Below are 56462 nucleotides of genomic sequence, written 5' to 3'. Positions count from 1 at the left end.
CACAACGGCGCCGCAGCCGCCAGACGCACCCCAACGCCCCACCCCCGTAGGCAGCCATCGCGGTACGGTCGTCGAGGGGCTGGGGACGACACCAATACCGCCACCCCCGGAGGGACTTCGTGGGGATTGAGAGCGACAAGCTCGTGTTCGACTACCTGAGCCGGGTCGGCGACCTGGCTCAGAGCCGACATCTGCCGTCAGGAGCCCGCATGCGGCTCGTCACCGAGTTGCGTGGCGAGATCGACCGGCGCCGGGCCAAGGCGGGCGGCGACAGCCCCGCCTCCGTGCGGCGCATCCTCGCGCGCCTCGGCACCCCGGAGGACGTCGTCGCCGCGGCGGGCAGCGAGGCAAGCGAGGGAGGCGAGGGAGGCGTGGGAAGCAGGCGGGAGCCCACTCCCGCCGTCCCCGCTCAGCGCGCTGAAGAAGCCGAAGAGCGCCCCAAGGGACTGCGGCGCGTCGTCCCGCGGCCGCGGTCCGCGGAGCCGTCCGCAGTAAGTGACGTACCGGCGTTTCCCGGTGACGGGCCTTCTCCGCCGCACCTTGCGGGTACGGACGAGCTCGGGTCCGGGGAGCCCGACTGGTGGCGGGTGGACCGGAGTTCGTTCGGGCTGACGGACAGTGTGCCGGGGTTCGTGGGGGGCGTGGAGATCCCGGAACTGCTCAAGCCCCCGCCGACGGACACCGAGGACACCGACGAACCCGCGCAGAAAGTACCCGCCCAGCCCAGGAAGCTGGTCAAGGAACCCGTACCCGTCGAGGTGGCCGAGCCCGCCGAGACGGCCGGTACGACGAAGAAGCGGCGCCGTTTCCTCCCCTCGGCCCGCCCCCGCCCTCGTACCGGAGGAGGCGGCGGCACCCCCAGCCCTCTCCTCCTGCTCGCCGCCGCCCTCCTCGTCGCCGGTGCCTTCATCGGCAACCTCGTCGTCCTCGGCCTCGGCTGGCTCATCGCCTACCTGTCGCGGCGGCTGACCCCGGCCGAGTCGAAGTTCGCGGTGCTGGGCGTACCCGGTCTGGTCGCCGCCGCGGGCATCACCTGGCTGTGGGGACGTACGGAGGGGCGCTGGGGCGACGAGATCGCCAAGGGCCAGATGAGCGACGCGATCGCCGAGACCTGGCCCTGGGTCCTCAAGGCCGCGGCCGTCGCCTCGGCGATCTACCTGGTGTGGCGGGCACAGCGGCAACGGTCGTAGGTGTACGTCGCAGCGGTCGGCTCACGCCCTGGATACGGGCGGACGCATGGCTCGTATGACCGGGCGCATGGCCCGTACAACCTCCTGGGCACAATGGCCCATATGACTTCCCCGGTGCTGACCGTCGGCTTCGACCTCGATATGACCCTCATCGACTCCCGCCCCGGCATCCACGCCTGCTACCTGGCGCTCTCCGAGCGGACGGGGACGTACATCGACGCCGATCTGGCCATCACCCGGCTCGGTCCGCCGCTGGAGGAGGAACTGGTCAACTGGTTCCCGGCCGACCAGGTCGCCGCCATGGCCGACGTCTACCGTGAGATGTACCCCACACACGCCATAACCGGGACGCTCGCGATGGCCGGCGCCCACGAGGCGATCGCGGCCGTGCAGGCCGTGGGCGGGCGCGCGATCGTCGTCACCGCCAAGTACGAACCCAACGCCAAGCTGCACCTCAAGCACCTCGGCATCGCCGCTGACGCCGTCATCGGCAACCTGTGGGCCGAGCGCAAGGCGGAGGCCCTGCGCGAGTACGGGGCGGGTGTCTACGTCGGCGACCACACCGGTGACGTACGCGGTGCGCGGATCGCCGAGGCGCTGTCCGTCGCGGTGGCGACCGGGCCGTGCGACGCGGAGGAACTGCGTACGGCGGGTGCGGATGTCGTACTCACGGACCTGACGGCGTTCCCGGCCTGGCTGGATCAGTACGCGGCGTAGGCCACCTATTGCACGGAGCGCGCCCGGCGCCGCTGTGCCGCCACCGTCCGGAGAACGCCCGCTCCCGCGATCAGGAAGCCCACGCCCATCAGCATGCTCAGGCCGAACATGTACGCCGGGAAGGGCGACTTGCCGAGCAGCAGGGGGGCCACGGTGACCAAAGTGGCCACTGCCCCCACAAAGAAGACGATGCCGCCGGTTCGGACCAGTCGGTCACCGGGTTCGGCGGAATTCGCTTGGGTTTTGTCACGCACTCGACCAGGGTAGTTCCCTGCCCGAAGGAACAATCCGGGGACGTCTTGTCAGCCGCCGCCGGACCATTAGCCTTGGTACCGGCGGGTCGGGCACGACCCGCTGTAATGCTATCCAGAGCAGTTTTCCCGAGTCGTTCATCATTCATCCAGAGCACCATCCGACGAGTACGAGGACGAGGACAGACGTGCCTACCGGCAAGGTCAAGTGGTTCAACAGCGAGAAGGGCTTCGGCTTTCTCTCCCGCGACGACGGCGGCGACGTATTCGTCCATTCCTCGGTACTGCCCGCCGGAGTCGAGGCTCTCAAGCCGGGCCAGCGTGTGGAGTTCGGTGTCGTGGCAGGCCAGCGCGGGGACCAGGCACTCTCGGTGGTCCTCCTGGACCCGACCCCCTCAGTGGCGGCCGCCCAGCGCCGCAAGCCGGACGAACTCGCGTCGATCGTCCAGGACCTGACCACCCTGCTCGAAAACATCACGCCCATGCTCGAAAAGGGCCGCTACCCCGACAAGGCCTCCGGCAAGAAGATCGCGGGCCTGCTGCGGGCGGTGGCGGACCAACTGGACGTGTAGGGCCTTCTTTCTACGGAAAGCGCAGTGCGTCGGCGGCGAGGGGCGGTACGAGTCCCTCCGCCGCCGCTCGCGTGAGCAGGCCCCTGACCGCCGCGTAGCCGTCCTCGCCCAGGTTCGCCGTGAACTCGTTGACGTACAGGCCGATGTGCTGGTCCGCGACCGATGGGTCCATCTCCTGGGCGTGTTCCAGGACGTACGGGCGGGAGGTCTCCGGGTCGTCCCAGGCGGCGCGGACGGACGTACGGATCGAGTCGGCCAGCAGCCGCAGCGCGTCCGCGCCCAGCGACCGCTTCGCGATGATCGCGCCCAGCGGGATCGGCAGCCCGGTGGTGTCCTCCCAGTGCTCGCCCATGTCCGCGAGCTTGTGCAGCCCGTACTTCTGGTACGTGAACCGCGCCTCGTGGATGACGAGCCCCGCGTCGACCCGCCCGTCCCGTACGGCGGGCATGATCTCGTGGAAGGGCATGACCACGATCTCGCCGACGCCCTCCGGGAGCGTGTCGGCCGCCCACAGGCGGAACAGCAGATAGGCCGTCGACCTCTCGCTCGGCACCGCGACCGTGCGGCCGGTGAGGTCCACTCCCTCCTCCGCCGTCAGCACCAGCGGACCGCAGCCCCGGCCCAGCGCGCCCCCGCAGGGCAGCAGGGCGTACTCGTCGAGCACGTACGGCAGCACGGCGTACGACACCTTCAGCACATCCAGCTCGCCGCGCTCGGCCATGCCGTTCGTGATGTCGATGTCCGCGAAGGTCACGTCCAGCGCGGGCGCTCCGGGGATGCGGCCATGGGCCCAGGCGTCGAAGACGAAGGTGTCGTTGGGGCAGGGGGAGTAGGCGATGCGCACAGGCTGCTCAGTGGTCATGTGGCTTCCAACTCTCCAGTACGGGCGGGAGCTTCCCGAACGCCTCCGTGAGCGCCGCGAGCGCGTCGCCGATGCGCCAGGCGGCGCGGTCGCGGGGGCCGACGGGGTTGGACACGGCGCGCAGCTCCAGCACGGGGACACCGTGCGCGGCAGCAGCCTCCGCCACCCCGAATCCCTCCATCGCCTCGGCCAGCGCCCCGGGATGACGGCGCCGCAACTCGGCGGCTCGCTCGGCGCTGCCGGTCACGGTGTTGACGGTGAGGACGGTGCCGGTACGGGCTCCCGTGACGGCCGCGACTTCTCGTACGAGTGATTCCGGCGGCCGGTGGGTGACGGCCCCGAAGCCGAGTTCGGTGACCGGCACGAAGCCGTCCGCGGTCTCGGCGCCGAGGTCCGCGATGGTGATCTCGTCGGCGAGGACGAGGGACCCCAGGGGCGCCTCGGGCTGGAAGCCGCCGGCGATACCGGCCGAGACGACGAGGTCGTACGAGGTCCCGGTGAGCGCGGCGGTAGTGAGCGCGGTCGCGGTCGACGCGGCGGCCGCCGCCGAGCCCACGCCCGCGACGAGCAGGTCGGCGGCGACGGGACCGCTGCCGCTGAACGCCGAAGCCACCGCGTCCCGTTCGGCGGGGACCGCGGTGGCTACGAGGATGTGCATGGGCGGCGGACCGGGCGGCTCAGGCGTCGTCGTTCTCGAGCTTGAAGTTCCACACACCCTGGATGGCGTCACCGGACTGCTGGACGATGCTGACCCTCAGCTCCTTGGGGGCCTGCTGGCCCTGCTGGGGGGCGAAGAGGTCGACGCCCTGGAAGGCGTAGTACGACTTCTTGAGCGGCGCGATGACCTGCTGACCGTCGATCCACAGGGACCAGCCCTCGTCCGCGATGTCCGTGTCCACGCCGATGCGCAGCGTCTCGCCCTGCGGCACCCGGATCGTGTTCTCGGCCTTCTTCTGAGTGCACTTGGTGGCCTCTTCACGGGAGATGGCCTTGCCGTCCTCGTAGCACTCGGCCTCGGTGCTCTTCGTGGTCTTGCCGACCGTGACGGTCGCCATCGGCGTCGGCTTGTCACAGGCGGCCAGGACGAGAAGTCCGGCGGAAACAGCGCCGACGGCAGCGACGGCGCGACGACGGCGAACGTGGCCGTGTCCAGGAGCGGCACTGCCGCGGGGCAGGGAGGTCATGGGGGCAGGCTATCTGGCCTGGGGGGTGTCCCGGCCAACCGGGTCAGGCCACGCGGGCTCGCGGGCGGTCCCCGCGGTGCCGGGCCGCGCTCAGCAGTCCGCGGACCGTGGTGAGCCAGCCGGCGGCGACGATGGCGGTGGCCATCGCCATGCCGAGGGTGCCGTTGAGGGGCAGGGCGATACCGATCGCGCCGCCGACCACCCAGGACATCTGCAGCAGCGTTTCCGAGCGCGCGAAGGCCGATGTACGGACCAGCTCGGGCACGTCGCGCTGGATCAGGGCGTCCAGCGACAGCTTGGACAGGGCCTGCGCGAAGCCGGCGAAAGCGGCCAGTATGGCCACCAGGATCACCCCGAAGAACACCGCCGTCGTGATCGCGACCCCCAGTACCGCCGCGATCACCGTCACGATGATCAGCTCCGGAGCCCGTGATCTCAGCGCCGCTCCGACCGCCGTGCCCAGCGCGTTGCCTGCCCCCGCCGCGACGCCCACTATGCCCAGCGAGACCGCCGCGCTCACGCCCGCCAGGGGATGCTCGCGGAGCAGAAACGCGAGGAAGAAGATCAGGAACCCGGACAGTCCGCGCAAGGCCGCGTTCGCCGCGAGCGCGTGGGTGACGGCGGGTCCGACCGTACGCAGCCCGGGGCGCTGTGGCGGCTTCAGGTGCGGCCCGTGCAGATGCTGCTCGTCCGCCGCCAGCAGCGCCTTGTCCTCGCCCTTCGCCGAGTCGACCTTGGACGGCAGCGTGAACGACAGGAACGTACCCGCCACGAAGATCACGAACGCCCCGTACAGCGGATAGCGCGGCCCCAGCGCCTGAAGCCCCGCCCCGATCGGCGCCGCCACACCCGTGGCGAGCAGGCCGCCGAGCGTGACCCGGGAGTTCGCCTTCACCAGCGAGAAGTTGGGCGGCAGCAGCCGTGGCACGACCGCGCTTCTGACCACGCCGTACGCCTTCGACGCCACCAGGACGCCGAGGGCGGCCGGATACAGCTCGATGCTGCCTGTGACGACGGCGCCCGAGAGCAGCAGGGCCATGAACGCGCGCGCCATGAACGCGCCCGCCATCGCGGCGCGCCGGCCGTGCGGGAGGCGGTCCAGAAGGGGGCCGATGACCGGGGCGAGCAGCGTGAACGGAGCCATCGTGATCGCGAGGTACAGGGCCACTCGGCCACGGGCCTCGTCCGTCGGGACCGAGAAGAAGACCGTCGAGGCGAGCGCGACCGTGATCATCATGTCTCCGGCGCCGTTCACCCCGTGCAGCTCGATCAGCTTGCCGAGCCCGGATTCGCCCGCTCCATGTGCATGCGTCGCTTTACGGATACCCCGCGCCGTCCCCGTGAACGGCAGATGCAGGGCACGCCCGACGGAACGGAGGGCCCCGCGCACCGGGCCAGCTCCGCTCATCCGACCACTTCCCTCGGCGCCGCCTCCGCCGAATCCGGCGGCACCTTGGGACGACCTCGCGGTTGCCACTCCGCAATAGTGCCCCTTGTTGGGGGGAGATAGTGCCTTACCCGCGCGTATGAGGGTCGAGTGGTCCGGCGGGTCCGTGTAAAGGGCTGCGGACTCGGTGTGTGCCCGGCGGCGGCGAGAGGGTAGCGTGCGTAGCGCGCCCCCGCGACGGTGGTTCTCGGCCGCGCGCCTGACGGCCATCCCGCAGAATGGATGGTGTAGGTGCGCCCGAGTGCGATCGGGCGCGGACGTCGACGCGGCCCTCCCCCGGTGTCTCAACTGCCCGGGAGATGCCCCCAGCCGCTCCGTCCGCCCCTCCGACGAGGGATGGCGCACCCGTGAGACGGCGTAGGAGAGAAGCGATACCTGTGAGCGCGACAACGCGAAGCCGCACCCCCGACCGCCTGTGCGCCGAGGCGGTCGATCTCGCCAGGGCCGCCGCCGAGGAGGCCGCCGCGCCCGGCGTCGTCGGGGAGCACTCCGGGCTCGTCTCCGAAGGGGACCGCGTCGTCACGCACTTCTTCGAGTGCAAGGAGCCCGGCTATCGCGGCTGGCGCTGGGCGGTGACCGTCGCGCGGGCCTCGCGGGCGAAGCTCGTGACTCTCGACGAAACGGTGCTGCTGCCCGGGCCCGACGCGTTGCTCGCGCCCGAGTGGGTGCCGTGGAGCGAGCGGCTTCGGCCCGGGGACATGGGGCCGGGGGATCTGCTCCCCACGGACGCGGAGGATCTCCGGCTCGAGCCCGGGTTCACCGGCGAGGACGAGCCCGCGCCGAACTCGCCCGTCTCCGAGGAGATGGCCGAGCTCGTCGAGGCGGAGGATCTCGAGGTGACGGCCGGGGCGCCGGCGACGCTGCCCGTCGTGCCGAGGCGTGGTTCTATCGCGGCCGTCGCGGAGGAACTGGGGCTGCGGCGGGCTCGGGTGCTGTCCCGGTACGGCCTCCATACCGCGGCCGATCGCTGGGAGGACACGCACGGTCCCAAGACCGCGATGGCTCAGGCGGCGCCGGCCTCGTGTGTGAGCTGCGGTTTCCTGTATCCGATCGGGGGGTCGCTGGGGCAGGCCTTCGGGGTCTGCGGCAACGAGTTCTCGCCGGCGGACGGGCGGGTGGTCTCGCTGGCGTACGGCTGCGGGGGGCACTCGGAGGCGGCGGTCATGCCGGCGCCTCCGCGACCGGCCCCACCGGTCATCGACGAGACCCGCGTCGACCCGTTCCCCCTCCGCCCATCCCCGGACTCGGGCTCTGTCCCACCGGCCCCGGACGAGTCGTCGGCGGAACTGGGCCACTCCTGAACCACCGGGTTCCGTTGACGGTTCCTTTTCCCCAGCCCCGCCCCTTCCCGAAACTGGGGGCTGCGCCCCCAGGCCCCCCTGCCTCCGGCGGGGTGGGTGGGCGCCTTCGGCGGGTGGGTGGGTTTGTTGGGTGGGTGGGGTGCCTACCGGGGGTGAGGGTGACAGTCGTGTCGCGGCTGCGGGTGCGTTGTGGCTGGTCGCGCAGTTCCCCGCGCCCCTAAAAGCAAAAGCCTGCGACTGCCCGCACCCCCATGGCCCCGATGCCGCCCGCGGCGGCCAGGGGACGGGGCGGGGGTGTGCGCCCGCAGCGGCCGGCGCGCCAACACCGGCACCCTCTACCAGCCAACAGCAACGCGCGCCGGTCCGAGGACGGACACCCCCGACGCGGCCCCGCACCCACCACCCACCCAAGGGGCGCGAGGAACGGCGCGAGCAACCACCACAGCGCCGCACCCGCCAACGAACCCAACCGCCCAACCGCCGGAGGCAACCCGCGAGCAACCACGACGCACCCGCAGACGCCCAACCGCCGGAGGCAACCGGTACCTTCGGTGCCGCGACCTAAGCCGCACCCCCGAAGAAGGAGACAGAACCGTGACCAAGTTCGTGCGGCCGGCGGCCGAGGGCGCGGACCCGTTCGGGACGGGGCGGCTGCGACGCGGGGTGCTGGACGCCTGGGCCGCCAGCCCGGCCCGGTTCCGCGAGGACGCCAACGCCGAGGAGGACCTGGCCCTCGGCGGCTACCGCGACCGCCTCGTCGTAGAGCTGGCGCAGAACGCCGCCGACGCCGCGGCCCGCGCCGGCGTACCGGGCCGCCTGCGGCTCACCCTCCGCGGCGGCGTCCTCGTCGCCGCCAACACCGGCGCCCCCCTCGACGCGGCCGGCGTCGAGTCGCTGTCCACCCTCCGGGCCTCCGCCAAGCGCGAGGACCACGAAGGCACCGTCGGCCGCTACGGCGTCGGCTTCGCCGCCGTGCTCGCGGTGACCGACGAGCCCGCCATCGTCGGCCGGCACGGCGGTGCCCGCTGGTCCCTCGCCGAGGCCCGCGAACTCGCCACGGACACCGCCCGCCACAGCCCAGGCCTGGGTGACGAGATCCGCCGCCGCGACGGCCATGTGCCCCTGCTGAGGCTGCCGTTCGCGGCGGAGGGCACGGCCCCGGACCCATACGACACCGTCGTGATCCTCCCGCTGCGCGACCCTGCCGCCCAGGACCTCACCGAGCGCCTCCTCGACGCGATCGACGACGCCCTGCTCCTCGCCCTGTCAGGCCTGGAGGAGGTCATCGTGGAGACCGGCGAGGGAGGCGAAGGCGAAGAGGGCGTACGCACGCTGCAGCGGCACAGCGAAGGCGGCATCGTCACGATCGAGGACTCGCGGAACGGTACGACGCGCTGGCGCACCGTCTCCGCGTACGGCCTCCTGGAGGCGGCCCTGCTCGCCGACCGCCCCGTCGAGGAGCGGCTGCGCCCGCAGTGGTCCGTCACCTGGGCGGTGCCCGTCGACGCGGACGGCTCCCCGGCCCGCCCCCGTACCAGCCCCGTCGTCCACGCGCCCACACCGAGCGACGAGGCCCTCGGCGTACCCGCCCTGCTCATCGCCTCGTTCCCCCTCGACACGACCCGCCGCCATGCCGCCCCCGGCCCGCTGACCGATTTCCTGGTGCAGTGGGCGGCGGACGCGTATGCCGAACTGCTTGCCGACTGGCGGCCGGTCTCGGCCGGGATCATCGACCTGGTGCCGGGCCCGCTCGGCAAGGGCGCGCTGGACGGCGCGCTGCGTCAGGCGATCCTGGACCGGCTGCCGCGTACCGCCTTCCTGCCCCCGGCCGTCACGCCACGTGCCGAGGACACCGACCTGCCCGAAGCCCTCCGCCCCCGAGACGCCGAGGTCGTGGAAGGGGCCGGCGTCGAGACCGTACGGGTCCTGGCCGAGGTGCTGCCCAGCCTCCTCCCCGCCGGGCTCGAACGCCGGGTGGAGCTGCGCACGCTGGGCGTCGCACGCGTACCGCTGACCGAGGCGATCGACCGGCTCGCGGGTCTGGAGAAGGAGCCCGGCTGGTGGCGGCGGCTGTATGACAGCCTCGCCGGCGTCGACCCGGACCGGCTCTCGGGCCTGCCCGTGCCGCTCGCCGACGGACGTACGACGATCGGCCCCCGCCACATCCTCCTGCCCCTCCCCGACGGCCCGACCCCCCACGACACCTGGGCCGCCACCTCGGAGATCCTCGCCCGCCTCGGCCTCAAGGTCGCCCACCAGGACGCCGCCCACCCTCTCCTGGAGAAGCTCGGCGCCCTGCCCGCCACGCCCCGCGCCATCCTCACCACCCCGCAGGTACGCGCGGCCGTCGCCGCCTCCCTCGACGACGACGCCGGCTGGGACGAGGACGCCCCCGACGCCGAGGAACTCGCCGACACCGTCCTCGCCCTGGTACGCGACGCAGCCCTGGAACCCGGCGACGAACCCTGGCTCGGCGCCCTCGCCCTCCCCGACGACGAGGGAGAACTGGCCCCCGCCGGCGAACTCGTCCTCCCCGGCAGCCCCTTCGCCCAGGTCATGCGCGAGGACGAACTCGCCTCCGTGGACGCCGAGTTGGCCGACCGCTGGGGCGAGCAGCCACTGGCCGCCTGCGGCGTACTGGCCAACTTCACCCTCGTACGCGCCACGGATGTCGTCCTCGACCCGGACGAACTGGAACCCCGAGAGGGCGACTACACGGAACCCGACGACGTAGGCGTACTCGACGCCGTCGACGTCTGGTGCGAGGACGCACTCGACCGCCTCCCCGACACCCCCGTACCCCCGGTCGCCACGGAGATCACCGCCGTACGAGACCTGGACCTGGTGGACGACGACCGCTGGCCCCAGGCCCTCGCCCTGCTCTCCCGCCCACCCCTGCGCGACGCCCTCACGCAGCCGGTACGCGTCCTGCTCCCGGACGGCACCCACGAGATCGTCCGCCCCTACACGGCCTGGTGGCTACGCGGCCACCCGGTCCTGGACGGCCGCCGCCCGGCAGGCCTGCGAGCCGCAGGCGGGGACCCCCTCCTCCACGGCCTCTACGACGAAGCCGACGCGACGGGCTTCGAGGACGAGCAGGTCCTACGGGCCCTAGGCGTACGCACCTCCGTAGCCGCCCTCCTGGCCGAACCCGGCGGAGCAGCCGAACTCCTGGACCGCCTGGCCGACCCGGACCGCGAGGTCTCGTCCCCCCAACTGCACGCGCTGTACGGCGCGTTGGCAGACCTGGACCCGGAGCAGGTAACGCTCCCGGACGACCTCCGGGCGGTACGGGACGGCGAGATCGTGGTAGTGGACGCATCCGAAGCGGTGGTGGTGGACTCCCCAGACCTACTCCCGTTCACAATGGGGGTCCCGCTCCTCCCCGTACGCCCATCCCAAGCCGCCGACCTGGCCGAACTGTTCCAGGTCCGCCGCCTGAGCGAGTCGGTAACGGGCGAGGTGACGTCCGAGGGCGTAGAACGCGAGGTCCCGGACTCTGTCCGCGTCCTACTGGGCCACTCGACCCCCGAGACATACGTAGAACACGAGGAACTATTCGTAGACGGCACCGAACTCGACTGGCGCCGCACACGAGACGGCGTCCTGCACGCCGCGACGTTGGAGGGCGTAGCGGCAGGCCTGGCCTGGGCAGCAGGCCAATGGCCCCGCCGCTTCGAGGTAGCAGCACTACTGGAGGACCCGTCCAGGACGGAGGAGCTGGCGAGGGACCGCTGGTTCGACTGAAGGGCCCCGACAGGGGCGCGGGGAACTGCGCGACCAGCCACGACGCACCCGCAGCCGCGACATGACTGTCCCCCCGCCCCGGTAGGCACCCCACCCGCCGGAGGCAGGGGGCCTGGGGGCGCAGCACCCAGTTCCGGGAAGGGGCGGGACTGGGGAGAGAAACCCCCTACGCGGGGAACCGCCGATCCACCCACCGCCACAACCCCTCCAGCGTCCCCGCCGCAACCACCGCAACCCCCACAGCAGTCCACGGCATAGTCGCCCCCACCAACTTCAAAGCGAAAAACTCCTGCAGCCACGGCACAACAAGCACCACCACAAACCCAAGCCCCATAGCGGCGACCAGCCCCACCCGCCACCACGTATACGGCCGGGCAATGATCGCCAGCACCCACATGGAGATCAGAAACAGCGTCAACGTCGCCGCACTGGTCTCCGCGGCCAAGGACCCCGGCCCGCTGTAGTACTCCCGCGCCACCAGATACGTAGCAAAGGTGGCGACGGCAGCAACCGCACCCCCCGGAATCGCATACCGCATAACGCGCCGCACAAAGTGCGGCCGAGCCCGCTCCTTGTTGGGCGCCAGCGCGAGGAAGAAGGCCGGCACCCCGATCGTCAGTGTCGACAACAAGGTCAGATGCCGCGGCAGGAAGGGATACTCGACCTGCGAGATCACCACCATGATCGCCAGCAGCACGGAGTACACCGTCTTGACGAGGAACAACGTCGCGACCCGGGTGATGTTCCCGATCACCCGCCGCCCCTCCGCGACCACCGAAGGCAGCGTCGCGAAACTGTTGTTGAGCAGCACGATCTGCGCCACGGCCCGCGTGGCCTCCGAACCGGACCCCATCGAGACGCCGATGTCGGCGTCCTTGAGGGCGAGGACGTCGTTCACGCCGTCGCCGGTCATCGCGACGGTGTGCCCGCGCGACTGGAGCGCGCCCACCATGTCCCGCTTCTGCTGCGGGGTGACCCGCCCGAAGACGGTGCCCGAGTCCAGCGCCTCGGCCATCTCGTCCTGCTCGGCGGGCAGCCGGCGCGCGTCCACGACGTTGCCCGAGAGCCCGAGCTTTCCGGCGACCGCGCCTACGGACACCGCGTTGTCGCCGGAGATGACCTTGGCCTGTACGTTCTGCTCATCGAAGTACCGCAGCGTGTCCGCGGCGTCAGGCCGCAGCCGCTGCTCCAGAACCACCAGGGCGGTGGGGACAGCCCCCTCGGCGACCGCCACATCGTCCAGCTCGCGCGCGGCCCGGGCCAGCAGCAGCACCCGTAGCCCCTCCTCGTTGAGCCGCTCGGTCTCGGTGAGCGCCGGGTCCCCGTCGGGGAGCAGTACGTCGGGCGCCCCGAGCAGCCACGTACTCGAGTCGCCGTCGCTCTCGCTGAAGGACGCCCCGCTGTATTTGCGCGCGGAGGAGAACGGCAGCGACTGAAGGCAGCGCCAGCCCGAGCCGTTCGGGTAGGTGTCGATGATCGCCTGCAGGGACGCGTTCGGCCGCGGGTCCGAGTCGCCGAGCGCGCCGAGGACGGTGCGTACGTACGTCTCGTTCTGGCCGTCCAGCGCACGCAGCTCGCGCACGTCCATGCCGCCCTCGGTCAGCGTGCCCGTCTTGTCGAGGCAGACGGTGTCGACGCGGGCGAGGCCCTCGATGGCGGGGAGTTCCTGTACGAGGCACTGCTTGCGGCCGAGCCGGATGACGCCGATCGCGAAGGCCACCGACGTCAGCAGCACAAGACCTTCGGGGACCATCGGGACGATGCCGCCGACGGTCCGCGCGACCGAGTCCTTGAAGTCGTTGTCCTTGACGACGAGCTGGCTGATGATGAGGCCGATCGCGGTCGGGACCATCATCCACGTCACGTACTTGAGGATCGTGGAGATACCGGAACGCAGCTCGGAGTGGACCAGCGTGAACCGGCTCGCCTCCTCGGCGAGCTGCGCCGCGTACGCCTCGCGCCCCACCTTCGTGGCGGTGAACGCACCGCCGCCCGCCACCACGAAGCTGCCCGACATGACCTGGTCGCCCGGCTGCTTGACGACCGGATCCGCCTCACCGGTGAGCAGCGACTCGTCGATCTCCAGGCTGTCGGTCTCGACGCACTCGCCGTCCACCACGATCTTGTCGCCCGGCCCGATCTCGATCAGGTCCCCGAGCACGATCTCGGAGGTGCCGATCTCGGCGGCGGCCCCGTCCCTGCGTACGGTCGGCCGCGCTTCGCCGATCACCGCGAGCGAGTCCAGGGTCTTCTTCGCGCGCCACTCCTGGATGATGCCGATGCCCGTGTTCGCCAGGATCACAAAGCCGAACAGGCTGTCCTGGATCGGCGCCACGGCCAGCATGATCACCCAGAGGACGCCGATGATCGCGTTGAAGCGGGTGAAGACGTTCGCGCGGATGATGTCGACCGTGGAGCGGCTGCTGCGCACCGGTACGTCGTTGACCTCGCCCCGGGCCACCCGCTCGGCGACTTCGGCGGTGGTCAGGCCTCGCGCCCGGGTGGGGGGAGCCGCCACAGGGTGCACCGGATCGAGCTCGGCGCCCGCGTCGATATGCGTCATGGGGAAGACGGTACGGGGGGATTTGAGGCCTCACACGCCACGGGTGGCAAAGATCCGACCATGGGAGGACGGGAACGGGCGGAAATGGTGCCGCAGTTGTACGGGGCGTACGGGGGCTGCGGGGCGTCCCCGGGCACGGGGACCGTCCCGGTACACCCCCGTAAGCTGTTCCCATGGCGAAGTGGACACCCAGGCACGAGGCACCGGAACCCCTTGAAGGGCCCGTTGTCGCCACCGTCACGGGTGGCACGATCCTCTGGTTCCTCCTCTTCCTGGCGCAGCTCCCGTTCTACGGCTGGTTCGACGACCACGGGTATCTGTGGTGGCTGTGGACCTGCCTGGCCGGCGGGGGACTCGGGTTCATCGGCATCTGGTACGTACGCAGGTGGGAGGCGGCGCTCAAGCGAGCCGCGGCCGAGGCAGAGGCCGAGGTGGATGCCGGGGCGGATGCCCGTACGGAAGCCGACGCCGACGCGGTCACCGATGCCGATGCGAGCGCCGATGCGGGCGGCGACTCCACCACCGCCACGACGCAGGACCGTCACGTCACCCCGTAAAACCGCTCCGTCTCCTCGACCGCGGTCTGGAACCGCTCGTCGAAGTCATCCCGGACGAGCATCTGGACGACATAGTCCTGGACGCTCATTCCCCGTTTCGCCGCACGGTCCCGGAGCCGGTCGAGAAGCTCCTTGTCCATCCGCAGACTGAGCACGCTGGTCCCCATGGGTACGAGGGTTGCCGCCGTCGGCCGTACCGCGCGTCATTTTTGGGCCCGAGCTCACTCATATGGGTGATGGCAGGGTTCGGTGGCCGGGGTCACGGGCAGAGGTCGACGTTCCGGGTGGTATTTAGCGAGAGTAATGAGTTACCCTAAACAACATGCCTGACCTGACCCATGGCGACGACGCTGCCGCCGTGAACTCTCTGCGATCCGCCGTGATGCGCCTGTCGCGCCGACTCAAGCACCAGCGGGTCGACGAGTCGCTGAGCCCGACCGAGATGTCGGTACTCGGCACCCTCGCCCGCTGCGGTTCCGCCACACCGGGCGAGCTCGCCCGCAAGGAACATGTGCAGCCGCCCTCGATGACCCGCATCGTCGCCCTGCTCGAAGCCAAGGGCCTGGTCAGGCTGGAGCCGCATCCCGAGGACCGGCGCCAGAAGGTCGTCACGCAGACCGAGCGGGCCGAGGCGATGCTCGAGGAGAGCCGCCGCAAGCGGAACGTGTGGCTGGCCGGACTGGTCGACGGCCTCGACGAGGACGAGTGGGCCAAGCTCCGCGAGGCGGCGCCCGTCCTGGAGAAGCTGGCGCACATGTAGTCGTACACAGCCGTACGTCACATAGCCGTACGTCGTCCTTGTAGCCCTTTGCCAAAGGAGGCGAACCCTGTTGAGTACGGGACCCGGAGCACCCTCCGCCCCCGGACCGAACACCCCCGATTCCCCCACCGCCACCACCACGACGACGACCCAGCCGGCCAAGTCGTCGACCTTCAGTTCTCTCCGCATCCGGAACTACCGGCTCTTCGCCAGCGGAGCCATCGTCTCCAACACCGGTACCTGGATGTCCCGTATCACCCAGGACTGGCTGGTGCTGAGCCTGACCGGCTCCTCGGCCGCGGTCGGCATCACGACCGCGCTGCAGTTCCTGCCGATGCTGCTCTTCGGCCTGTATGGCGGTGTCATCGCCGACCGCTACCCCAAGCGCCGCATGCTGTTCTTCACTCAGGGCGCGCTGGGCCTGTGCGGTCTCGCACTCGCCGCGCTCACGCTCAGCGGCCAGGTGCAGGTCTGGCACGTATACCTGATCGCGTTCCTGCTCGGCATGGTCACCGTCGTCGACAACCCGACCCGGCAGACCTTCGTCTCCGAGATGGTCGGCCCCGACCAGGTACGCAACGCCGTCAGCCTCAACTCGGCCAACTTCCACTCCGCCCGCCTCATCGGCCCCGCCGTCGCGGGCGTCCTGATCTCGACGGTCGGCAGCGGCTGGGCCTTCCTGATCAACGGTCTCGCCTTCCTCGCCCCCATCACCGGCCTGCTCCTGATGCGGACGAGCGAGCTGCACAAGGTGGAGCGGGTGCCGCGCGGCAAGGGCCAGCTGCGCGAGGGCCTGCACTACGTCGCCTCCCGGCCCGAACTGATCTGGCCGATCGTGCTCATCGGTTTCGTCGGCACCTTCGGCTTCAACTTCCCCATCTGGCTCACCGCGTTCGCCGACGAGGTCTACCACGCGGGCGCCGGCACGTACGGCTTCCTCAACACCCTGATGGCGGTCGGCTCGGTCGCCGGAGCCCTGCTCACCGCCCGCCGCGGCTCGGTGCGACTGCGGCTCCTGGTGGGCGCGGCCGTGCTGTTCGGCGCACTGGAGATCGCGGCGGCGTTCTCCCCTTCGTACTGGCTCTTCGCCCTCCTCATGATCCCCACCGGCATGGCGGCCCTCACGGTCAACACCACCGCCAACGCCAGCGTCCAGATGGCCACCGACCCGGCCATGCGCGGCCGCGTCATGAGCCTGTTCATGATGGTCTTCGTAGGCGGTACGCCCCTGGGGGCGCCCATAGTCGGCTGGATCACCGACACCTTCGGCGCCCGAATCGGCTTCGCGTTCGGCGGCCTGATCTCCCTGCTGGCGGCGGCAACGGTGGGCGTGATCCTCGCCCGCGTCGGCGGCCTGCGGCTGTCGGTGGGCTGGCACCACGGCCATCCGCGGGTGCGGTTCGTGCCTCGGGAGGGGGCGCGGGAGCGGGACCGGGAACTGACCGCGGTGACGTGATGGCGCGGGTGAAGACGTCCGGTGGCAGGGTGAGGGAATGAGACTCTTCGCCGCCGTGCTGCCGCCGGAGGATGTGATCGACGAACTCGCCCCGGTTGTCGATGAGTTGGGGAAGCTGCCGGGTGCCGGGGGGCTGCGCTGGACGGGGCGGCCCGGCTGGCACTTCACGCTGGCGTTCTATGGAGAGGTCGACGACGAGGTCGTGCCGGAGTTGTCGGCGCGGCTGGAGCGGGCGGCGCGGCGGACGGAACCGTTCGGGCTGGAGCTGCGGGGCGGGGGTCACTTCGGGCGCCGGGCGCTGTGGATCGGCGCGAGTGGCGACGTCCGTACGATGCGGCTGCTGGCCGAGCGTTCGGAGGCGGCGGCGCGTAAGGCGGGCGTCCCGATGGAGGAGCACCGCAGTTACCGTCCACATCTCACGGTCGCCCGGAGCCGGGGCCCGGCGGACTTCGCGCCGTACACAGCTCTGCTGGACGGCTTCGCCGGGCGGCCGTGGACCGTGTCCGAGCTCTGCCTGATCCGCAGCAATCTCCCCAGGTCGGGCGTACCCGGCGAACGCCCCCGCTACGAGACCCTCGCCCGCTGGGCCCTCGGCTCGGGCACGTGAGGCCCTCCGGTTAGGCTCGACCACGTGGACCCGAAGACACGTAACCGGATCATGGCCGGCGTACTGGTGCTGATGTTCGTGGTGGTGGCACTGGCGTCGGCGCTGAGCAGCGGCCAGTAGCGGCCTTGGCGAAGTCCGCTACGGTTCGGCAGCGCCCCTTTAGGGGCGCGGGGAACTGCGCGACCAGCCACGACGGACCCGCAGATGGTCCATCGGACTCCGGCGCAGCGCTACGCGCGGCCAGCGGTGCCGCGCGGCAGCCGCCGAAGCGGCGACCGCGCGGGCGAGCAGGACCTAGCGAGCCGGCGAGGCCGCGAAGTTGTGCCGGTGGTAGCCGTCGCCGTCGTCGTTCCAGTCCAGGTACAGCGTGCTGTCCGCGTAACCCTTGGCGGAACCCATGCGGTAGCTGATCGTGCCGGTGCCGTAGCTGTTGTTGTAGTTGCCGTTGCTGTCGCTGTCCTCCAGCTTGGCCTGGATGCCGTGGCCGTTCTTGGCCTTCTTCACCGGGTCCGAACCGGACTGCTGCTTCTTGATCACGAGGCGCAGGTAGGCCCCGTCGAAGATGTCGGCGTCGACGCCGCCGGCCGGACCGTCCCAGCTGACCGAGGCCTTGGCGTAGACCGTCGAGCCGGAGCGGGCGGCGCAGGTCTTGACCTTGACGTCCCACTGGTCGGCCCACGGACCGTCGTAGTTGGCCTGGTCGATGCTCCTGCTGCTGGTGTTGCACTTCCAGGACAGCGCCGAGGCCGCCGGGGCCGCCGTCACGGCGGCGCCGGTGAGGGCGGTGGTCAGGGCCAGGGCGGTGAGTGCCGAGCCCCGGCGGGCGGAGCGGCGGCTGTGGGGGGATGCGATGCGCTTGGGCACGTAATTCCTCAGTCTGTTGTTGTCGGAGCGCTCCGGAGCGCCGCGACCGGCGACGATGGGGGTGGATCACGCGCTTCCAGGAGCGGCGATCATGGTACGGGGTCGGTTGATCTTCGGCCACGGCGGGCCTGCACAGGTCTGCCGAGTGACGATCACGCGTGCACAATCGCCCAGGCCCGCCGAGGAGTCGATGCACAGGCGGCGGACGCCGGGGCGCAGTGATGCACAGTCGGGCGGGACGCCCTTGCTTTGAGCGGACTCCAAGGCGTTGGCTGTTGCCTCATGAAGTACACGCAGCTCGGACGTACCGGACTCAAGGTCAGCCGACTCGTCCTCGGCACCATGAACTTCGGCCCGCAGACCGACGAACCCGACAGCCACGCCATCATGGACGCCGCACTCGACGCGGGTCTGAACTTCTTCGACACGGCCAATGTCTACGGCTGGGGCGAGAACAAGGGCCGTACGGAAACGATCATCGGGAACTGGTTCGCGAAGGGCGGTGACCGCCGCGACAAGGTGGTCCTGGCCACCAAGGTCTACGGCAACATGGCCGCGGACGGCGCCAGCCCCTGGCCCAACCACGACAAGCTCTCCGCGCTCAACATCCGGCGCGCGGTGGACGCTTCGCTCAAGCGGCTGCAGACCGACTACATCGACCTCTACCAGTTCCATCACATCGACCGCCGCACTCCCTTCGAGGAGATCTGGCAGGCGATCGACACCCTCATCCAGCAGGGGAAGATCCTGTACGTCGGGTCCTCCAACTTCCCCGGCTACAAGATCGCCCAGGCCAACGAGATCGCCGCCCGCCGCCACGGCACGATCGGGCTCGTCAGCGAGCAGTGCCTCTACAACCTCGCCGAGCGGCGGGCCGAGATGGAGGTCATCCCTGCCGCGCAGGAGTACGGGCTGGGGGTCATCCCCTGGTCTCCGCTGCACGGTGGCCTGCTCGGCGGCGTCATCAAGAAGGAGGTCGAGGGAGGCCGACGGGCGAGCGGGCGGGCTGCCGACGCCCTTGCCAACACCGCGATGCGGGCGCAGATCCAGGCGTACGAGGATCTGCTCGACAAGCACGGCGTTGAGCCGGGCGAGGCGGGGCTCGCCTGGCTCCTCACCCGGCCGGGAGTGACGGGGCCGATCGTCGGTCCGCGCACCGCTGAGCAGCTTGAGTCCGCGTTGCGGGCCGTCGAGTTGGAGCTCAGCGAGGAGCTGCTGGCTGGGCTGGAGGAGATCTTCCCTGGGCCTGGGCCTTCTCCGGAGGCGTTCGCTTGGTGACGGGGTAGGTCGAGGGGCTGGGGGGAGCGGTGGTCACTTCTCCCCAGCCCCGCCCCTTCCCGAAACTGGGGGCTGCGCCCCCAGGCCCCCTGCCTCCGGCGGGTGAGTGGGGCGCCTACCGCGGGTGGGTGGGGTGCCTATTGGGGTGGTGGGTGACAGTCGTGTCGCGGCTGCGGGCTCGTTGTGGCTTGTCGCGCAGTTCCCCGCGCCCCTATCGGGGCGCCCCCAGCGCGCGCCTGCACCAGTTGGGCGGGCCTTCGCGCGGGGCGCCGATCTTGACACTAACTGATGGTTAGTGCTTTCCTTCGGCACGTGTGAGCTTGAACTTTCAATACTTAGAGGCGCTGAAGGTCATGCTTACCGCTTTCCTCCCCACAGGACCGGAGATCAGCACCCCATGACCACCACCGCACCCGCCCGCCGTACCCTCGCCACCGCGCTCATGGCCGCCGCAGCTCTCACCGCTGTGGCCGTCGTGCCCGCCGCTGCGGCTCCTGCTTCGGTCGCCCCCGCGCACCAGGTCGGCTATGGCGACTCCGCCCGCCTCGGCTACCAGAAGTCCGTCGCCGTCAAGGTGCTCAAGGGCGTGTTCGAGCGAGGCGATACGTCGGTCGTCGACCGTTTCGTACGGCCCGACTACATCCAGCACAACCCGCTCGCCCCCGACGGCTCCGAAGCCCTCAAGAACCTCGGCACTGCCCTCAGCCAGCAGTTCCCGGACGCCGAGTACGACGTCAAACGGGTCATCTCCGACGGCGACCTCGTGCTCGTGCACTCCAACGTCGTCCTGACGCCGGGTACGCGCGGCAGCGCCGTCTTCGACATCTTCCGCTTCCAGGGCGGGAAGATCGCCGAACACTGGGACACGGCGCAGGAGGTGCCGGCGACCACGGTGAACGGCAACGACATGTTCTCCACGGAGAGTTGGCCCCGTACGAACAAGCCGGGCCCGCGCTGGCTCACCGCGTACAACAAGAAGCTGGTCACGGCGTACGTCGACCAGCTCCTGGTCAAGAAGGACCTGTCCGCCGTCGACAAGTACGTGGGTTCTGAATACCACCAGCACAACCCGAACATCGCCGACGGTGTGACGGGCGTGAAGGAGGGCCTTGGCGCGTACTTCGACGCGTTCCCGCAGCTGAAGGTGTCCCCGAAGCGGGTTGTCGCCGAGGGCGACCTGGTGGCGGTCCACAGTCACTACGTGAACGCACCGGGGGAGCGGGGCCAGGCGATCATCGACCTGTTCCGCGTGCGACACGGAAAGATCGTCGAGCACTGGGACGTGATCCAGGACGTACCGGAGAACTCCGCCAACGACAACACGATGTTCTGATCCCGAGCGGTACTGATCCCGAGGGCTAACCGAGCTCACTCGGGCTGGTCGCCGTCGCCAGCTCCTCGCGGACGCGGACGCGGCCGACGGCCAGTAGGCGGAGTAGGCGGGGTGCGGAATTGTGACACTTCGGGGGGCGAGTGTCACAATTTTCCGTGATCGGCACCCGGTCGTGGGCGGGTGGACGTATCGGCACCACTCGGAAGCGATCAAGTCGGGTGCGGGCCGGCGGGGCGGAGCTGTGGCCGCCCGCAACGTCCGCCCAGCAGCGTGATCGGGTCACGCTTGTCCCCGCGCCCGGTGCCGCTTTGCGTACGACCAGGTCACCGCGGTCATCAGGGCCGGGATGGCGAACAGCGGGGCGAAAACGAACCCCCAGACGGTCTGTGCCGTACCGCTCGACATGTACGTCTGGCTCTCGACGGCGAAAGCGACCACGAGTTGCCACAGTGCCACCACAACCAGGACGCCCGAGGCGGTCCAGGCGAGCGGGGCGAGGACCCTGGGGTGCAGCGGCCTCCACCGGTCGCTGACGAGCAGCAGCGGAAACAGAGCGGCCAGCTCAGTGAGGACCGAGAGGCCGACGACGTATGCGATGCCCCAGCCTGGGATGTCGAAGACATCGCGCAGCACTTGGTCGCTGTAGCCCACATAGACACCGCATGCCATTGCGATGCGCCACAGCCCGGACGGGACGGCGCACAGAGCGATGGCGTGGGCGGCGCGGCGAGCCCAGACAGGCGCAGGTGCGGAGGCAGAGAGAGGGGCGGTCGCTGTCGTCATGACGTACATGCTGGCCCTGGACACGGCGGCCACGCTTCGTCCGCTACGGCGGACCCTGTCCGCCCCGCGGATGAGGGTGCACCCGCTGAGGGGAGACCTGAGGAGGGCTCAATCGCCGTACAGGCTGGGTCCAAAAGGATGAGGTCGAGGAGAGTGGGCTCTGACCGGACGCCGAGGATCGCAGCCCTCACACCGCGTACGGTTCCCCCAAGTCCCAGGCCTGGTACATCGCTTCGGCGAACGCGGCCGCGATCTTGTGCTCGCCCGAGGCGTTCGGGTGGGTGCCGTCGTGGGTGTCGCGGCTGAGGTCGTACGACTCCGGGGGCGAGGCCAGCAGTAGTGGGGACGACGGTTCGTCGAGGTCCGCGACCGCCTTTGCCAGCAGCTCGTTGAAGCGGGCTACCTCGGTGGCGAAGGCGGTGTCCGTGTCCGCCCTCACGTTCGGGATCACGGGGAGGAAGACCATCGCCACGCGGGGGTTGGCCGAACGGGCCTCGGACACAAACAGTCGTACATTCGCCGCCGTGCCGTCCGCGTCCGTGTAGAAGCCCAGGTCGATCAGGCCCAGCGAGATCAGCAGGACGTCCGCGCGCTCAGTGCGTACCGCATCGGCGATCAGAGGGGTCATGTGGAGCCAGCCCTCGCCCCAGCCCGCCAGGTGGGAGCGAGGGAAGTCGGGGTCGGCGTACTCGTACGAGTCGGCCGTGTCCGTCGCCTTGTCGAAGAGCGTCTCGCGGGGGCCGACGATGCGGAACGGGCCGCCGTACGTCGCGCGCAAGTGCTGCCACATCCGGTAACGCCACGTGTGTTCGCCCGCGCTGCCGATGGTCTGGGAGTCGCCTACGGGCATGAACCTGAGCATCCGCTCATCATCCCTGACCACGGCGCGAGATCCCTCCCAGATCCCTGATCACGGCGCGATCAGGACTGTGAAGCTGAACACCGTGCGGGAACGCCGTGCGGGGATGGCACGCTTGGGGCATGCGCCGTTCGCTGTCGTTACTCGCCTCAGCCCTGCTCGTCCTCGCGCTCGGCGCGCCCGCCGCCGCCGTCGCCGCCGACGGCGACGACGGTTCGGAGGGGTTCACGATCAAGGACCCGGGGATCACCGAGTCCAGCGGCCTCGCCGCCTCCCGCCAGCACAAGGGCATCTACTGGACCCACAACGACCAGGACAAGGGCGCCTACCTCTACGCCGTCGACAGCAAAACCGGCGACACCGTCGCGACGATCACCATGACCGGCGTCGGCACCCCGCGCGACATCGAGGCCATCTCCATCGGCCCGAACAACGAGATCTACGTCGGCGACATCGGCGACAACGACGGCGTGGAGTGGTCCTTCGTGTGGGTCTACCGGCTGCCCGAGCCCAAGCAGCTCAAGGACCAGACGGTCCAGGCCACGCAGTACGTGGTGAAGTACTCCGACGGCCCCCGCGACGCCGAGTCGCTCGTCGTGCACCCCAAGACCGGTCGCGTCTACATCATCGACAAGCAGGAGGACGGCGGGCACCTGTACGACGGTCCGGCCCAGCTCTCCTCCTCCGGCACGAACGTCTTCAAGCCCGTCGCCCCCATCGACCTGTGGACCACCGACGCCGCCTTCTCCCCGGACGGCCAACAGCTCGCCGTACGCGGCTACTTCGGCGGCATCGCGTACGAGTGGAACAACGGGAAGCCGAAGCGCCAGGGCCGACTGAGCGTGCCGCTCCAGGGCCAGGGCGAGTCGGTGACGTACACCCCGGACGGCTCCACGCTGCTGTACGGAACCGAGGGGGAGCAGAGTTCCGTCGAGGCCGGCAGCGTCCCCGGAGCGGACGGCAAGTCCCCCTCGGGGGACGGGAGTTCATCCGCCGACGGGAACGGCGACGGCGATGGTGACGGGTCGAACGACAACCTTACGAGGGCAGCCGTCGCTCTCGGTGTCGGGCTTGTCGTCCTCTACGGACTCAAGAGGCTGTTCAGGCGCAGGTCTTGAGAGGCCTTGGCGAAGCCCGGTGCAGTACGCGCTCCTAAGGAGGCCGCAGGCCTCTTAGGGGCGCGGGGCTGTGACATTGGCGGCTCCGCCGCGGGGCGCGACCAGCCACAACGGACCCGCAGCCGCAAAACCCCGCAACCCCCCGAGCTCTCCGAACTGCCCAACCGGCGGAGCCGTCACGCTCCGCCACGACGGGCAACGAGCGCTTCCAGCCCATCCAGGATCCGCTGGAGCCCGAACTCAAAGTGGTCGAAGTCGTAGCCGAAGGCGTCCTCGCTGAGTGAGGCGAGGACGGGGTACCGGCCGCTGGTCATGGCCTTCTCCAGGACGGGGGCCTGCGCCTCCCAGAACTCCGAATCTGTAAGGCCCGACTTCCGCTCCGCCTCCTTCTGGTACAGCTGCGTACGGGCAGCCCCGATGACATACCCGTCGATCATGATGATCGCCGAGATCAACTCGGGGTCGGTCAACCCCATGGGCTTGATACGGGCGAGCACCATCTCCATGCCGTCGAGAGCGCCCGGCCCGAGCACCGGACGCGTCTGGTTCACCTGCAGCAGCCAGGGATGGCGCCGGTAGAGGGCAAGGGTCTCGCGCCCCAGGGCCTCCAGAGCGGCGCGCCAGCCCTCGCCGAGCGCGCCCTCGTCCCCGGTCGGCCGCTGCACGCGGTCCAGCATCAGATCGAGCAGCTCGCCCTTGCCGGGGACGTACCGGTACAGCGACATCGTGCCGGTGCCGAGTTCCTTGGAGAGCCGGCGCATCGAGACGGCCTCCAGGCCCTCCGAGTCCGCGATCTGGATGGCCGCTTCCACGATCCGTTCGAGCGTCAGAGCCGGCTTGGGGCCGCGACTGGGGCGCTTACCCGTGTTCCACAACAGTTCGAGGGTGACGGAGATGTCTCCGCTGCCGCTGGTCTCCGGACCCGACGTGCTCGTCATGCGCCTCAGGATAATCCCTGGACCGGAAACTGGGTACGGTGTACTCTCAAATGAGTACGGCGTACTCAGTTTATGGCTGAAGCGGGATCTCAGGACTCACGGGAGGGGTGCACATGAGCGGTTACGCGGTCCGGGCCGAAGGGCTCGAGAAGAGGTACGGGGAGAAGCGCGCACTGGACGGCTTCGACCTGGCGGTGCGGGAGGGAACCGTCCACGGCCTGCTCGGTCCGAACGGCGCGGGCAAGACCACCGCCGTCCGCATCCTGTCGACACTCATCAAGCTCGACGGCGGCCAGGCGCAGGTGGCCGGCCTGGACGTGGCACGGCAGCCGCGGGAGGTACGGGCCCGGATCGGCCTCACCGGCCAGTACGCGGCGGTGGACGAGGTGCTGACGGGGCGGCAGAACCTGGAGATGTTCGGCCGGCTCTTCCACCTGGGCGGACGCAGGGCACGCCTGCGGGCCGGTGAGCTGCTGGAACAGTTCGACCTGGTGGACGCGGCCGACAAGGGAGTCGGCAAGTACAGCGGGGGCATGCGCCGCCGCCTGGACCTCGCCGCCTCGATGATCCTCACCCCGGCCGTGCTGTTCCTCGACGAACCGACCACCGGGCTCGACCCTCGTGGCCGAGGTGAAGTCTGGGAATCCGTACGGGCATTGGTGGCAGGCGGCACGACCGTCCTGCTGACCACCCAGTACCTGGACGAGGCCGACAAGCTCGCCTCGCACATCACCGTGATCGACCAGGGCCGCGCCATCGCCGACGACACCCCGGACGGGCTGAAGAACACGGTCGGCGGCGACCGCCTCGAGGTCGTCCTCGCCGACCGCGCCGACATCCCCCGCACCGTGAAGGTCCTCGCCAAGGTCTCCGACGCCGAACCGGAGACGAACGAGACCGAGCTGAAGGTGCACGCCCCGGTGACCGACCGCGTACTCGCCCTCACCGAGGTCGCGCGCACGCTCCAGGACGAGGGCGTCCCGGTCGAGGACATAGGCCTACGCAGGCCAAGCCTCGACGACGTCTTCCTGAGCCTGACGGGCCACCGTACAGACGCTTCGGAGAACCCCCGGGACCCGCAGAACCCCAAGGACGCCAAGGACGCCAAGGACGCGAAGGAAGGGATGGCGGCATGAGCGCGCTCGACCTGACGACCGGACAGAGCACCAGCCACAGCCGCGCCTACTGGGCCCTCGCCGACTGCTGGACCATCGTGCGCCGCGGCCTCACCCACTACCAGCGCCAACCCGTCAACATCGCCTGGGGGTTGGGGTTCCCCATCCTCTCCGTCCTCCTCTACGGATATGTCTTCGGCAGCGCGATGAAGGTGCCCGGCGGCGGGGACTACAAGGACTTCCTGATGCCGGGCATGTTCGTGATGACGATGGCCTTCGGCTTCATCAACACCGCGACGCTCGTCGTGTACGACGCCACCAACGGCGTCATCGACCGCTTCCGCTCCATGCCCATGGCCCCGTCCGCGGTCGTCGCCGGCCGCAGTGTCACCGACCTGATCGTGGCCTGCGCGGAGCTGACGATCCTGAACCTCACCGCGATCGCCATGGGCTGGCGCCCGGCAGGCGGCTTCGACTTCCTCCTCGCCTTCGGCCTCCTGCTGTGGCTGCGCCTCTCCCTGATCTGGCTCGGCGTATGGCTCGGCCTCATGGTCCCCAACCCGGAGGCGGCGGGCGGCCTGTTCGCGGTCGCCTTCCCCCTGACCATGATCTCCAGCATCTTCGTAGCCCCCCAGCTGATGCCGGACTGGCTGGGCTTCGTAGCGGCCTGGAACCCGATCTCCTCAACGGCCATGGCCACCCGAGAACTCTTCGGCACCCCGGTAGGCAGCGGGGACTCCTGGGTCGAACAGCACGCGCTGCTGATGTCGGGTCTATGGCCGGTGATCCTGACGGCGATCTTCCTACCGCTGGCGGTACGGCGCTTCCAGAAGCTCAGCAGGTGATTTAGGCGGTACGGAAATGAGGGCGCCCGGCACGGGAAAGTGCCGGGCGCTTCGCTTGCGAGCGCCAGTACGTGGCGAGCTCCCTCGACCGGGATCTCCGGAACCTCCGCCGCAGCTCGGTTGATCCACCAGACTTGCTTCTGTTTCCCAACGGAGAAGAGGCGGCAAGCATGGCGAACAGCGCACTTCTGGTGATGGACGTCCAACGGGACATCGTGGCCATCGCCGACGACGGTTCCGGATATCTGCCGCGTTTACGCAGGGCGATTGACGGTGCTCGGGCTGCAGGCATCCCAGTGATCTACGTGGTGTTCGCGTTACGGCCGGGCGATCCAGAAGTCAGCCCTCGCAACAAGGTGATCACCAACGCCGTGCGGGCCGGCCTGTTCCGCGAGGGGGCCCCTGGCACCGAGATCCATGACGACGTCGCGCCCCAGGAGGGCGAGGTCGTGGTGACCAAGAGGCGGGGGAGCGCGTTCTCGGGCAGCGACCTCGACTTGGTACTCAGGGCTCGCGATATCGACAGCCTTGTTCTCACCGGCATCGCCACCAGCGCCGTAGTGCTGTCCACCCTGTGGCACGCCATCGACCTGGACTTCGGCCTCACCGTCCTGGCGGATGCCTGCCTCGACACCGACCCCGAGGTGCACACGATGCTCACCGAAAAGCTGTTCCCGCAGTGGGCAGATGTCCTCGCCGTCGAGGACTGGCTCAAAGCCATCGCACAGGCTCAGTAGGAGCGGCGAGCGTGAGCGACGGATCGCGGTAGCCGTACGACGCCCGAAGGAGCGGTCCGGTGACGGTCGATGAGTCGTGGGAGAAGATCGAGCGGTGGCTGGCGCGGTATGCGCCTGAAGACAAGCTGCCGGGGCCGGCCAGTCCGGACGACATCGCGAGGCTTTCCGATCAGATCGGCGTCCGGCTTCCGCCGGATGTCGAGCAGTCGTTGCTGCGGCACAACGGATCGGGTTTCGTCACGATCGTCCCGCCTGGCGTTGTCCTGTATGGCGTCGACGAGATCGCGCGCGAGATCGCGCGCTCCAAGGGTCGCTTCACCAAGGGTGAAGAGAGTGTGTACGTGCCCATCGGCAACATTGGCTCGTGGGAGGAGATCGTCGACACCAGGACGGGGCGGATCGGGAGCTACGACCCCGAGCAGGGGTGTTTCTGGGAGGACGATCCGCTCTGGGCGTCATTCTCAACTGTGCTGGCGTTCGTGGCAGATGTTCTGGACTCCCCGCCGCCGTGGATCGCGATGCTGCCGGGCGAGGAAGAGTGGGAGGCGACGTATCAGGATGCTGTCTTCCCGGGCACCCTCTCGTGGACCGAGGAACTCGACGGACCTGTCGTCTGGGACATGGACAGTCTTGCCCGCCAGTTCGGGCCCCTCGGCGGCAATAACGGCAACGGCAACGGCTCCTGACGCGCGGGCCCGGCTCACTCGAGCCGCACGACAAGGGCGCCCGGTGGTGGTCACCGGGCGCCCTTCAGGGTCGTACGTGCGTGGGTCGTACGGGCGTGGTCAGAGCCGCTCGATGACGTAGTCGATGCACTTCGTCAGGGCCTCGATGTCCGCCGGGTCGATCGCCGGGAACATCGCGACGCGGAGCTGGTTGCGGCCGAGTTTGCGGTACGGCTCGGTGTCGACGATGCCGTTGGCGCGGAGGGTCTTGGCCACGGCGGCGGCGTCGATCTCGTCCGAGAAGTCGATCGTGCCGATGACCTGGGAGCGCTTGGCGGGGTCGGTGACGAACGGGTTCGCGTACTTGAGGTCTTCGGCCCAGCCGTAGAGGGTGCGGGCGGAGGTGGCGGTGCGGCGGACCGACCAGTCGAGGCCGCCCTGGCCGTTGAGCCACTCCAACTGGTCGTTGAGGAGGAACAGGGTGGCGAGGGCCGGGGTGTTGTACGTCTGGTTCTTGCGGGAGTTGTCGATCGCCGTCGGGAGCGAGAAGAACTCCGGGACGTGGCGGCCGGACGCGTGGATGCGCTCGGCGCGCTCGATGGCGGCCGGGGAGAAGAAGCCGATCCACAGGCCGCCGTCGGCGGCGAAGGACTTCTGCGGGGCGAAGTAGTAGACGTCCGTTTCGGCGATGTCGACGGGGAGGCCGCCGGCGCCGCTCGTCGCGTCCACGAGGACGAGGGAGCCCTCGTCCTCGCCCGCGACCCGCTTGATCGGGGCGGCGACACCCGTCGAGGTCTCGTTGTGAGTGAACGCGTACACGTCCACGCCCGCCTCGGCCTGCGGGTCCGGGTGCGTGCCCGGGTCGCTCGCGATGACGGTCGGCTCGGCCAGCCACGGCGCGAGCTTCGCGGCCTTCGCGAACTTGGACGAGAACTCGCCGAAGCTCAGGTGCTGCGACTTGTTCTCGATCAGTCCGTGGGTCGCGATGTCCCAGAACGCGGTGGAGCCGCCGTTGCCGAGGATGACCTCGTACCCCTCGGGGAGGGAGAAGAGGTCGCGCACGCCTTCGCGGACCTTGCCGACCAGGTTCTTGACCGGGGCCTGGCGGTGGGACGTACCCATGAGAGACGTACCGGTGGCGGCCAGCGCGTCCAGCGCCTCCGTCCGCACCTTGGAGGGGCCCGAGCCGAATCGTCCGTCGGCGGGCTTGATGTCAGCGGGAATCTGGATCTCAGCCACGCTGGGAGCCTATCCGCTCCCGGAAACCTGGGCGAAACGTCGTCCGTCGGATGAGACGGCGAACCCCGGCGTCGGACGTCAGACGAACGCGCCGGGGTTCGACGACGGGCCTGTACAGGTCCAGACAGGACCGAACGGGTCCGTACGGGTCCAGGCTGGCCCGTACGGACCCAAACAGGGTCAGTACCGCGTGGGGAACAGCTGAAGCCTGGCCTTGCTGCCGGAGACCGACTTCACCCAGATCTTCAGGTTGTTGAACTGGACGACGCCGCCGGGGCTGGTGCTGCCGGTGAGTGCCCCGCCGGCGGCCGACATCCGTACGGACCGGGAGCTGATGGACGTGATCTTCAGCTTCCCGAACCCGAACTTGTTGCTGTTGACCTTGATGGTCTTGGGCGCCGACACGGTGCCCTGGCAACGCCCGTCGTAGCAGGGCCCGTTGGCGGCCGACGCGGACGGCGTCATCAGGCCGAAGCCCAGTGCGCCCGCCGTGGTCAGCGTCAGGGCAGTCTTCGCGGCTCGCCGGCTCATACGCGTACTCATCAGTGGACCTCCTGCTTTCAAGTGGGGGAATCCTCACGGCAGTTGTAAACCCCCGGCCCGGGGACCCCTCCCGAGGAGGCGCCCGACCGCCGACCCGGGCAACACCGCTCGACGCGCACTCGACGCCTCACGCCGACGGCGCCGTATGTATGAGATCGGCTGGACAGGGCATGCGGCCGCCCCGCCGGCAGCGGCTCCCACGCGGTGAGTCGGCCGCCCATCAACTGGCCGCATCACCGGTGCGGAAGATCTGGTCCAGGCGGTGGTCCAGGACGGCGATGGCGGACTCCGGGCTGCGCTGGCCGACGAGGATGCTGGTGCCGAGTCCCGCAGACATGGCAAGCAGGCCGGCTGCCTCCAGCTGTGCGTCCACACCGGGCTCGAGCAGAGCTGCCTCTTGCGCCTGCCGGAGGAGCTGGGTTACCGCGTCTTCTGCGGCATCCGGGTTCTTGATGAAGGGTTGGGCGGCGAGTGCCTGGTCGGTCACGGCCAGAATGGCGTACGAGGTGTAGACGAAGTGGAAGGTGCGGCTGTCCTCGTCGGTCGGCAGCGCCGCCATCAGCAGCGCCTCGACCATCGCGCGCGGACCAGGGCTGTCCCCGGCGGCCCGCATACGGGCGGAGGCCCGCTCCCCGAATCTCTCCGCCAGGTGCTCGAGCCCGAAGAGCAGCAGCTTCTCCTTGGTCTGGAAGTAGTACTGCACCAGCCGCAGTGATACGCCCGCCTCTGCTGCCACATCGCGCATCCCCACGGCATGCAGCCCGCGTCGCCCGGCGACGCGGACCAGTGCCTCGGCGATCTCGGTGCGCCGTTCTGCGTGGTCCACGCGCTTGGGCATCGGCCGTTTCTCCGCTCGTCGTTCCACTGTTGCGGCCCCAGTGGGACCTTGATGATACAGCCGTACCAACATTGTGGTACGTTCGTATCACGAAAATGAGATCCGGAGGTGACCGTGTCCGAGACTGCTGTCCGTGCCCGACCCGACATAGGCCGCTACGTGAGCGATGCCTGGCGCGACCGCTACTTCGCGGCCTGCGACGCGGTCTATGCACTGGGCGCACCCGCGCTCGCGGAAGAGGACGTGGAGACCTCCTTCGGCACCACGCACGTCTACCGCTACGGCCCCGCGGACGAGGCCGCTCGATCCCGCACCCCCGTCGTCCTGGTGCACGGAGCGGGCTCCTGCTCCGCCATGTGGTACCCGAACACCCCCGCTCTCAGCGCCGACCGCCCGGTCTACGCGATCGACACCCCGGGTGATCCCGGCCGCAGCGTGCAGCGCGAATCGATCCACCAGCCCGAGCGCGCCGCACAGTGGCTGGACGAGACCCTCGCCGGACTCGGCCTGGACCGCGTGCACCTCGTCGGCACCTCCTACGGCGGATGGCTCGCTCTGAACCAGGCGCACCGCAGGCCTGGTCGCCTCGCCTCGGTCACGCTGCTCGACCCCGGCGGCCTGGAGAAAGTGGGGCTGCGCTTCTTCGTCTGGATCTTCGCCGGCCTCTTCGCGACCTTCGCGCCCAAGGCACTGCGCCCGCGGCTGGCGGCCTGGCTGGAACAGCCGGTCCTCGTCATGCCGGAACTGCGCACGATGATCAGAACGGCCGTTCGCGCCTACCGCATACGCCGCCCGGCCCCGCTTCCCCTGTCCGAGGAGGAGCTGTCCACCATCCGGACTCCGCTCTATCTGGTGCTCGGCAAGCGAAGCCTCCTCGTGCACCCGCAGCGGCAGGCGGAGCGCGTGCCGCGTCTGGTCCCCGGCGCCCGAGCCGAGATCATCTCCAACACGGGCCACGGGCCACAGATCGACCACGCGGACGAGATCAACCGCAGGATGCTGAACTTCATGGCCTCCGTCGACTGACAACCGCCCACGCCGACGGGGCCAGGACCGTGCCGAGGGATGGCCCGGTCAGAGCCTGGGCCGGTAGCGCCCGGACTGCAGACCGTTCCACCAGGGGAGCCCTCCGTCATGCGAGTGGAGGCGCTTGAGGACGTCCTCTTGCCGGGCCTGAACCTCAAGGCGCGGCAACTCATGACCGCCCACGGCAACGTGGTGGTCGACGCGGCGGGATGCGGACCGCCGGGCAGGTGTCCGCAGTGCGAGCATCCTGCCATCCGGGTCCACAGCCGACATTGGCGTCAGGCAGCCGAGTTACCCGTCGGCGGGCGGGGGTTGATCGTCCGCCTGCACGTGCGTCGGTTCTTCTGCGATCAGATCCAGTGCCCACGCCGGACGTTCGTGGAACAGGTGGCGGGCCTGACCGAGCCACGCCGCCGTTCTTCACCGGCGGCACGGTCGGTGATGAGGGCGGTCGCGACGGAACTCGGTGGGCGCCCGGGCGAGCGACTGTGCGCGAAGCTGCGGCTTCACGGCCGACGGACTGCGCTGTTGGCGCAACCGCTAGCCCCGCCGGTGCCGGTCCGCGCGCCGCGGATACTGGACATCGACGAGTCGGATGGTGCACAGCTGGAAACCGCACGGAACGCCTGCCCGGAGATCGCCGCCGCCTGCGACCTCGCACGGGAGTTCACAGACATGGTCCGTCACCGTCAGGGCCACCTCGCGGACACCGCCGATATCCGCTTGCGCGCCTCGCCACGCGGGCCCAACGTCGTCGCCTGACACCCCGACGAAGGCGACGAAGGCAGAGACAGACGATGACCGCCCAGACCCACCCCGTAGACCACGAACTCATAGAAGCCGCAGCGCACATCGCTCGCACACGCTGCCGGGGCGACAACCACACCATGGCAGCCGCGGCCCGTGCCCGGGACGGCCGGATCGTCACCGCGGTGAACGCCTACCACTTCACCGGAGGCCCCTGCGCCGAGCTGGTCCTCATCGGCACGGCGGCCGCCCAGGGCGCCTATGAGCTGGAGGCGATCGTCGCCGTGGGCAACCGCGACCGAGGGGTTGTTCCCCCGTGCGGCCGGTGCCGTCAGGTCCTCCTCGACTACTTCCCCGACCTCAAGGTCATCGTCGGCGCGGGCGACCGCCTCCGAACCGTCCTCATCACCGACTTGCTGCCCGAGAGCTACGTCTGGGCAGACCACCAGCTCGACGCCGAGAACGCCGAGAACGCCGAGAACGCCGAGAACACCGCGCCACTCAGCACGGGCTGACACCACCAGCGGCGCTACGGGTCAGGCATTGATGGCCGACCGGATGGGCAGATCGGCGAGTTCCTCGGCCCTGCGTGCCAGGAGGTAGGCGGGGTGTCCGTGGCGTTCGGTGGCGTGGACGAGTGCGAAGCCCTGAACGTCGCGGTAGTAGCGGACCAGGCCCAGGTGCCCGCAGCCGCGCCGTACCCACTCCTTACCCGTGCGGGCCGCGTGTCCAAGGGCCCACCAGGCGATCAGGGCGCCGGGGCGTTCGGCTCGGCGGGCCGGGTCGGTGAATGTGGTGGCGAGGAAGAGCGCTGGTTCGGCACGTTCGGCGTCGGTCCAACCCCAGTGCGGAGTTTCCTCGTACAGGCTGGTGCAGCCCATCAGACGCCCGTCGACATCGGTCATGGCCCAGACCGGAGTGTGGTCGTCGGCGGCTTGGGTGGCGATCTGGTCGGCACGGTCCGGCAGTTGCTCGCCGCCTTCCATGCCACGCCGGACCATCCAGGCGGCCCGGTCGCGGATCAGCGCGGCGTAGGCGGGAACGTCGGCTGCTGTGGCCGGTCGCATGACATACACGGTGTCTCCGGGGCGAGTCATGAGCGGGCGTTGCGGGTGGCGAAGTCGGCGGCGATGACGTCGGCGACGCCCTCAACCACCCAACCGCACCGGCAGCTCGAACAAATCGTTCTGCGTCACCACCGGCTTGTTGCGAAGCTCCGTCGCCGGGACCGCCAACTCCAGCTCAGGGAAGCGTTCGTACAGCGCGGGCAGTGCGACGGTCGCCTCCAGGCGGGACAGGGCCGCGCCGGGGCAGACATGCGGCCCGTGGCCGAAGGAGATGTGGCGGTTCTCCGGGACGCGTGTGATATCGAAGTCGCCGGCCGTCGGGCCGTGGGCCTTCTCGTCGCGGCCGATCGCGGCGTACGAGACGATCAGGGCGTCGCCCGCCGGGAGGACCTTGTCGCCCACCCGGACGTCCTCCGTCGCGAACCGGATCAGGACGTGAGACGTGGGCGTCGACCAGCGCAGGGTCTCCTCGATCACCGACGGCCAGTCGGCCGCCCCGGCCAGCACCAGCTCGCGCTGCTCGGGATGCGTGGACAGGTTCACGACCGCGTTGACGATGAGGGAGATCGTCGTCTCGTGACCGGCCGCCACCATCAACTGGAGTGTGGAGACGATCTCCTCGTCGGTGAGATGGTCACCGTCCTCGGAGGCGAGGATCAGTGCGCTGGTCAGGTCGTCGCCGGGAGCGGAGCGTTTCGCCGCGACCGTCTCCGCCATGATCCCCGCCAGCTCGGTGAGCGTGGCGATGACTTCCTCGGGCGGCGTCTGCGTCGAGAAGAACTTCTCGAACAGCTCCTTCAGACGGGGGAGTTGGGCCTCGTCGATGCCCATGAGATCCGCGATGACGTACATGGGGAGCGGGTACGCGAACGCCGCCTTCAGGTCGACGACTTCGGGGGCATCGGCGCCCTGGGGCAGCGCGTCGAGGAGATCGGCCGTCAGCTTGGTGATCCGCTCTCGCATCCGCTCCACCCGCCGCGGCGTGAGCGCCTGCGCGACGAGCGTACGCATCCGGCGATGCTCCGCACCGTCCACGGTGAGCATCGAACGGCCCGGGTTCGCCAGCCCGATCAGCGGCCAGTCCGGCGGGATCTCGCCGCGCCGCCAGGCGCCCCAGACGTTGATGTCCTTCACCAGCCGAGGATCCGTGAGCAGCTGCCTGGCCTCGGCATGATGCGTGACCGCCCACACCGGCACCCCGCCGGGCAACTCCACGGCGGCGAGCGGCCCCGCGGCACGCAGCCGGGCACTCTCGCCGTCGAGATCGGTGACGAAGGGGTCGAGGGCAATACGGTCCGGGGCGACCGGGCTCGTCTCGGTGGTCATGGGCAGGGGCCTCCAAGGTCGGTCGTACGGCGGTCGGTCGTACGGCGCTTGCGTGGCGGTCGGGCGTAGTACGGCGTACGGCACTTGCGTGGCCGTCAGAAGTACGGCGGCGCAGTGGCTGTGGTGGTGGTCAGAGCGTGCCGCCGCCCAATGCCGGACTCGGCGTGAACCGCACCGGCAGTTCCGTCAGCCCCCGCAGCCACGGCGACGGACGGCGCGTGAGCGACTCGGCCGGTACGGCCAGGTCCAGGTCGGGCAGCCGGTCGAGGATCACCTCGATGCCCGTACGCGCGATGACCTCCGCGACCTCCCGCGCCGGGAACGGGCAGCGGTGCTCACCGTGGCCGAAGGAGAAGTGGGCGCTGTTGCCGCCGGTGAGGGCGGAGCCGTCGAGCCGTACCTGCGGGTCGCTGTTGGCGGCCTGGAGGCCGAGCAGCAGCAGGTCGCCCGCGCGGATCCGGCGACCGCCGAGCTGGGTGTCGCGGGAGGCCCAGCGGCCGGCCACGTTCTGCGTGGGGGTGTCCTCCCACAGGACCTCGTTCATGGCCTCGGCGACACTGTGTTGGCCGCCGAACAGCGAGGCCGCGAACCGGTCGTCCGTCAGCATCAACCGCAACGAGTTGCCGATCCAGTCCGCCGTCGGCTGATGACCCGCGGCCATCATCACCATCAGGTCCTGCGTGATCTCCTCATACGTGAAACCGGAACCGTCCGCGAGCATGCGGCTCACCACGTCGTCCGCGGGCCGCGCCGCCCGGTCCGCGACCAGTCGCGCCATGGACGTGGCGAGATGCCGCTGCCCCGCGAGGGCGTTCTCGCGCCCGTTGATCATGTCGTTGAGGGCGGTGACCAGACCCGGCCCCTGCTCCTCGGCGAACCCGTACAGCGTCGCCAGGACGCGCACGGGCAGCAGCATCGCGTAGTCCGCGACGATGTCCGTCTCGCCCTTGGCGCAGATCGCGTCGATCAGCTCGTCGGCGAACTTCTCGGCGTGGCCGCGCAGTTCGAAGGCGTCGACGGCTTCGAGCGCGTCGCTGATCATCGCGGCGCGCTCGCGGTGCCGCTCGCCGACCGTGTAGAGGATCGACGGCTGCCCACGCCCGATCATCGGCAGCAGCGGCCAGTCATCGGGGATGCGCGGCCACTGACTCCACAGGCCCGAGTCCCGGCTGAACAGCACGGGATCGCCGGTGACCTGGTGCAGCTCGCGATAACCGAGCACGAGCCACGCCGGTACGTCCCCGTCGAGCAGCACCGGCGCCACGGCACCGTGCTCGCGCCGCAACTCCCGGTACAGCACGGCAGGTTCGGCCTGGAACCGCTCCCCGCCGAGAGCAACGGGTCGCGTCGTAGCCGTTTCAGTCGTCTCAGAGATTTCGGAGGCCAACGAGCACCTGCTCCAGTATGTCGGGATCGGGGGCGTCGCCCGTATCGCCCCGGCGCGGATGGCGGGCCCGGACGCGGCCCGCGGCGAGGAGGTCGGAGAGCAGGATCCGGGTGATGCTCACCGGCAGCCGCAGCAGGGCGGCGAGTTCCACGACCGCCGTCGGCCGCTCGCACAGCCGCAGGATCGCCGCGTGCTCGGACTGCATGCCCGGCACCGGATCGCACTCGGCGACGATCAGCGTGACCAGGTCGAAAGGGGTGTCGGGTGCGGACCGGCTGCGTCCTCCGGTGAGCGTGTAGAGCCGGTCGGGCGCGTCGTCCCTGCCCGGGCGGCTCATGACGTACGCGGCAGCGCGTTCAGGTGTCCGCCGAGCTGTGCCACGAACTCGCTCATGTTGTGCCCGACGGCCGCGGCGTCCGCCTCCTCGTCGGTGACCACGGCGAGGTGTACGCCCGCGCCCGCCTCGACGATGAACAGGACCCCGCCGTAAAACTCGGCCATCGCCGACCGAATGCCCCCACTGCCGTCCCCGAACTCCACGGACGCCCCATGGGTCAACGACTGGATCCCCGCGGCGATCGCGGCCAGCTGATCGGCCTGGTCCGAGGTGAGCCCTCCCGTACGGCACAGCTTCAGCCCGTCACGGGAGAGCACGAGCGCGTGCCGGGCACCCGAAGTGCGTTCCAGCAGGCCCTCGATGAGCCAACTGAGCTTCTCGTCGGCGTTCACGGTCGCGGTGGTGCCGGTCATGGGGTGGGGTCGCCTTCCGGGTGGGGGGTCGCGTGGGCGGGGAGTTGCGGGGTGGGGGACGGCTCGGTGGCGGGCGTGGAGTCCCGTACGACGTGATCGGCGCCGTCGGCTCGTACGGCCTCGTCCGCCGCCGCGGCCCGTACCGCCTGACGGAAGCTGCCGAAGCGGGCGGCGCGGATGCGGGCGTTTTCGGCGGGGGTGGGGCGGGGTGAGGTGGCTGCGGGGGTGGGGCGGGTGCGCTCGGCTTGGGCCTCGGCTTCGGCGAGGGTGCGGCCCCGGCGGCGCTTGGGGAGCCCGCTGGCGGTGTCGGGCTCGCTGTCGCTGCTGCTCCCGGTCCCGGTTCCGATCCCGTTCTCGCCGGTGCGGTCCGGGGATTCATGGGTGGGGACGGGCTCCGGGTCCAGGTCGGGGAGGGCGCGGGCGGTGGCGTACGACTCCGGGGTGGGGGGCGGGATCGGGACCGGTGGCCGTGGCGTGGTCTGCGGCGGGGTGGGTGCGGATTCCGGAGCGGCCGGTCCAGTGAGGCCGTACGCCCCTGCGGTGCGCGCCTGGGACTGAGTCTGGCCCTCGGGCTTGGTCTGCGGCCAGGCGGGGGCGGGTTCCGGGGCGACCGGTCCGGTGAGGCCGTACGCCCCGGAGATCCGGGCCTGGATCTCGACGCTGGGCTTGGTTCGCGGCGGGGTGGGTGCGGATTCCGACGCGGAGGGTTCGGTGAGGCCGTATGCCCCTGAGGCTTGGGCCTGCACCTCGACGCCGGGCTTGGCCCGCGGCGGGGTGGGTGCGGATTCTGGCCCGGTGGGTCCGGTGGGTCCGGTGGGTCCGGTGGGTCCGGTGGGTCCGGTGGGGCCGTACGCCCCTGGGGTCCAGGCCTCAACCTCGACGCCCGGCTCGGTCCGCGGCGCGTCGGGCGCGGATTCCGGCGCGGCCGGTCCGGTGAGGCCGTACGCCCCTGAGGCCCGGACGTGGACCTCGACGCCAGACCTGGCCCGCGGCAGCGCGGCAGGCGCCGGCTCCGGAGCCCCCGGCCCCGCGAGGATGTCCTGGGGGATCAGGACGAGGACGCCCGTGCCGCCGCGGGCGGAGGGGCGGAAGGAGACCTTCAGCCCGTACTTGCGGGCGAGGCGGCCGACGACGGCGAGGCCGAGGCGGGTGCCGGTGAGGCCGCCGACCTCGGTGGTTTCTCCAGCGACAGCGCGTTCGGCGCGGCGCAGCTGTACGTCCCCCATGACCAGGCCCGCGTCCTCGACGGAGACGATGACGCCGGCCGGTACTTCCTCTACGTAGACGTGCACTTCGGAGGTGGGCGGCGAGAAGTTCGCGGCGTTGTCGAGGAGTTCGGCGAGCGCGTGCATGACGCCTTCGGCGGCGTGCCCGGCGACCGCGGCCTCGCTGGCCGAGTGGAGGCGGACGCGCTGGTAGCCGCTGATCCGGCCCATGGCGCCGCGCAGGATCGACTCCATGACGATCGGCCGCGCCCAGCGGCGCCCCGAACGCGCGCCCGCGAGGACGGCGACGGAGTCGGCGAGACGGCCCGCCTGGGCGGTGCGGTGGTCGAGGTGGAGGAGGTCGGCGAGTACGTCCTCGTCGGAGTGCTTCTCCTCCATGGCCCGCAGATCGGCGAGCATGCTGGTGGCCTGGGCCTGCATCCGCCCGGCGGCGTTGGCGGCGGCGGAGATGGCGGCGCCGCCCTCGGTCCTGGTCCGGCGCAACTCCTCGGCCAGGCGGGCGTTCTCCGCACCGAGCCGGGCGCGCTCCTGCGCGAGTTCGGCGCTCAGGCGTGTCTTCTCCTGGGCGAACTGATCAGCCTCGTGTACGCGTACCCGCTCGAACTCCTCGGTGAGCCGGGCCTGTTCGCGGGCGGACTCCGCGGCGATCCGCGCCCGCTCCTGAAGCAGCCGCCCCGCATCGTCGGTGACCGCTTCGAGCCGACGCCGTAACAGGCGCGCCTTCTGCGTGGCGTGGCTCGCGAAGGCGACGACGGCGCATAACAGCAGAGCGGCGGCTCCAGCACCGAATCCGAGAGGCACGCGGAACGACTCCGGGGCCGCGACCACCGCCCCGACAACGGCCAACGCGGTCGGCACGGCGGCGATCAACGGCGCGGACGCTACGGCACGCAGGCTGGGACGCTCGCCCCTGGAGTGCGCGAGGGACGGCCGATCTGTACTGGGGCGCGCTGGAGGGATGGGCGCGGTCATGAATCGTGTCCTCGGTCGTGTCCTGGGCGGGAAGCGACACCTGGTGCTCAACTGGCCGTCACTATATGGGAGTTCGTGATCGTAATGGGAAGGTTCGGGAGTGGCCTTCACAACTCGGGCACGAATACCGTTGCCGCCGCGCTCAGCTCACTGGAGCGGGGTGTCCGGGAGCATGCCGTGGGCGAGGAGCTGCGTGCCCTTGCCGAACTGGATGGACCGGTGCGGTCGGCGGCCGGGACTGTCTCCCGCAGAGATTGATGCGATGAAGGAGCGGGAGGCCCCGCTCCTTCATCGCATCAATTACCGGATGTCGCATCGGGTTTGCGGTGTCCCGGTTGCAGGGGGTGGCCTCACGGGTTGAGGTCGATGAACCGCTGTCCTTGCCAGCGGTCCGGAACGACGGTGGCGACGAAGGCGCCGTCGGGACGTTCCGGTGTGGGGCGGGCCGCGAATCGGGTGTGGGGCGCGGCCCAGGTGTCCTCCGCTGCGACGGCCAGGGCCGAGGACAGGTCAAGGTCGAGGAGCGTGATGCCTTCGAGGCTGGCGATGTGTTCGGCCGTGCCACGCCGGGCGCGATCGGCTTCTACGAGGGCGCAGGTGGGGGTGTAGAGAAACCAGCCCTGTTCGTTCGAGGCCCGGTGGATCAGGCGTGAGGCCGGGATGCTTGCCTCGGCTTGCCGCCACCATGGCAGTGTCGTCCAGGATGACGTGAAGGGCATCGCTCATCGGGCGCCCGCCTCGGTCATGCGGCGGTCGAGCTCGGCGTCGAGACGCGTCTCCTCCGCCGGGGTGGGGTCGTAACCATTCCACTCGCGCAGCATCGCGCGGGTCCGCTCGGCGCGCTCCGTCCGCTCGGCGGGAGTGAGGAGCGTCCCGGCGAGTCGGGTGAGGTAGGCGCGCAGGGACATGCCTTCGCCTGCCGCTATGGCGGCGAGCCGGTCGCGGGCGTCGGAGGGGATGCGGATGTTCGCGTCAGTCATGAGGTCAGGGTGCGGGTGCGTACCCGTAGCCGCGCAAGCCTCATACCCCGCATGAGTGGCGATTCGAACGCCTGACCCCCGGCGGAGCCCGTAAGCCGCTAAGTGGCTTTACGCCCCTTGCGTAGGCCACTATTCTGTACGACGAAGTGCAGCATGCTGAACAGAGTCGAACCTCCTGGATGGCCCTCGTGAACCTCCGCCGCGCAGACCGCTCCCTGTCGCCCGACGCGACCGCGGCCGTGGGTGCCGCCACGCAGCCGGAGGCTGTCGCGGCGCCCGGAGGCGGACCGGGCCCGAGGAGGCGGCGGGGCTCCCTCGGCCCCGTCGGGCTGGTGCTCGCCGGATGCGTGTCCGTTCAGTTCGGTGGGGCGCTGGCCGTGAGTCTGATGTCGCGGGCCGGGGCGCTCGGGGTGGTGAGCCTGCGGCTTGTGGTCGCCGCCGTCGTGCTGGTCGTCGTCTGCCGGCCCCGGCTGCGGGGGCATTCGCGGGCCGACTGGGGAACCGTCATCCTCTTCGGCATCACCATGGCCGCCATGAACGGGCTCTTCTACCAGGCGGCCGCCCGCATCCCGCTCGGCCCCGCCGTCACCCTCGAAGTCCTCGGCCCCCTCGCGCTCTCCGTCCTGGCCTCCCGCCGCGCGATCAACTTCGTCTGGGCCGGTCTCGCCCTCGCCGGTGTCTTCCTGCTCGGCGGCGGAGGCTTCGGCTCGCTCGATCCGGTCGGCGTCGCGTTCGCCCTGTCCGCGGGGGCCATGTGGGCGGCGTACATCATCTTCAGCGCGCGTACGGGTCGCCGGTTCCCGCAGGCCGACGGGCTCGCGCTGGCCATGGTGATCGGGGCGGTGCTGTTCCTCCCGCTGGGCATCGTCGAGTCGGGAGCGAAGCTCCTGAACCCGACGGCCATCGCCCTGGGCGCCGCCGTCGCCGTCCTCTCCTCCGTCCTCCCGTACACCCTCGAACTCCTCGCCCTGCGCCGCCTCCCCGCCTCCACCTTCGCGATCATGATGAGCCTCGAACCGGCCATCGCCGCCATCGCCGGTTTCCTCATCCTCAGCCAGACCCTCACCCTGACGGAGTCCCTCGCGATCGCCCTGGTCATCGCGGCGAGCATGGGTGCGGTGCGGACGCAGGTCGGACGGGGGAAGGCCCGGAACGTCACCTGAGCCGTCGCACGTGACGCGTACATGTGGCGCGTGCCACAGGCGTGCCTGTCATACGACGGAGAGGTCGGCGTCGTGTCGGAAGTGCATGCGTCCGCATGCGCCAACGAAGACGCCAACCACGGGGTTGATCACCATGCGAAAGAGCCTTTCCCTTCTCGCCGTTGCCGCCGGAGCCGTCGCCACGCTCGGTCTCGCCGGGCCTGCCGCGCAGGCCCAGGACGCGGGGGCCGTTCAGGCCCAGGACGTGAACTGCAGCACCGGCATCAGCGAGAGCGACGACCTGGAGGGCTACGCCTTCTGCGACAACAACACCGCCGGACCCATCGAGTTCCGCGTGAACCTGGTCTGCGGCTGGTCGGCCGACGTCTCCAGCGAGTGGGTCCGCCTGGAGCCCGGCACGGGCGCACAGGCCGTCGCGGGCTGCCCCCCGCTGAGCACGGGCATCGGCGAGATCAGCGCGGAGCACCGCCCGGTCTGACGACCGGGAGCGGCACAGAGCAGGAGGGCCCGCACGCCCAGGCGTGCGGGCCCTCACTCGTCGGAGTCCGGTGCGGTACCGCCCCTAAAAGGAGGCCGCAGGCCTTCCTTTTAGGGGCGCGGGGCTGTCTCAATTTGCGGCTCCGCCGCGCGGGCGCGACCAGCCACAACGGACCCGCACGTTTGACCAACCTCCAGCGGAGCGCCCCGCTGGAAAAGTTTCCAAGCACGCTTGCTTGTTTTTCCGGCGACTGCCATGCTCCGGAACACACCAAGCAAACCGCCGTCCCCGGAGGGGCTTGTGTCCGACCCCGCGCCCGTACTCGACGACCTGCGCGACGAGAGCGACGAACTCGACCGGCTCGTAAGGGAGTTGAGCGAGGACGAGTGGGCGCGTGCGACGCCCGCGCCCGGCTGGAGCGTTGCCCACCAGATCGCGCACCTCGCCTGGACCGACCGGGCCGCGCTGCTCGCGGTGCACGATCCGGAGGCCTTTGCGCGGCAGGTGCAGAAGGCCTTCGGGTCCTCGGACACCTTCGTGGACGAGGGCGCCGAGGAGGGCGCCGGACTCCCGCCCGCCGAGCTCCTCGCGCGGTGGCGTAAGAGCCGCGCGCTCCTCCAGGTCGCGCTGCGAGCGGCACCGCCCGGCGCGCGCTTCGCCTGGTTCGGGCCGCCGATGTCCACCGCCTCCATGGCCACCGGCCGGATCATGGAAACCTGGGCCCACGGGCAGGACATCGCCGACGCGCTCGGCCTCGTACGCACCCCCACCGACCGGCTCCGCCATGTCGCGCGCATCGGCGTCCGCGCCCGCGACTTCGCCTTCTCCGTACGGGGGTTGAGCGCGCCGGAAGAGGAGTTCCGCGTCGAGCTCGTGGCGCCGTCGGGGGACGACGTATGGGCGTACGGCCCCGAAGACGCACCCCAGCGCGTCACCGGCCCTGCGCTCGACTTCTGCCTGCTGGTCACCCGGCGCGCCCACCGCGCCGACCTAGCCGTGCACGCCGAAGGGCCGGACGCCGACCGCTGGCTGGACATCGCCCAGGCCTTCGCGGGACCGCCGGGCGTGGGCCGCGAGCCCAAGGGCCCCAAGGGAGCCACCGGGTGAGCCCGCAAACGAGCACGGAACCGATCCCGGAATCGCGCCCGGAACCGATCCCGGAACCGGCGGCCCCACCCCTCCGCATCGGCAACGCCTCCGGCTTCTACGGCGACCGTTTCGACGCGATGCGCGAGATGCTCACCGGCGGCCCCCTGGACGTCCTCACCGGCGACTACCTCGCCGAACTCACCATGCTCATCCTGGGACGGGACCGGCAAAAAGACCCCCGCGCCGGGTATGCCCGCACCTTCCTGCGCCAGCTGGAGGAATGCCTCGGGCTCGCGCACGAGCGAGGCGTACGCATCGTCGCCAACGCCGGTGGCCTCAATCCGGCCGGACTCGCCGACGCCGTAAGGGAGTTGGCCGACCGCCTCGGCATCCCGTGCCGCGTCGCCCACGTCGAAGGCGACGACCTCACCCCCCTCCCCCACTCTCGGCTTCGCTCGAGCGGGGGGACCCCCACACCGGGGCGCCTCGCCGCCCACGCCTACCTCGGCGGCTTCGGTATCGCCGCCTGTCTGCGCGCGGGCGCGGACATCGTCGTCACCGGCCGTGTCACCGACGCCGCGCTGGTCACCGGGCCCGCCGTCGCCCACTTCGGCTGGCGGCAGGACGACCACGACCGGCTCGCGGGCGCCGTCGTCGCCGGGCACGTCCTGGAATGCGGCACCCAGGCAACCGGCGGCAACTACGCACACTTCACCCACCACCCCCGCAGCACCTTCCTCCACCCCGGCTTCCCGCTCGCCGAACTCCACGCGGACGGCTCCAGCGTCATCACCAAGCACGACGGCACCGGCGGCCTCGTGGACGTCGGCACGGTCACCGCGCAGCTTCTGTACGAGACGGGCGCCGTCCGGTACGCGGGCCCCGACGTCACTGCCCGCCTCGACTCCGTACGGCTCACCCAGCAGGGCCCGGATCGCGTACGCATCGACGGCGTACGTGGCGAGCCCCCACCGCCCACTCTCAAGGTCGGCCTCAACCGGCTCGGCGGCTTCCGCAACGAAGTCGTCTTCGTCCTCACCGGACTTGAGATCGAGCAGAAGGCGGCCCTCGTACGGGACCAGATGGAAGCCGCGCTTGCGAACGCCAAGTCACGTCCCAATGACGTGAGTTGGGAGCTGGCCCGCACCGATCGGGCCGACGCCCCGACCGAGGAGACCGCGAGCGCGCTGCTCCGGCTCGTGGTGCGGGACGCCGATCCCGAGGTGGTGGGGCGCGCGCTGAGCGGGGCCGCGGTCGAGCTGGCGCTGGCCAGTTACCCGGGATTCCATGTCACGGCGCCACCCGGGAAGGGCAGCCCGTACGGGGTGTTCGAGGCCGCGTACGTCGAGCAGGGCGCCGTCCCGCATACGGCCGTGCTGCCCGACGGCAGCCGCGTACGCATCGATCCGCCGCTCCTGACGCGCCTGCTCGCGGACCTGGACGAACCGCTGGTGTTGCCGGAGCCGTTGCCCGACGGCCGGGTGCGGCGGGCGCCGCTCGGGCTGGTCGCCGGTGCCCGCAGCGGCGACAAGGGCGGCGACGCGAACGTCGGGGTCTGGGCCCCCACGCACGACGCCTGGCGCTGGCTCGCGCACACCCTCACCGTCGACCGCTTCCGCGAACTCCTCCCAGAAACCGCCGGCTTGAGGGTCGTACGGCACGTACTGCCCAACCTCCGCGCCCTGAACTTCGTCGTCGAGGGACTCCTCGGCGAGGGCGTGGCCTCGCAAGCCCGCTTCGACCCGCAGGCCAAGGCCCTCGGCGAATGGCTCCGCTCCCGTCACCTGGACATCCCGGAGGCGCTCCTATGACCGTCCTGGCGACCACGCTCGACACCACAGGGCCCGACTACACGGCCCACCGCGAAGCCATGCTCGCCAAGCTCGCCGAACTCGACGCCGAGCACGCGAAGGCCCTCGCGGGCGGCGGCGAGAAGTACGTCACCCGGCACCGCGAACGCGGCAAGCTGCTCGCCCGCGAACGCATCGAGTTGCTCCTCGATCCGGACACGCCCTTCCTGGAACTCAGCCCGCTGGCGGGGTGGGGGAGCGAGTACACCGTCGGCGCCTCGCTCGTCACCGGGATCGGCGTCGTCGAGGGCGTGGAGTGCCTGATCACCGCGAACGACCCGACCGTACGCGGCGGAGCCAGCAACCCCTGGAGCCTCAAAAAGGCGCTGCGCGCCAACGACATCGCCCTCGCAAACCGGCTGCCGTGCATCAGCCTGGTCGAGTCCGGTGGCGCCGATCTGCCCTCCCAGAAGGAAATCTTCATCCCTGGGGGCGCGATTTTCCGCGACCTCACCCGGCTGTCCGCCGCCGGGATCCCGACCCTGGCGGTCGTCTTCGGCAACTCGACCGCCGGTGGCGCGTACATCCCCGGTATGTCCGACCACGTGATCATGGTCAAGGAGAGGGCGAAGGTGTTCCTTGGCGGGCCGCCCCTGGTGAAGATGGCCACCGGCGAGGAGAGCGACGACGAGTCCCTGGGCGGCGCCGAGATGCACGCGCGCGTGTCGGGTCTCGCGGACCACTTCGCGGTCGACGAGCCGGACGCCCTCCGCCAGGCCCGCCGGGTGATCGCGCGCCTCAACCACCGCAAGGCGTACGGCGATCCAGGGCCGGCCGCGCCTCCCAAGTACGACGAGGACGAGCTCCTGGGCATCGTCCCCGGAGACCTGAAGGTGCCCTTCGACCCGCGCGAGGTCATCGCCCGGATCGTCGACGGCTCCGACTTCGACGAGTTCAAGCCGCTCTACGGGACGAGCCTCACCACCGGGTGGGCCACGCTCCACGGCTATCCGGTGGGCGTGCTGGCCAACGCCCAAGGGGTGCTGTTCAGCGAGGAGTCCCAGAAGGCGGCCCAGTTCATCCAGCTCGCCAACCAGCGCGACATTCCGCTGCTGTTCCTGCACAACACCACCGGCTACATGGTCGGCAAGGAGTACGAGCAGGGCGGCATCATCAAGCACGGCGCGATGATGATCAACGCGGTGTCCAACTCGACGGTCCCGCATCTCTCCGTGCTCATGGGGGCCTCGTACGGGGCCGGTCACTACGGGATGTGCGGGCGGGCGTACGACCCACGCTTCCTGTTCGCCTGGCCCAGCGCCAAGTCGGCCGTCATGGGGCCTCAGCAGCTCGCAGGCGTTCTGTCGATCGTGGCCCGGCAGTCCGCGGCCGCCAAGGGGCAGCCGTACGACGAGGAGGGTGACGCGGCGCTGCGCGCCATGGTGGAGCAGCAGATCGAGGCCGAGTCCCTGGCGATGTTCCTGTCCGGGCGGCTGTACGACGACGGGGTCATCGACCCGCGCGACACCCGCACCGTCCTCGGCCTGTGCCTGTCCGCGATCCACACGACGCCCTACGAGGGCGTACGCGGTGGCTTCGGCGTCTTCCGGATGTGAGGGGGTCCCTGTGATTTCCAGTGTGCTGGTCGCCAACCGGGGCGAAATCGCCTGTCGCGTCTTTCGCGCCTGCGGTGAGTTGGGAATCCAAACGGTCGCCGTGTACTCGGACGCCGACGAAAACGCCCTCCACGCGCGCGTGGCCGACACGGCGGTACGGCTGCCGGGTGCGGCGCCATCGGATACGTACCTGCGCGGCGAACTGATCGTGAAGGCGGCCCTGAACGCGGGCGCGGACGCCGTGCATCCCGGCTACGGCTTCCTCTCCGAGAACGCTGACTTCGCCCGAGCCGTCCTCGACGCGGGCCTCGTCTGGATCGGCCCCCCGCCCGAGGCGATCGAGGCGATGGCCTCCAAGACACGCGCCAAGGAGCTGATGGGGCTCGCGTCGATGACCGACGCCAAGGACGTCACGGAGGACGATCTGCCCGTTCTGGTGAAGGCCGCCGCGGGCGGAGGCGGGCGCGGTATGCGTGTCGTACGCCGACTCGCCGACCTGGAAGGCGAGTTGGGGGCAGCGCGCGCCGAGGCCCAGAGCGCCTTCGGAGATGGCGAGGTCTTCATCGAGCCCTACGTGGAGGGCGGCCGGCATGTCGAGGTACAGATCCTCGCCGACACGCACGGCACGGTGTGGCCGCTCGGCACCCGCGACTGCTCCCTCCAGCGCCGCCACCAGAAGGTCATCGAGGAGGCCCCGGCACCGGGTTTGACATCCGAACTGACCGACTCCTTGTACGCGATGGCGGTACGAGCGGCCCGTACGGTCGACTATGTGGGCGCGGGCACGGTCGAGTTCCTCGTAGCCGATGGCAAGGCGCACTTCCTGGAGATGAACACGCGGCTGCAGGTCGAACACCCCGTCACGGAGGCCGTGTTCGGCATCGACCTCGTGGCCCACCAGATCCGAATCGCCGAAGGCGCCGCCCTGGACGACAGCCCGCCCCTCCCGTCCGGCCACGCGATCGAGGCCCGCCTGTACGCGGAGGACCCGGCGAACGGCTGGACCCCGCAGACCGGCACCCTGCACCGCCTCACCGTCCCCGGCATCCGCCTCGACACGGGCTACGAGGACGGCGACACGATCGGCGTCCACTACGACCCGATGCTCGCCAAGGCCGTCGCGTACGCCCCCACGCGCGCGGAGGCCGTGCGCAAGCTGGCCGGCGCCCTGGAGAGGGCGACGATCCACGGCCCGGTCACGAACAGGGATCTCCTCGTACGCTCGCTCAGGCACGCGGAGTTCACGTCGGGCCGTATGGACACGGGCTTCTACGACCGGCACCTGGGCGAGCTGACCGAGTCTCGATGCGACCCGTATGCCCCCTTGGCCGCCGCCCTCGCCGATGCGCAAGGCCGCTCCCGCTTCGGCGGCTGGCGCAACCTGCCCTCACAACCGCAGACCAAGCGCTACCTGATGGACGGCACCGAGTACGAGGTCCGCTACCACCACACCCGCGACGGTCTGACCGCCGAAGGGGTACGCGTCCTGCACACGGCCGCCGACAGGGTCGTACTCGAAGTGGACGGCGTACGAAGGAACTTCGAGGTGGCCTGCTGCGGCGACGAGGTGTACGTGAACACCACCGCCCTCAAGGCCCTGCCCCGCTTCCCCGACCCCACGGCCCAGCAAGAGCCCGGCTCCCTGTTGGCACCGATGCCGGGCACGGTCGTACGGATCGCGGAGGGGCTGGCCGAGGGGTCCGCCGTGTGGGCAGGGGAGCCCCTCATCTGGCTGGAGGCGATGAAGATGGAGCACAAGATCTCGGCCCCGGTCTCGGGCACGCTCAGCGCACTGCACGCGACTCCAGGCCAGCAGGTGGAGCCCGGCACCTTGCTAGCGGTGGTCCAGGACAACGAACCCCCTTCCCCCTGAGGAGCCCCATGTCCCCCGTCGTGGAAACCGAAGAACACGCAGCGCTCCGAGCAGCCGTCGCAGCCCTGGGCAAACGCCACGGCCGCAACCACACCCCCGAAGACCTCTGGTCCGAGACGGCCAAACTCGGCTACCTAGGAGTCAACCTCCCCGAGGAATACGGCGGCGGAGGCGGCGGCATATCCGAACTCTCCATAGTCCTGGAGGAGTTGGGAGCCGCAGGCTGCCTCCTCCTCATGATGATCGTGTCGCCGGCGATCTGCGGCACAGTAATCGCCCGCTTCGGCACAACAGAGCAGAAGCAGGAGTGGCTACCGGGCCTCGCAGACGGCACCCGCCTCATGGCCTTCGGCATCACCGAACCGGACGCCGGCTCCAACAGCCACCGCCTCACCACCACAGCCCGCCGGGACGACAACGGCACCGACTGGCGACTCACCGGCCGCAAGGTCTTCATCTCCGGAGTGAACAAGGCCGACGCCACCCTCATCGTCGGCCGCACGGAGGACGCACGCACAGGCAGGCTCAAGCCCTGCCTGTTCATCGTCCCGCGCGACGCGGCCGGCTTCGAGCACCGCCGTATCGACATGGAACTCCACACCACGGAGTACCAGTTCGAGCTCACCCTCGACGACGTACGGCTGCCCGCGGACGCCCTCGTCGGCGACGAGGACGCCGGCCTGCTCCAGCTCTTCGCGGGCCTCAACCCGGAGCGCATCATGACGGCCGCGTTCGCGATCGGCATGGGCCGCTACGCGCTGTCCAGGGCGGTCGAATACGCCCGCGAGCGCACCGTATGGAAGGAACCCATCGGCGCCCACCAGGCCATCGCGCACCCCCTCGCCCAGGCGCACATCGACCTCGAACTCGCCCGCCTGATGATGCAGAAGGCCGCCGCCCTGTACGACGCGGGCGACGACACCGCCGCCGGGGAGGCCGCCAACATGGCGAAGTACGCGGCAGGCGAGGCCTGCGTGAAAGCCGTCGACCAGTCCGTACACACCCTCGGCGGCAACGGCCTGACCAGCGAGTTCGGCCTCGCCTCGCTCATCACGGCGTCCCGCGTGGCCCGGATCGCCCCCGTCAGCCGGGAGATGATTCTCAACTACGTCTCCCACCAGACCCTGGGCCTGCCCAAGTCGTACTGACCGGCAATGTCGCCGTGTCAGCCGCACCAGGAGGAGCCATCGCCTGTGACGGACATCGAGCCCCTTATACGTTCCGCACACCACCGCGGCATCACCACCCTCACCCTCGACTCACCGGCCAACCGCAACGCCCTGTCCATCGCCCTCGTGGCCGAACTGGCGGACGCGCTGAAGCAGAGCGGCAAGGACAGCGACGTACGCGCCGTCGTCCTCACCCACACCGGGAACACGTTCTGCGCGGGCGCCGACCTCCGCTACACCCCGCAGCCGACGGCGATCGTCCGGCTGCTGAGGCAGATCATCGAGCTGCGCAAACCCGTCGTCGCCCGCGTCACCGGGCACGTACGGGCGGGCGGCCTCGGCCTGCTCGGCGCCTGCGACATCGCGGTCGCGGGCGCCGAGGCCAGCTTCGCCTTCACGGAGGTACGCATCGGAGTCGCGCCCGCCGTCATCTCGCTGCCGCTCCTGCCCCGCACCGATCCGCGCGCCCTCAGCCGCTACTACCTCACCGGCGAGGACTTCGGATCGGCCGAAGCGGCACGCATCGGCCTGCTCACGGCGGCCGGCAGCGACGTGGACGAGGTACTCGAACCCATCCTCGACGGCCTGCGCCGTGCCTCACCCCAAGGCCTACGGGAGACGAAGCGTTTGCTCACGGCTAAGGTGCTGGAGTCCTTCCACCAGGACGCCGGCGAACTGGCCGGGCTCTCGGCCCGCCTGTTCGCCTCCGCCGACGCCCGCGAGGGCATAACGGCCCTCCTCGAACGACGGGATCCCGAATGGGTGCTGTGAACGCCGGGCTTGTGGACCCCAAGCAGGACCGCGCCCCCAAGCAGGACCGCAGCCGCGCCACCCGGCAGCGGCTGCTCGAAGCCGCCGTGGCCTGCCTCGCCGAACACGGCTGGGCCGGCTCCACGGTCTCCGTCGTCGCCGAACGCGCCGGGGTCTCCCGCGGCGCCGCCCAGCACCACTTCCCGACCCGCGAGGACCTCTTCACGGCAGCGGTCGAGTACGTCGCCGAACAACGCTCCACCGCCCTGCGCGACCTCTTCCCCGACGGCCCCGCTAACCGCCGCGCCGTCGTCCGCGCCCTCGTCGACCTCTACACCGGCCCACTCTTCCGCGCCGCCCTCCACCTCTGGGTCGCCGCCTCCAACGAGGACCAACTCCGCCCCCGCGTCACGGAATTGGAGGCCCGCGTAGGCCGCGAAACCCACCACATAGCCGTGGACCTCCTCGGCGCGGACGAATCCCGCCCCGGCGTCCGCGAAACCGTCCAGGGCCTCCTGGACATGGCCCGAGGCCTGGGCCTCGCCAACCTCCTCACGGACGACGGCGCGAGGCGCGAGCGGGTTGTCGCGCAATGGGGCGAGATCCTGGACGAGGTCCTGGACTGACACCCCACGGACCCCGAATCGCGCACGCACCCCGACCGAACACGGACCCCCGGCCCACCACGGACCCCCGGCCGCTCAGGGACTGAGCCGCTCCACCCGCCACCCACCGCCCGGCGTCGCCACATACCGCAGCCGGTCGTGCAGCCGGTTCTCCCGCCCCTGCCAGAACTCGACCGACTGCGGCTCGACACGGAAACCACCCCAGTTCGGCGGCACCGGAACCTGCTCGCCCTCCGGGTAACGCGCCGCCAACTCCGCGTACGCCGCGTCGAGTTCGTCCCGCGACGACACCACAGCGGACTGCGTGCTGGCCCAGGCACCGAGCTGGGAGCCGTGCGGGCGGGTCCGGAAGTACGCGGCCGTCTCATCACGCCCCGTACGCCGTGCGACACCGCTGACGACGACCTGGCGGGCCAGTGCGTGCCAGGGGAACAGCAGCGAGAGGTACGCGTTCTCCGCCAGGTCGCGGGCCTTGCGGGACTCGTAGTTCGTGTAGAAGACGAAACCCCGCTCGTCGAACTGCTTCAGCAGCACCGTCCGCGAACTCGGCAGCCCCGCCGCGTCCACCGTGGACACGACCATGGCGTTCGGCTCGTACACCGCGCCCTGCGCCGCGGCCTTCGCCGCCTGCCGGAACCAGTGCGCGAACTGCTCCATCGGGTGGTCGGCCAGCTCGGTCTCGTCGAGTCCCTCGGCCCGGTACTGCTTACGCATCAGGGCCGGGTCGAGGACGGGGTCATGGTCGGTCACGCGGTCATCTTGCCGCATCCCGATCGCCCCACAACGAGGGGTCCCCGCCGGGCGTGTGCTTCGTCACACGTGGCACTGAGTGCCGCGAACTCTCCCCAAAGGTGGCACCAAGGGATATCGTCCTGTGGCCGAAACGGGTGACCGCCCGCCGCAGCGGGCATCACCGGGGTACGCACGTACGTACGGACCGCGAGTCCAGCAACGACCGCGGAACCGCACGTCGGCAACCCGCCCATGACTGACGTACGCACAACCGGCAACCCCGAACGCAATCCCAAAAACGCAATCCCAAAAACGCAACCCCGCACCGCACCATCCGTCGCCCACATCATGAGGAGCCGCCTGATGTCCGACTTCGTACCCGGACTCGAGGGAGTCGTCGCTTTCGAGACGGAGATCGCCGAACCGGACAAGGAGGGCGGCGCCCTGCGATACCGGGGCGTCGACATCGAGGATCTGGTCGGCCACGTCTCCTTCGGCAACGTCTGGGGGCTCCTCGTCGACGGCGCCTTCAACCCCGGCCTGCCGCCCGCCGAGCCCTTCCCGATCCCCGTCCACTCCGGCGACATCCGCGTGGACGTCCAGTCGGCCCTCGCCATGCTCGCACCCGTCTGGGGCCTCAAACCCCTGCTGGACATCGACGAACAGCAGGCCCGCGAAGACCTCGCCCGCGCCGCCGTCATGGCCCTCTCCTACGTCGCCCAGTCCGCCCGCGGCCCAGGCCTGCCCATGGTCCCGCAGAGCGAGATCGACAAGGCCCAGTCCGTCGTCGAACGCTTCATGATCCGCTGGCGCGGCGAACCCGACCCCAAGCACGTCGCGGCGGTCGACGCCTACTGGACGTCGGCGGCAGAGCACGGCATGAACGCCTCCACCTTCACCGCCCGCGTCATCGCCTCCACCGGCGCAGACGTGGCGGCCGCCCTCTCCGGCGCGGTCGGCGCCATGTCCGGCCCCCTCCACGGCGGCGCCCCCTCCCGCGTACTCGGCATGATCGAGGAGATCGAACGCACCGGGAACGCCGAAGCCTACGTACGCCAGGCCCTCGACAGGGGCGAACGCCTCATGGGCTTCGGCCACCGCGTCTACCGCGCCGAAGACCCCCGCGCCCGAGTCCTCCGCCGCACCGCCCGCGAACTCGGCGCCCCCCGCTTCGAAATCGCCGAAGCCCTCGAAAAAGCGGCCCTCGCGGAACTCCACGCCCGCCGCCCCGACCGAGTCCTGGCGACGAACGTCGAGTTCTGGGCCGCCATCGTCCTCGACTTCGCCGAAGTCCCGGCCCACATGTTCACGTCGATGTTCACCTGCGCCCGCACAGCAGGCTGGTCAGCCCACATCTTGGAACAAAAGCGCACAAGCCGCCTAGTACGCCCGTCGGCCCGCTACGTGGGCCCCGGCACCCGCGACCCGCGCGAGATCGAGGGCTACGGGGACATCTCCCACTGAGCGCACCGAGTCCTCGCGCACCTGGAGCGCTGGAACGCAGACGACCCGCGAGCTCTGGTCCCCTCCAAGGAGGGAGCCGGCCGGACTTACCGGCGAGCTCGCGGGTCGGGTGACTGCTTGAGATTGGGCCGGCTGCGCGTCTCTAACCCGCGCTGGTCCGGCACCGCACTGGATGTGGTGACGGGCCGCTAGCCCGCAGCCACCTCACGCGTCCGGTTTGAATACATCTGCCGAACCACCTCCCTTCCGTGTGCCCCACACCTTAGGAAGCGTTCCGAGGTCGTACAACCGCTTTTTTGGGTACGGCCCGAATCTGCGGACTCCGGGAGGGCGGGCAGCGCATGCGCGTAGTGACGTGGAACCTCTGGTGGCGGTTTGGGCCGTGGGAGGAGCGGCGGAAGGCGGTTCTGGCTGTGTTGCGGGATTTGCGGCCGGATGTGGTGGGGCTGCAGGAAGTGTGGGCCTGTGGTGGGGAGAATCTGGCGGGGTGGCTGGCGGAGGAGTTGGGGCTGTACTGGACTTGGGCTGCTTCGGAGGCGCCCGAGTGGTGGCAGCGGCGGCTTGGGGACTCGACGGTTGACTTGGGTAATGCCGTGCTCAGTCGGTGGCCTGTCGTGGACCGGGCGGTGGTGCGGTTGCCGAAGCCAGAGAGGGAAGACGACGGGCGGCTGGCGCTGTATGCGCGGCTGGATGCGCCGGGGCATCCGGTGCCGTTCTTCACCACGCACCTGACGTCCCTCGCGCATGCCTCAGCAGTGCGGTGTGAACAGGTCCGCGTTCTTGCCGGGTTCGTCGCGGAGCATCGTGGCGGGACCGCGTTTCCGCCGGTGGTCACCGGCGATTTCAATGCTTGGCCCGACTCGGACGAGATCCGCCTGTTCGGCGGCTACAAGACCGCACCGGCCGTCCCCGGGCAGGTGTTCCTCGACGCCTGGGAGTACGCGGCTCCAGAGGCTCCGGCGGCCACTTGGGTCGCGGCCAATCCCTACATCAAGCCCGGCAATCCCGACGTCCGCCTCGACTACATCCACGTCGGACCGCCGGGCCCGGACGCCCTCGGTCACGTCCGCTCGGTGCACCGTGCGGGCGACGGCCCCGTCGACGGCGTATGGCCGTCCGACCATGCGGCGGTCGTCGCGGACTTGGCGGCGGTGCCATCCGGCTGACCGGCGCGGGGGCCGCGGGACGTGTGAGGTGCATTTCCGGGGTGCAACGATTTTCTTCAATCTTGTGGGAACCCGGTGTGTGCTGCGTCACGTTCGAGTTGAATGATTCCTAGTGAGTGATTCGTAGTGAGGGAACGGGCGCGCGGGCGAACCGCGCAGGACACGCCGACACGGCCTGCAGGGGGTGCCAGGTGAGTGCTTCCCGGCGTAGTGGGACCACGGACGAGCTCGGGCCGCAGGAGCCCGAGCGGGACGGGTCCGATCTGCTTGCCGCTTTGCTGGATGGGATGGACGCGGCGTTGTGCGCGTTCGACGCCGACGGAGTCGTGACCCATTGGAACCGTGAGGCGGAGCGGATTCTCGGGTGGAGCGCGGAGGAAGCGGTCGGGCGGCGCGGGTTCGCCGGGTGGGCCGTGCGGACCGCGGACGCCGAGGAGGTCGAGAGCCGGCTGATGTCGGCGATGCACGCCCCGGGCCGACAGGTGCACGAGTTCGCGCTGCTCACCAAGGACGGCGGACGGGTCCTCGTACGCACCCAGTCCGCGGCCGTGCGTGGGCCGAACGGGAAGCCGGCAGGCGTCTACTGCGCCTTCAGTGAGGTGCACGCGCAGATCGATCTGGAGCGGTCGATCGCCCTGAGCGAGGCGCTGCTCGAGGACGCGTCATGGGGTGTCGTACTCGTCGACGCCGATCTGCGGCCCGCCGTCGTCAACGCGCACGCGGCTCGCGCGCTCGGCATAGGGCGTACGGCCGTACTGGGGCGTCCCTTGGGCGAGCTGCTCGCGCAGGGTGTCGAGGAGCTGGAGAGCGCGCTGACGCATGTGCTCGCCGAGGGGGCGCCGCCCGCGCCCGCCGAGATGTGGGTGACCGTGCGCACGCCGGAGGGCGAGAAGCGGCGGTGCTGGCGGAGCGGCTTCCTGCGGCTGTCCTCGCCGCTCGCGGAAGAGCCCGTACCGCTCGGTGTCGGCTGGCTCTTCCAGGACGTGACCGAGAGCAAGCAGAGCGAGCAGGAGGCCTCGCAGCTGCGGTTCCGGGCCAACCAGCTGCACCGCGCCGCGCGCGCGGCGGCCGAGTGCGAGGACCCGGCCGAGGCCGCGGTCGTCCACCTGGACTTCTCGCTGGCCGGGTTCGCCGACCATGCGCTGATCGACCGGGTCGCGGGCGGCTCCGTACGGGACGGCGAGGAGACGGTTCGTCTCGTACGGGCCGCTGCCACACCCTCGGGCGCTCCGGGCCCCAGCCTGCCCGCCGATGGACGCGCCGGGCTGCCCGCGCGGTACGCCGAGGGGCATCCCGCCTTCCAGTGCGTGGAGCGGATCGGTTCCGTACGGGCCAGTGCGGGCGCGTCGGATCCCGAGCAGATCCGCGAGTGGGCCGTGGCCCGGCAGTGGCCGGCCGACGCGGTGCACGCCCTGTGCGCGGTGCTGCGCAGCCGGGGCCGGACCTTGGGCGTCGTGACGTTCCTGCGGGGTGCCAGCCGTACGCAGTTCGAGCGGACCGACGCCATGTACGCCGAGGATGTCGCCGTGCGGATCGCCGCGCTGCTGGACCTGGCGGATGAGCGTCTTGCGGAGGGTCGGGAGCGGGGCTGAGCCGCGCCACCGGCCCTCACCTCCGGTAACGGTTCACCGCAGATAGAAGATCCGGTCCGCGTACTCCTCGAAGACGCGGGCGTTCCATTCGTGGCCCCCGTCCACGTTCCCTGAGCGCAGGAGCGGGGGCTCGATGCCGCGGTCCGCGAGGGCGCCCGCCGCCGTGGCCATGACCGCCTGGAGGAGTGCCGAGGTGACGACGCCGGAGGCGGGGGCGAAGGGGGCGGGGACGGTGTCGAGGGTGAGTTCCGCGTCGCCGATCGGGATCTTCGAGTCGAGGACGAGGTCGCAGTGGTCCTTCAGGTACGTACCCGATGCGTGCCGGGATTTCGTCTCGGAGGCGTACGCGACCGAGGTGACCCCGATGACCTTGAGGCCCAGGGCGCGGGCGTGCATGGCCATCTCGATGGGGAGGGCGTTGCGTCCGGAGAGGGAGATGATCACGAGGAGGTCTCCCGCGCGGGCGGGGCTGGAGTCGAGGACGGCGGCGGCGAGGCCTTCGACGCGTTCCAGGGCGGAGCCGAGGGTGGCCGGTACGACGTCCACGCCGACGGCGCCCGGTACGGCGAGGAGGTTCATGAGCGCGAGGCCGCCCGCTCGGTAGACGATCTCCTGCGCGGCGAGCGAGGAGTGTCCGGCGCCGAAGGCGAACAGCCGCCCCTCGGCGGCGACCGTGTCGGCGATCAGCGTCCCGGCGGCCGCGATGCCCTCGGCCTCCTCGTCCCGTACTCGCTCCAGGAGCCCGATCGCGGCGTCGAAGAACTGCCCGCCCAGCTCGCTCCCACTGTTCGTCACCGGCGAAGCCCCTTCGAAGTCGCGTCGCTGAGCGCGCGCCGGGGGAGCCACTGAACCGCCGCCCCGCCACGGCCGTACTCCCGGTCGTGCCGCGGATCACGTTGCGGTCTGGACCAGTGCGCTGTCAATACGGCGACTGGGGCGGGCGCGGAGGCAATCGCCTACCCGCCACGCAGAGATCCGTAACCCTCTGCTTTCGCCCGCACGACACGGTTGTCAGCGGGATGCGTCAGAATTGACGTCAGGGCCAGCGCACACGCCGGTGAGCCACTCAGCCTCCGGCAGATCACATCGAGGGGCACGTATGTC

55 protein-coding genes and 1 pseudogene (1 of these 56 only partly in view) are annotated in these 56462 nt (G+C 70.3%); 32 read left to right on the top strand and 24 right to left on the bottom strand.

Annotated elements, in window-relative coordinates:
• The first annotated feature begins 119 nt into the window (after positions 1-119).
• Together ACQEVY_RS20355 and ACQEVY_RS20350 are read left to right on the top strand one after the other, a co-directional pair.
• Positions 120-1190 carry an HAAS signaling domain-containing protein gene (locus ACQEVY_RS20355; protein ID WP_432950505.1) on the top strand — a complete coding sequence of 357 codons (1071 nt, stop codon included), beginning with the start codon at positions 120-122 and terminating at the stop codon, positions 1188-1190.
• A 93-nt stretch (positions 1191-1283) separates the two neighbouring features.
• On the top strand, positions 1284-1907 hold the full coding sequence (locus ACQEVY_RS20350) for an HAD family hydrolase (protein WP_432950503.1): 624 nt from the start codon (positions 1284-1286) through the stop codon (positions 1905-1907).
• A gap of 5 nt (positions 1908-1912) precedes the next feature.
• Here ACQEVY_RS20350 and ACQEVY_RS20345 read toward each other — a convergent pair whose 3' ends face one another.
• Positions 1913-2161, bottom strand: coding sequence for a hypothetical protein (locus ACQEVY_RS20345; RefSeq protein ID WP_328769722.1), 249 nt, complete (start codon positions 2159-2161; stop codon positions 1913-1915).
• Between the two features lie 185 nt (positions 2162-2346).
• On the opposite strand from ACQEVY_RS20345, the gene ACQEVY_RS20340 reads away from it, so the two are divergent.
• Positions 2347-2730: a cold-shock protein gene (locus tag ACQEVY_RS20340; protein WP_432950501.1), complete on the top strand. Its 384-nt coding sequence runs from the start codon at positions 2347-2349 to the stop codon at positions 2728-2730.
• Positions 2731-2740: 10 nt separating this feature from the next.
• Here the strand turns inward: ACQEVY_RS20340 and ACQEVY_RS20335 are convergent, their stop codons facing one another.
• Genes ACQEVY_RS20335 through ACQEVY_RS20320 form a run of 4 tightly spaced genes read right to left on the bottom strand, consistent with a single transcriptional unit; the run spans position 2741 to position 6253 of the window.
• Positions 2741-3592 carry a 1,4-dihydroxy-6-naphthoate synthase gene (locus tag ACQEVY_RS20335; RefSeq protein WP_432950500.1) on the bottom strand — a complete coding sequence of 284 codons (852 nt, stop codon included), beginning with the start codon at positions 3590-3592 and terminating at the stop codon, positions 2741-2743.
• Positions 3582-4250, bottom strand: a complete 669-nt coding sequence (locus tag ACQEVY_RS20330) for a futalosine hydrolase (protein ID WP_432950498.1) — start codon at positions 4248-4250, stop codon at positions 3582-3584. Before ACQEVY_RS20330 ends, ACQEVY_RS20335 begins: the two co-directional genes overlap by 11 nt.
• 19 nt (positions 4251-4269) lie before the next feature.
• Positions 4270-4776, bottom strand: a complete 507-nt coding sequence (locus ACQEVY_RS20325; protein ID WP_432950496.1) for a hypothetical protein — start codon at positions 4774-4776, stop codon at positions 4270-4272.
• Positions 4777-4819: 43 nt separating this feature from the next.
• Positions 4820-6253 (bottom strand): MFS transporter, encoded by a 1434-nt coding sequence (locus tag ACQEVY_RS20320; protein ID WP_432950494.1) that lies wholly within the window; start codon positions 6251-6253, stop codon positions 4820-4822.
• A gap of 347 nt (positions 6254-6600) precedes the next feature.
• Between ACQEVY_RS20320 and ACQEVY_RS20315 the strand changes: the two genes are divergently transcribed.
• Positions 6601-7524, top strand: coding sequence for a DUF3027 domain-containing protein (locus tag ACQEVY_RS20315; RefSeq protein ID WP_432950492.1), 924 nt, complete (start codon positions 6601-6603; stop codon positions 7522-7524).
• A 594-nt stretch (positions 7525-8118) separates the two neighbouring features.
• Positions 8119-11271 carry a sacsin N-terminal ATP-binding-like domain-containing protein gene (locus tag ACQEVY_RS20310; RefSeq protein ID WP_432950490.1) on the top strand — a complete coding sequence of 1051 codons (3153 nt, stop codon included), beginning with the start codon at positions 8119-8121 and terminating at the stop codon, positions 11269-11271.
• Between the two features lie 166 nt (positions 11272-11437).
• Here the strand turns inward: ACQEVY_RS20310 and ACQEVY_RS20305 are convergent, their stop codons facing one another.
• Entirely contained in the window at positions 11438-13834 is a 2397-nt protein-coding gene (locus ACQEVY_RS20305; protein ID WP_432950488.1) for an HAD-IC family P-type ATPase, read from the bottom strand.
• A 173-nt stretch (positions 13835-14007) separates the two neighbouring features.
• On the opposite strand from ACQEVY_RS20305, the gene ACQEVY_RS20300 reads away from it, so the two are divergent.
• Positions 14008-14391 (top strand): DUF2530 domain-containing protein, encoded by a 384-nt coding sequence (locus tag ACQEVY_RS20300; RefSeq protein ID WP_432950486.1) that lies wholly within the window; start codon positions 14008-14010, stop codon positions 14389-14391.
• On the opposite strand, the gene ACQEVY_RS20295 is transcribed toward ACQEVY_RS20300, so the two are convergent.
• Positions 14376-14558, bottom strand: a complete 183-nt coding sequence (locus tag ACQEVY_RS20295; RefSeq protein ID WP_432950484.1) for a ribbon-helix-helix protein, CopG family — start codon at positions 14556-14558, stop codon at positions 14376-14378. The genes ACQEVY_RS20300 and ACQEVY_RS20295 overlap by 16 nt on opposite strands.
• Positions 14559-14713: 155 nt before the next feature.
• Here ACQEVY_RS20295 and ACQEVY_RS20290 point away from each other — a divergent pair, with 155 nt between their 5' ends.
• The 3 genes from ACQEVY_RS20290 (at position 14714) to thpR (ending at position 17214) form a co-directional block, all read left to right on the top strand.
• The gene (locus ACQEVY_RS20290) at positions 14714-15151 is read left to right on the top strand and encodes a MarR family winged helix-turn-helix transcriptional regulator (protein WP_432950482.1); all 438 of its coding nucleotides are present in this window, start codon (positions 14714-14716) and stop codon (positions 15149-15151) included.
• A 70-nt stretch (positions 15152-15221) separates the two neighbouring features.
• Complete coding sequence (locus tag ACQEVY_RS20285; RefSeq protein ID WP_432950480.1) at positions 15222-16607, top strand: MFS transporter; 1386 nt, start codon at positions 15222-15224, stop codon at positions 16605-16607.
• Between the two features lie 37 nt (positions 16608-16644).
• Positions 16645-17214 (top strand): RNA 2',3'-cyclic phosphodiesterase, encoded by a 570-nt coding sequence (gene thpR, locus ACQEVY_RS20280; protein WP_432950478.1) that lies wholly within the window; start codon positions 16645-16647, stop codon positions 17212-17214.
• A 294-nt stretch (positions 17215-17508) separates the two neighbouring features.
• Here the strand turns inward: thpR and ACQEVY_RS20275 are convergent, their stop codons facing one another.
• Positions 17509-18078: a hypothetical protein gene (locus tag ACQEVY_RS20275; protein WP_432950476.1), complete on the bottom strand. Its 570-nt coding sequence runs from the start codon at positions 18076-18078 to the stop codon at positions 17509-17511.
• A 282-nt stretch (positions 18079-18360) separates the two neighbouring features.
• On the opposite strand from ACQEVY_RS20275, the gene ACQEVY_RS20270 reads away from it, so the two are divergent.
• The gene (locus tag ACQEVY_RS20270; RefSeq protein ID WP_432950474.1) at positions 18361-19356 is read left to right on the top strand and encodes an aldo/keto reductase; all 996 of its coding nucleotides are present in this window, start codon (positions 18361-18363) and stop codon (positions 19354-19356) included.
• A gap of 397 nt (positions 19357-19753) precedes the next feature.
• The gene (locus tag ACQEVY_RS20265) at positions 19754-20689 is read left to right on the top strand and encodes a nuclear transport factor 2 family protein (protein ID WP_432950472.1); all 936 of its coding nucleotides are present in this window, start codon (positions 19754-19756) and stop codon (positions 20687-20689) included.
• A 279-nt stretch (positions 20690-20968) separates the two neighbouring features.
• Here ACQEVY_RS20265 and ACQEVY_RS20260 read toward each other — a convergent pair whose 3' ends face one another.
• A complete protein-coding gene (locus tag ACQEVY_RS20260; RefSeq protein ID WP_432955314.1) occupies positions 20969-21481 on the bottom strand; it encodes a hypothetical protein in 513 nt (170 codons plus the stop codon).
• A gap of 178 nt (positions 21482-21659) precedes the next feature.
• On the bottom strand, positions 21660-22334 hold the full coding sequence (locus ACQEVY_RS20255) for an SGNH/GDSL hydrolase family protein (protein WP_432950470.1): 675 nt from the start codon (positions 22332-22334) through the stop codon (positions 21660-21662).
• 119 nt (positions 22335-22453) lie between these two features.
• Between ACQEVY_RS20255 and ACQEVY_RS20250 the strand changes: the two genes are divergently transcribed.
• Complete coding sequence (locus ACQEVY_RS20250; protein ID WP_432950468.1) at positions 22454-23449, top strand: WD40 repeat domain-containing protein; 996 nt, start codon at positions 22454-22456, stop codon at positions 23447-23449.
• Positions 23450-23625: 176 nt separating this feature from the next.
• Here ACQEVY_RS20250 and ACQEVY_RS20245 read toward each other — a convergent pair whose 3' ends face one another.
• Positions 23626-24387, bottom strand: a complete 762-nt coding sequence (locus tag ACQEVY_RS20245) for a TetR/AcrR family transcriptional regulator (RefSeq protein ID WP_432950466.1) — start codon at positions 24385-24387, stop codon at positions 23626-23628.
• 113 nt (positions 24388-24500) lie between these two features.
• Between ACQEVY_RS20245 and ACQEVY_RS20240 the strand changes: the two genes are divergently transcribed.
• The 4 genes from ACQEVY_RS20240 (at position 24501) to ACQEVY_RS20225 (ending at position 27770) form a co-directional block, all read left to right on the top strand.
• On the top strand, positions 24501-25523 hold the full coding sequence (locus ACQEVY_RS20240; RefSeq protein WP_432950464.1) for an ATP-binding cassette domain-containing protein: 1023 nt from the start codon (positions 24501-24503) through the stop codon (positions 25521-25523).
• Entirely contained in the window at positions 25520-26347 is an 828-nt protein-coding gene (locus ACQEVY_RS20235; RefSeq protein WP_432950462.1) for an ABC transporter permease, read from the top strand. The genes ACQEVY_RS20240 and ACQEVY_RS20235 overlap by 4 nt, the downstream gene beginning before the upstream one ends.
• Before the next feature lie 170 nt (positions 26348-26517).
• Positions 26518-27084 carry a cysteine hydrolase family protein gene (locus ACQEVY_RS20230; RefSeq protein WP_432950460.1) on the top strand — a complete coding sequence of 189 codons (567 nt, stop codon included), beginning with the start codon at positions 26518-26520 and terminating at the stop codon, positions 27082-27084.
• Positions 27085-27143: 59 nt separating this feature from the next.
• Positions 27144-27770, top strand: coding sequence for an SMI1/KNR4 family protein (locus tag ACQEVY_RS20225; protein ID WP_432950458.1), 627 nt, complete (start codon positions 27144-27146; stop codon positions 27768-27770).
• Between the two features lie 99 nt (positions 27771-27869).
• Here the strand turns inward: ACQEVY_RS20225 and serC are convergent, their stop codons facing one another.
• The 3 genes from serC to ACQEVY_RS20210 form a co-directional block, all read right to left on the bottom strand.
• Positions 27870-28988, bottom strand: coding sequence for a phosphoserine transaminase (gene serC, locus ACQEVY_RS20220; RefSeq protein WP_432950456.1), 1119 nt, complete (start codon positions 28986-28988; stop codon positions 27870-27872).
• A gap of 180 nt (positions 28989-29168) precedes the next feature.
• Positions 29169-29531 carry a hypothetical protein gene (locus ACQEVY_RS20215; protein ID WP_432950454.1) on the bottom strand — a complete coding sequence of 121 codons (363 nt, stop codon included), beginning with the start codon at positions 29529-29531 and terminating at the stop codon, positions 29169-29171.
• Between the two features lie 220 nt (positions 29532-29751).
• On the bottom strand, positions 29752-30369 hold the full coding sequence (locus ACQEVY_RS20210; protein WP_432950452.1) for a TetR/AcrR family transcriptional regulator: 618 nt from the start codon (positions 30367-30369) through the stop codon (positions 29752-29754).
• A 114-nt stretch (positions 30370-30483) separates the two neighbouring features.
• Between ACQEVY_RS20210 and ACQEVY_RS20205 the strand changes: the two genes are divergently transcribed.
• The 3 genes from ACQEVY_RS20205 to ACQEVY_RS20195 all read left to right on the top strand — a co-directional run bounded on the left by ACQEVY_RS20205 (position 30484) and on the right by ACQEVY_RS20195 (position 32657).
• On the top strand, positions 30484-31395 hold the full coding sequence (locus tag ACQEVY_RS20205; RefSeq protein ID WP_432950450.1) for an alpha/beta fold hydrolase: 912 nt from the start codon (positions 30484-30486) through the stop codon (positions 31393-31395).
• Between the two features lie 108 nt (positions 31396-31503).
• Positions 31504-32157 carry a transposase family protein gene (locus tag ACQEVY_RS20200; protein WP_432950448.1) on the top strand — a complete coding sequence of 218 codons (654 nt, stop codon included), beginning with the start codon at positions 31504-31506 and terminating at the stop codon, positions 32155-32157.
• Positions 32158-32192: 35 nt separating this feature from the next.
• The gene (locus ACQEVY_RS20195) at positions 32193-32657 is read left to right on the top strand and encodes a cytidine deaminase family protein (protein WP_432950446.1); all 465 of its coding nucleotides are present in this window, start codon (positions 32193-32195) and stop codon (positions 32655-32657) included.
• Positions 32658-32678: 21 nt separating this feature from the next.
• Here the strand turns inward: ACQEVY_RS20195 and ACQEVY_RS20190 are convergent, their stop codons facing one another.
• The 8 genes and pseudogenes from ACQEVY_RS20190 to ACQEVY_RS20155 all read right to left on the bottom strand — a co-directional run bounded on the left by ACQEVY_RS20190 (position 32679) and on the right by ACQEVY_RS20155 (position 39850).
• Positions 32679-33209: a GNAT family N-acetyltransferase gene (locus tag ACQEVY_RS20190; protein WP_432950444.1), complete on the bottom strand. Its 531-nt coding sequence runs from the start codon at positions 33207-33209 to the stop codon at positions 32679-32681.
• Positions 33210-33290: 81 nt separating this feature from the next.
• Positions 33291-34535, bottom strand: coding sequence for a cytochrome P450 family protein (locus ACQEVY_RS20185; protein WP_432950442.1), 1245 nt, complete (start codon positions 34533-34535; stop codon positions 33291-33293).
• A gap of 130 nt (positions 34536-34665) precedes the next feature.
• Positions 34666-35910 (bottom strand): cytochrome P450, encoded by a 1245-nt coding sequence (locus tag ACQEVY_RS20180; RefSeq protein WP_432955313.1) that lies wholly within the window; start codon positions 35908-35910, stop codon positions 34666-34668.
• Complete coding sequence (locus ACQEVY_RS20175; protein ID WP_432950440.1) at positions 35903-36259, bottom strand: DUF742 domain-containing protein; 357 nt, start codon at positions 36257-36259, stop codon at positions 35903-35905. Before ACQEVY_RS20175 ends, ACQEVY_RS20180 begins: the two co-directional genes overlap by 8 nt.
• Entirely contained in the window at positions 36256-36672 is a 417-nt protein-coding gene (locus tag ACQEVY_RS20170; protein WP_432950438.1) for a roadblock/LC7 domain-containing protein, read from the bottom strand. Before ACQEVY_RS20170 ends, ACQEVY_RS20175 begins: the two co-directional genes overlap by 4 nt.
• Positions 36669-38870 carry an ATP-binding protein gene (locus ACQEVY_RS20165; RefSeq protein WP_432950436.1) on the bottom strand — a complete coding sequence of 734 codons (2202 nt, stop codon included), beginning with the start codon at positions 38868-38870 and terminating at the stop codon, positions 36669-36671. The genes ACQEVY_RS20170 and ACQEVY_RS20165 overlap by 4 nt, the downstream gene beginning before the upstream one ends.
• A gap of 350 nt (positions 38871-39220) precedes the next feature.
• Positions 39221-39596 (bottom strand): annotated as a pseudogene (locus ACQEVY_RS20160) (hypothetical protein).
• Positions 39593-39850, bottom strand: a complete 258-nt coding sequence (locus tag ACQEVY_RS20155; protein ID WP_432950434.1) for a hypothetical protein — start codon at positions 39848-39850, stop codon at positions 39593-39595. The pseudogene ACQEVY_RS20160 and the gene ACQEVY_RS20155 overlap by 4 nt, the downstream one beginning before the upstream one ends.
• 179 nt (positions 39851-40029) lie before the next feature.
• On the opposite strand from ACQEVY_RS20155, the gene ACQEVY_RS20150 reads away from it, so the two are divergent.
• The 9 genes from ACQEVY_RS20150 (at position 40030) to ACQEVY_RS20110 (ending at position 50404) form a co-directional block, all read left to right on the top strand.
• Positions 40030-41013, top strand: coding sequence for an EamA family transporter (locus ACQEVY_RS20150; protein WP_432950432.1), 984 nt, complete (start codon positions 40030-40032; stop codon positions 41011-41013).
• Between the two features lie 133 nt (positions 41014-41146).
• Positions 41147-41491, top strand: a complete 345-nt coding sequence (locus ACQEVY_RS20145) for a hypothetical protein (RefSeq protein WP_432950430.1) — start codon at positions 41147-41149, stop codon at positions 41489-41491.
• Positions 41492-41791: 300 nt separating this feature from the next.
• Positions 41792-42598, top strand: coding sequence for a TIGR03084 family metal-binding protein (locus tag ACQEVY_RS20140; protein WP_432950428.1), 807 nt, complete (start codon positions 41792-41794; stop codon positions 42596-42598).
• A 23-nt stretch (positions 42599-42621) separates the two neighbouring features.
• Positions 42622-44391: an acyclic terpene utilization AtuA family protein gene (locus tag ACQEVY_RS20135; protein WP_432955311.1), complete on the top strand. Its 1770-nt coding sequence runs from the start codon at positions 42622-42624 to the stop codon at positions 44389-44391.
• Complete coding sequence (locus ACQEVY_RS20130; protein ID WP_432950426.1) at positions 44388-45986, top strand: acyl-CoA carboxylase subunit beta; 1599 nt, start codon at positions 44388-44390, stop codon at positions 45984-45986. The genes ACQEVY_RS20135 and ACQEVY_RS20130 overlap by 4 nt, the downstream gene beginning before the upstream one ends.
• A gap of 10 nt (positions 45987-45996) precedes the next feature.
• The gene (locus ACQEVY_RS20125; protein WP_432950424.1) at positions 45997-47859 is read left to right on the top strand and encodes a biotin carboxylase N-terminal domain-containing protein; all 1863 of its coding nucleotides are present in this window, start codon (positions 45997-45999) and stop codon (positions 47857-47859) included.
• Positions 47860-47867: 8 nt separating this feature from the next.
• On the top strand, positions 47868-49007 hold the full coding sequence (locus ACQEVY_RS20120; RefSeq protein ID WP_432950422.1) for an acyl-CoA dehydrogenase family protein: 1140 nt from the start codon (positions 47868-47870) through the stop codon (positions 49005-49007).
• 45 nt (positions 49008-49052) lie between these two features.
• Positions 49053-49799, top strand: a complete 747-nt coding sequence (locus ACQEVY_RS20115) for an enoyl-CoA hydratase family protein (RefSeq protein ID WP_432950420.1) — start codon at positions 49053-49055, stop codon at positions 49797-49799.
• The gene (locus ACQEVY_RS20110) at positions 49787-50404 is read left to right on the top strand and encodes a TetR/AcrR family transcriptional regulator (protein WP_432950418.1); all 618 of its coding nucleotides are present in this window, start codon (positions 49787-49789) and stop codon (positions 50402-50404) included. The genes ACQEVY_RS20115 and ACQEVY_RS20110 overlap by 13 nt, the downstream gene beginning before the upstream one ends.
• 75 nt (positions 50405-50479) lie before the next feature.
• Here the strand turns inward: ACQEVY_RS20110 and pdxH are convergent, their stop codons facing one another.
• The gene (gene pdxH / locus ACQEVY_RS20105) at positions 50480-51172 is read right to left on the bottom strand and encodes a pyridoxamine 5'-phosphate oxidase (RefSeq protein WP_432950416.1); all 693 of its coding nucleotides are present in this window, start codon (positions 51170-51172) and stop codon (positions 50480-50482) included.
• 327 nt (positions 51173-51499) lie between these two features.
• Here pdxH and ACQEVY_RS20100 point away from each other — a divergent pair, with 327 nt between their 5' ends.
• The 3 genes from ACQEVY_RS20100 to ACQEVY_RS20090 all read left to right on the top strand — a co-directional run bounded on the left by ACQEVY_RS20100 (position 51500) and on the right by ACQEVY_RS20090 (position 55358).
• Positions 51500-52600, top strand: a complete 1101-nt coding sequence (locus ACQEVY_RS20100; protein ID WP_432950414.1) for a citrate synthase 2 — start codon at positions 51500-51502, stop codon at positions 52598-52600.
• Between the two features lie 341 nt (positions 52601-52941).
• The gene (locus tag ACQEVY_RS20095; RefSeq protein WP_432950412.1) at positions 52942-53766 is read left to right on the top strand and encodes an endonuclease/exonuclease/phosphatase family protein; all 825 of its coding nucleotides are present in this window, start codon (positions 52942-52944) and stop codon (positions 53764-53766) included.
• Positions 53767-53957: 191 nt separating this feature from the next.
• Entirely contained in the window at positions 53958-55358 is a 1401-nt protein-coding gene (locus tag ACQEVY_RS20090) for a PAS domain-containing protein (RefSeq protein WP_432950410.1), read from the top strand.
• Positions 55359-55391: 33 nt separating this feature from the next.
• On the opposite strand, the gene ACQEVY_RS20085 is transcribed toward ACQEVY_RS20090, so the two are convergent.
• Positions 55392-56132, bottom strand: a complete 741-nt coding sequence (locus ACQEVY_RS20085; protein ID WP_432955310.1) for an SIS domain-containing protein — start codon at positions 56130-56132, stop codon at positions 55392-55394.
• A gap of 325 nt (positions 56133-56457) precedes the next feature.
• On the opposite strand from ACQEVY_RS20085, the gene ACQEVY_RS20080 reads away from it, so the two are divergent.
• Positions 56458-56462: the start of a metal-dependent transcriptional regulator gene (locus tag ACQEVY_RS20080; RefSeq protein ID WP_432950408.1), read on the top strand. The gene runs 688 nt beyond the window's last position; the window shows 5 of its 693 coding nt (coding positions 1-5); its start codon is at positions 56458-56460; the stop codon falls past the right edge of the window.

It is taken from the genome of Streptomyces sp. CA-288835 (assembly GCF_050936385.1).
Classification (GTDB): Bacteria; Actinomycetota; Actinomycetes; order Streptomycetales; family Streptomycetaceae; genus Streptomyces.
The sequence above is the reverse complement of the archived record's forward strand: the minus strand, read 5'-3'. Positions and strand labels throughout refer to the sequence as shown.

Coding starts and splice junctions, on each gene's coding strand:
- ACQEVY_RS20325 (WP_432950496.1), bottom strand. CDS start 4,776: ATGACCTCCCTGCCCCGCGGCAGTGCCGCTCCTGGACACGGCCACGTT.
- pdxH (WP_432950416.1), bottom strand. CDS start 51,172: ATGCGGCAAGATGACCGCGTGACCGACCATGACCCCGTCCTCGACCCG.
- ACQEVY_RS20300 (WP_432950486.1), top strand. CDS start 14,008: ATGGCGAAGTGGACACCCAGGCACGAGGCACCGGAACCCCTTGAAGGG.
- ACQEVY_RS20215 (WP_432950454.1), bottom strand. CDS start 29,531: ATGAGTACGCGTATGAGCCGGCGAGCCGCGAAGACTGCCCTGACGCTG.
- ACQEVY_RS20240 (WP_432950464.1), top strand. CDS start 24,501: ATGAGCGGTTACGCGGTCCGGGCCGAAGGGCTCGAGAAGAGGTACGGG.
- ACQEVY_RS20210 (WP_432950452.1), bottom strand. CDS start 30,369: ATGCCCAAGCGCGTGGACCACGCAGAACGGCGCACCGAGATCGCCGAG.
- ACQEVY_RS20295 (WP_432950484.1), bottom strand. CDS start 14,558: ATGGGGACCAGCGTGCTCAGTCTGCGGATGGACAAGGAGCTTCTCGAC.
- ACQEVY_RS20250 (WP_432950468.1), top strand. CDS start 22,454: ATGCGCCGTTCGCTGTCGTTACTCGCCTCAGCCCTGCTCGTCCTCGCG.
- ACQEVY_RS20235 (WP_432950462.1), top strand. CDS start 25,520: ATGAGCGCGCTCGACCTGACGACCGGACAGAGCACCAGCCACAGCCGC.
- ACQEVY_RS20330 (WP_432950498.1), bottom strand. CDS start 4,250: ATGCACATCCTCGTAGCCACCGCGGTCCCCGCCGAACGGGACGCGGTG.
- ACQEVY_RS20130 (WP_432950426.1), top strand. CDS start 44,388: ATGACCGTCCTGGCGACCACGCTCGACACCACAGGGCCCGACTACACG.
- ACQEVY_RS20175 (WP_432950440.1), bottom strand. CDS start 36,259: ATGAGCCGCCCGGGCAGGGACGACGCGCCCGACCGGCTCTACACGCTC.
- ACQEVY_RS20190 (WP_432950444.1), bottom strand. CDS start 33,209: ATGCGACCGGCCACAGCAGCCGACGTTCCCGCCTACGCCGCGCTGATC.
- ACQEVY_RS20155 (WP_432950434.1), bottom strand. CDS start 39,850: ATGACTGACGCGAACATCCGCATCCCCTCCGACGCCCGCGACCGGCTC.
- ACQEVY_RS20100 (WP_432950414.1), top strand. CDS start 51,500: ATGTCCGACTTCGTACCCGGACTCGAGGGAGTCGTCGCTTTCGAGACG.
- ACQEVY_RS20255 (WP_432950470.1), bottom strand. CDS start 22,334: ATGCTCAGGTTCATGCCCGTAGGCGACTCCCAGACCATCGGCAGCGCG.
- ACQEVY_RS20110 (WP_432950418.1), top strand. CDS start 49,787: ATGGGTGCTGTGAACGCCGGGCTTGTGGACCCCAAGCAGGACCGCGCC.
- ACQEVY_RS20150 (WP_432950432.1), top strand. CDS start 40,030: ATGGCCCTCGTGAACCTCCGCCGCGCAGACCGCTCCCTGTCGCCCGAC.
- ACQEVY_RS20270 (WP_432950474.1), top strand. CDS start 18,361: ATGAAGTACACGCAGCTCGGACGTACCGGACTCAAGGTCAGCCGACTC.
- ACQEVY_RS20195 (WP_432950446.1), top strand. CDS start 32,193: ATGACCGCCCAGACCCACCCCGTAGACCACGAACTCATAGAAGCCGCA.
- ACQEVY_RS20290 (WP_432950482.1), top strand. CDS start 14,714: ATGCCTGACCTGACCCATGGCGACGACGCTGCCGCCGTGAACTCTCTG.
- ACQEVY_RS20165 (WP_432950436.1), bottom strand. CDS start 38,870: ATGACCGCGCCCATCCCTCCAGCGCGCCCCAGTACAGATCGGCCGTCC.
- ACQEVY_RS20170 (WP_432950438.1), bottom strand. CDS start 36,672: ATGACCGGCACCACCGCGACCGTGAACGCCGACGAGAAGCTCAGTTGG.
- ACQEVY_RS20145 (WP_432950430.1), top strand. CDS start 41,147: ATGCGAAAGAGCCTTTCCCTTCTCGCCGTTGCCGCCGGAGCCGTCGCC.
- ACQEVY_RS20350 (WP_432950503.1), top strand. CDS start 1,284: ATGGCCCATATGACTTCCCCGGTGCTGACCGTCGGCTTCGACCTCGAT.
- thpR (WP_432950478.1), top strand. CDS start 16,645: ATGAGACTCTTCGCCGCCGTGCTGCCGCCGGAGGATGTGATCGACGAA.
- ACQEVY_RS20335 (WP_432950500.1), bottom strand. CDS start 3,592: ATGACCACTGAGCAGCCTGTGCGCATCGCCTACTCCCCCTGCCCCAAC.
- ACQEVY_RS20185 (WP_432950442.1), bottom strand. CDS start 34,535: ATGACCACCGAGACGAGCCCGGTCGCCCCGGACCGTATTGCCCTCGAC.
- ACQEVY_RS20200 (WP_432950448.1), top strand. CDS start 31,504: ATGCGAGTGGAGGCGCTTGAGGACGTCCTCTTGCCGGGCCTGAACCTC.
- ACQEVY_RS20265 (WP_432950472.1), top strand. CDS start 19,754: ATGACCACCACCGCACCCGCCCGCCGTACCCTCGCCACCGCGCTCATG.
- ACQEVY_RS20230 (WP_432950460.1), top strand. CDS start 26,518: ATGGCGAACAGCGCACTTCTGGTGATGGACGTCCAACGGGACATCGTG.
- ACQEVY_RS20095 (WP_432950412.1), top strand. CDS start 52,942: ATGCGCGTAGTGACGTGGAACCTCTGGTGGCGGTTTGGGCCGTGGGAG.
- ACQEVY_RS20245 (WP_432950466.1), bottom strand. CDS start 24,387: ATGACGAGCACGTCGGGTCCGGAGACCAGCGGCAGCGGAGACATCTCC.
- ACQEVY_RS20120 (WP_432950422.1), top strand. CDS start 47,868: ATGTCCCCCGTCGTGGAAACCGAAGAACACGCAGCGCTCCGAGCAGCC.
- ACQEVY_RS20305 (WP_432950488.1), bottom strand. CDS start 13,834: ATGACGCATATCGACGCGGGCGCCGAGCTCGATCCGGTGCACCCTGTG.
- ACQEVY_RS20260 (WP_432955314.1), bottom strand. CDS start 21,481: ATGTACGTCATGACGACAGCGACCGCCCCTCTCTCTGCCTCCGCACCT.